Below are 57,671 nucleotides of genomic sequence, written 5' to 3' on the forward strand. Positions count from 1 at the left end.
TCAGTGTTTTATTTTCAATGAACGGACCGGTATCGCCTCCGGGCAAAACCACAACATCAGGCTTGGGGCAATCGGTCAGGCTATACGTGGGTGTTATTTTAATGAATCCCTGGCTGATGACCGGCTCTTTGGAGAGCGAGACCGTGTAGACATTGAACCCTTCCGTGGAAGCAAAGACCTCACTGGGGCCAGCGAAATCCAGAATTTCAATGCCATTGTGAATAAAAATAGCGACATTTCGCTTTTTGGCCTGTTTCTGGTTTTGTGTTAATGAATCAGAAAGGGCAGTGTTGCGTTCGATCAGGGGCATACCACAATGCGGACAGCTGCCGGGCTTTTCGTGCCGTTCCAAATCACAGCCACTGCCGCAGGGCTTGCAATAATACGCCGTCGGTTTTTCTTTTTTTGGCAAGTGCTTTGCGATAAGCGGGCTACATGTAAAAATTAGCCAACAAGCAACAATCAAGGAAAATGGGTAACGAGGAATGATGTTCATAAGCTTATGAATTAAGTTGAAATAAATGATCTTGTGCTGTTTTTGAGTACGTCTTTCTGCCAGATCCGGCGTAGCTGGCGGGCGTCCTGAAAGCCACACTTCTCTGCAATAGCTTCCATGGTAATGCCGGGATTATGTTGCAGGGTACGGGCTAGTTCCAGTCGTAACAACGTGGTATATTCATGAATGGAGATCCCAGTTTCTTTTCGAAAGGTTCGTGTTAAGTTGCGGATACTCATACCGGCAACCTCGGCCATTGTGTCCAAGGTCGCCTTCGTTTTTAAATTAGCAATCAGCCAGTCCTGCAATTGGTGAACAGCTACATTCATGTGATTGCGATAATCCAGATAAATGCTTTTCTGCGAATGGTGTGGGCCCCGGCGTAAATAAACGACTAACTCGCGTGCTATCTTGGAGGCAAACAACGGCCCCTGATGCTCTTCCAGAATTGCCAGTGCTAGGTCTATACCGGCCGTTATACCCGCGCTGGTGTAGATACCGCCATCATGTACGAATAATCGATCATGCAGGGACAGGATTTGCGGGTAGGTTGCTTGTAGTTCGTCAACACGCTTCCAGTGTGTAGTGCATTTTCGGCCATTTAGCAGTCCAGTCCGGGCAACAATAAAGGCGCCTGTACATACAGAGCATATGATTACGCCCTGAGCGTGCTTCTCACGTAGCCAGTCAAGGAAATCATGCTCCGCTCTAAATTCCTCTGATCGGATGTAGTCCATGTCCATTCCCGGGACAAAGATCAGATCACCGGGTTTAGGCTGTGTCTCAGTAAAGTGTTGTACAGGCCCAATAGGCAGGCCTGCTGAGCTAATTATTTGGTTTTGAAAAGTGCAATAAAGTAGCTTATACGGAGCTCCATATTCAGCGGCTTCGTAAAAGACCTGCACTGGCCCGGTCAGATCTAAGACGTGCACATAGGGAGGTACAATAAAAATAACTTGTTGAATTAGCGACATGGACAGCTGATTTGGATTGTAAAAGTAGGGTATGCCCGGCATTTGTGTGAGCCAAATATCGGACATTTCGGGCCAAAGAATCTGCTGCTCGGCTATCTCTTGTTTGATATCTTTAAGGCTATGGTTGAGTTTTATGATCCATAAACGGCTTTCGGACTCTAGGTAGTGCATTTGCTAATTATTTACATATCAATTTCAGCATCTTCATTGACCTGCGGATCTGAGAGTGTGATGACGATCTTTCGGTAGTGCGGGTAATACCTGAAAAGCTTCCCGGAGAAGATCATACCATTATCGTGTCTACCTTCCGGTCTGGTTCACACCACTTGATGAAAAATCAGTATTATATTACCGATCCTCATTTTTGATAGCGTTCATAGAGATAAATTCCTCTAAAACTATCCCGAATCGGAAATGTATTACCGATTCGGAACAAAAACTTATGAGCAAACGTTATATGAGCAAAAATCAGTAACATAATACCGATGAACAAAGATGAATTAGGAAGTTTTCTTGCCATTCGCCGGCAGGACTTGGGACTCAGGCAAGAAGACGTTGCCCAGATGGCAGGTATCACTTCCAAGACATTGTATACCATCGAACATGGCAAGGGTAATCCTTCGCTTGATTCGTTTGAAAAGCTGCTGGAAGTACTCGGCCTAAGCCTTAATGTGACCATTAAAATGACAGGCAATGAAAGGACTGGTCTATAACAATGGGGAGCTGGCAGGCTACCTGCAAAAGGATTCTGGCGGTCAGTACAGCTTCGAGTACGAAGAGCTGTATTTTGCAGACCCGCAAAAGAAGGCGATAAGCCTTACCCTTTCTAAAAGCCAGCGTATGCATCTTTCAAATGAGTTATTCGCTTTCTTTTTCGGGCTTTTGTCTGAGGGGGTAAACAAAGACATACAATGCCGTGCCTTGAGAATTGATGAAAACGATCATTTCCGTCGACTGCTGGCGACGGCAGGTGAGGACACTATTGGCGCGATCACAGTAAAACCTGAATAATATGCACTGCTCAGCCTGCTACCGAGAGGCCAAACAAGACTTCTGCACAAAGTGCAGCAAGGAGCTTTTTGACGGAGGAAAAATCTCTGCCGTCTTGAATTTTCCTGCTCCGACGGCTGACAATTTTGCCGAATTTCAAAAACACACAACCCGACTGTCCATCTCGGGCGTTCAACTCAAATACTCGCTGCGCCGTGAAAACAAAGAACTGGTAATGACCCAAAAGGCGGGCGAGTATATTATCAAGCCTATTCTTGCTTCCACCCAACTTGCTGCAATCAAAGATTCACCAGAAAACGAGCACCTGACTATGCAGATCGCCCGGCAGCTATTCCGCATACGTACGGCGGCAAACGGATTAATCCATTTCAGTGACGGCGAGCCGGCCTACATTACCCGAAGGTTTGATTTAAAGCCCGATCAAACAAAGTATCAGCAGGAGGATTTCGCTCAGCTCTTAAACCGGACCAGCGTCTTATACGGTCAAAATTACAAGTACGATGCCACCTATGAAGAAATAGGTACGCTAATCAAAAAGTACGTCCCGGCTGCACTCCCCGCTCTTGAAGAACTTTTCAGGCTCGTAGTCTTTAATTATGTGGTTGGCAACGGTGATGCTCATCTGAAGAATTTCTCGCTGATGCAGCTTCATACGGGAGAATACCGGCTCACGCCAGCTTATGATCTGATGAGCACGAAAATACATACGCCCTATGAGAACGATATAGCCTTAGAGCTCTACGAAAACTGCCTGGACGCGCCATTTTATTCGGCCTACGGTTACTACGGAAGGCCGGATTTTATCGAATTAGCAAAGCGCCTAGCAATTACTGAGAAAAGGTCTTCTACCATACTTGAAAATTACATTAATGCCCAGGAAAAGATGGTAGAGATGATCCAAAAATCAGGTTTATCACCGGAAAGCAAAATGAGCTACGTTTCAACTGTGAAAGACAGGCTTTTCCGGATCAGCGGTATGACTAACAAAAGTCAGCCATACATATAAATAAGTGGGGGTCGCACAAAGCTGAGCCTCCCTGACTTAATATTGATGCTAATAAGCTGATGAGCTTACGGCGACTTTTATGGAGCAGAAACAGCCAGATCTACCATAGCTTCCGGGTGTGTGCCTTTGATCGAAACCACCTTGCCTTTTGAACGCCACTTGGTTTCCTGCCATAGCTGACCAGAATTCTTTTCCCATACACATTGATTAATACTTATTTTCAATAGATAAAGATAACGTTCGCCAAAAAAATATTCAGATGAGTTCTAGGAAAATATTCAAGAGCTTCGTCTTGTCCATTCATTGGATTTTACTGAATTTGTTAGGGAAGATTTTGACCAAAAAAGGTTTGACAATATGGTGATGAAACTAGTTGATGCGTTACATACCAACCAAGAATCTGTCTGGAGAACAACAGGGGTGCCGGCGCTTGAGTCAAAACCAAGTTTTAATGTTGTTTTTAAAAGAATTTTTAAATGAAACTTCGGATCAGGAGGCAATAAAATTACGCCAGTTAACTTATTGACACGATATACTAATTACGGTACGTCTATATATACGAATTAGCGCACAGCTTGATAAACTAATTAAAGCACAGAATTGAAAACGAATAGCGATTACAATGGCAACTCCCTCCGAAAAACTGGCGCAATCACTTGAAGTGCTTCACAAGCTTCAAAGCAACGATGGGGTAATTGCCATACAAACAAAAGATTTAACGCGTACACACCGGGAAAGGTTAGTGGGCAATGGCTTTGTAACTGAGGTAATCAAGGGGTGGTACATTCCCTGTCGGCTAGATGAAATTCAAGGAGACAGCACAAGTTGGTATACCTCATTTTAGCATTTTTGTTCAGCCTATTTAAAAAATCGTTTTGGAAAGAACTGGATACTTTCACCGGAGCAATCCATAGCTATTCATAGTGGAAATTGGACAGTACCAAGGCAGCTTCTTGTCCGATCTCCCAAGGCGAATAATAACATTATAAGTCTACCATTTGACACTTCACTTTTTGATATACGGGTCCTTCTTCCTGCAGATAATGATGTAGAACAGGTAGAGGGTATTCGCGTTTACTCCTTAGCGTCTGCCCTGGTATTAAGTTCACCGACGTTTTTTTCGCAAAGCCCGATGGATGCAAGGGCTGCGCTTTCCATGATACGTGATAGTTCTGAAATTTTAAGCAGACTATTGGATGGAGGACATAGCACAGTTGCAGGAAGGCTGGTGGGGGCTCTCGGAAATATTGGCAGGGAACGAATTGCCAACGACATCTTAAAAACGATGCAAAGAGCGGGATACGATGTACGTGAAAACGATCCATTTGCCACCAAGCTTCCTTCGGTACTTTCCTCTCGTGAAGTTTCGCCGTATACAAACCGTATCAAACTTATGTGGCAACATATGCGCGAAACCGTCATCGAAAATTTCCCTACAGCACCCGGTTTATCTGATGACAGCACTTCTTATATGAAAAGTGTTGAAGACGTGTTTGTCACTGATGCTTACCACTCATTATCTATTGAGGGATACCGCGTCACACCTGAGTTAATTGACAAGGTTAGAAAAGGGGAGTGGAATCCCGAAGAGAATACCCCGGATAATGAGCTAAAAATGCGCTTGCTGCACGTGGTTATTGGCAGGCTTTCCAAGCGGTCAAAGAGAGTATTGCAATAGTATTGCGTGGTAAAAATGCTGGGGTGATAGCTTATGATGACCACGGGAGGTGGTACAGAGAGCCATTAGGGCCTAGTGTAACCATAGGGATACTGAATGCAAGCGACTTAGCCGGATATATAAATTATCCGGTTTATATTCGAAGTTCCAAACATGTCCCGCTGAATAAAGATGCTGTCAGAGACACAATGCCAGTTCTTTTTGACCTGCTGCGAGATGAGCCGGAACCGGCAGTTCGGGTTGTTCTAGGACATTTTATTTTTGTCTTTATCCACCCCTATAATGATGGAAATGGCCGAATTGGCAGGTTTTTAATGAATGTTATGCTAGCCTCAGGTGGGAATCCTTGGACTGTTATTCCATTGGAAGAACGTAACGAGTATATGCAGGCGTTGGAGAAAGCAAGCGTCGATCAGGATATTACAGACTTCGCTCGTTTCATTGGAAAGCAGGTAGAAAAAAGGCTTCATGGGAGCGAATTGCCTAAAATTCCGAATTAGCAGTAGAAAATAACGGTAAAAGAAAAGGACGGATCACTTATGAAGAAGTTAATAATTGCACTAATTTTGTCATTACCTTTCAGCAAACTAATACTGTGTCCAGCCCACCTTTTTCCTCCATTCGTCAAAATCGTGCTTCCTCTTGTCAAAATCTTTGGGTGGCGTTTGATTTTCTTTTTTTGCCCTTGTTCTGATTACCTCCGTTTGATCTTCCAGGCTGTTAAGCCCCACAGATTTTCTTCGCAGATTTACTTTCGTTAAATCATCATATGAATTTGGGCTTAATTCTCCATTGTCATCCCAATCAAACTGTGTACCGTAAAGCTGTGGTGCGCCTTCAAGAACGGCAATCCGGTCGGTCAGGTAAGCTAAAATTATTGGGGTTGCTTTGTTTTCGATCACTGCAATCTTTAGTAGATCTCGACATTTCTTCATGAATACAGGCTGCCCGATTGCATGCTGGATTATCAGCCATGCAGCTTCACTGGCCTGAATACCTACTTTGTCCATAGTGGGGAAGCCGATTAGATCTATTATTACATTTAACTCCCGCGCGTTGCTGTTGTGGATTCTTTCCATTTCCGAATCATAGCCATCGGAAATTTTCCCTGCCCGGATAAGCTCATCTCTTAGTTGAAGATCCCTTTTAATTAAGGCAACGATCTTCTTTGAAATACTTTTAGGATCCAATCAATGATAATCTTTAATGGTGCTGCACATTTTTACCTTAAAGCTCTGCTATCAATTCTACTTCCAGTTTTGCGTCGGCTTCATATAACCTGCTTATCTGAACCCATGAAGCGGCAGGATAATCTCCTTTGTAAAATGCTTTTCTTGCATCATTGTATTTTTTCATCGCCTCGATGTCCGTCGTGTAAAGGGTTTCTTTTACTACATTTTTAGAGGTTGCCCCAAAAGTATTCAGACACTTTTCAAGATCATTGTAAAGTCTTGTAATACCATCCGGGGTTAAATCAGCTGCTGGGATGCCCGAAATATAAAGTGTATTTCCAACTCTGACGACCTGGGCATATCCTGCGTTTTCATTTTGTTTTTTGTCATTATCCCAATGCCACTTTTCTTTTACAATACCTGTGCCTTTATTGGCAGGTTTTTGTTGCTGCACCCGGTAAACGTCTTTCTTACAACCTGCAATAGTAAATAGCGAAATAATAAGACAAAATAGCACTGCCTTTTTTCTCATTTGGTAAAATTTAAATTAGCGTAAATTTATGTTTGAAGACCCGTAAATAAAGATATAATCCGATCTTTTTGCAAATCGGGTTGTCTGAAAGTTTACCTCCGTAAACTATTATTTTTTAAATTCTTTCAAAGCCAGAAGCGCAATGTCCTGGGCAACTTTGGTTGGCGAATTACAGTCGCAATTGCTCATGCCGATCACATAGATATCCTCGCTTGGAATGTAAACGCCCATGGTCTTAAAACCAAAAATGCTACCGCCGTGCTCTCTAAGGCTTACCGAATTGATATCTCTCAAATGCCAGCCATACCCATAGGTGAACACTTCACCACTGTTTAATTTATAGGTGGTGAATGCCTTAGCCAGACTTTTAGAATTTAGCAGCAGATTCCGGCTGAGTGCATTCTGCCATTTAAGCATATCGCCCGCAGTAGACATCAATGAACCAGATGAAAAAGGAACACTGAAACTGATCCTGGTCTTATTTACATATCCGGATTCTTTCTTTTGATAGCCATAAGCACGGTTCTTAATAATGGCCCGGTCGCTTGCGTAGCAGGAATGGTCCATACCGACCTTTTCAAATATATTTTTTTGGATAAATTCCTCATAGCTCACTGCCGAAACGAGCTCTATAATATAACCCAGCACTACATAACCGGAATTATTGTATTCAAACTTTTCCCCGGGCCTAAAATCGGCGGGTTCATTTTTAAAGAAATCCACCATTTCTTTGGGTGAGAGATCTTTCTGGGATATGTCCCCGAGCGATTTCATCCTGGTAAAATCTTTAATACCCGAAGTATGTGTCAGCAAATGGTGCAGGGTAATCTTATCGCCAGAAGGGTAATCAGGTATGTACCGCGAGACCGGATCCTGGACGTGTAATTTACCTTGCTGCTCTAAAATCAGAATAGCAACAGCGGTAAACTGTTTGGTAATAGACCCTAATTGGAAGATGCTTTCAGAAGATAGATCATCACCAAGTTCGATGTTGGCTTTCCCGTAGGCCTTCTGGTAAATCTGTTTACCTGCCTTTGAAACTAAAAACACGCCCCCGGGCCCGGTACTGTCTTTGAAAACGTTTGAAAGCAGGCTGTCTATTTTTGATTCCAGGCTTTGGGCGTTGGCAGCATTTAAACTACCGTACAGCACAAGGATCAAGAGCAGCGACTGGCCTATTTGTTTTTTTAACGGCAACTTAATTGGTGATAAGGATTTGCTTACTTTTTTGAATGCTGTTTCAAGTCTCATCTGATAGATCATTTGATTGTAATAAAAATTTATTTGTCCAGTTTTTTAGTGGCCCCAAACCCCGCAAACAGCGAAGCACCGGCGGCCGTGAATATAGATGCAGGATATAAGGCGTCCTGGTCTAATAAAGTGTATGTAGCCAGTAGCAAGGCTATGAAAATACCTAAACCGATTCCGAGCAACAGGAAGGCCAGGTTCAAAAGAATAAGTCTGAAAAATTGACTGCTGTTTGGGCGGCCGTTCATAAAAATCGATGCATCGACTCCTTTCTCTATGAGCGCTAAACGTTCCTTATTACGCGTAGATAGATAAAGATAAAAAATGCCAAAAATCGATAGAAACAGGCTTATAGGTATCAGGATGCTTCCGTTCATCGCTTAATTGTTTAAATGATTGCTGTGTTTTTTGACTTGGACGACAAGTATTTCTTCCAGGTTACAAACATTGAAAATAATTTTTATGCTGATGGTTGTAACCATACTGCACGGGTTGTCGTCTGACCCTTCAAGACAAGGTGAAAATCAAGCTTTTGATGGACAGATTCAGTGATCAGCATTATATCAACCGAGTAATAGCAGGATATTCAAATGAGTTTGCTGTGCTGGTCGACCGTTATAAGAATCTGGTATTTACTTTGGCATTTAGAATGATTAAAGACCGGCAGCAAGCCGAAGAGGTCTGCCAGGATGCGTTTGTGAAAGCTTACAAGTCGCTTTATACATTCAAAGGTGACTCCAAATTTTCAACCTGGATTTACAAAATCACTTATAACACCTGTCTGGATCATTTGAAAAAATTTAAAAAGCAAAAAGGTGCCGTTTACCTCGAGGATTTAAGTGGGTATGAGCTAACAGCAATTGAAAACATCCTGGACGATATTGCGGAAGAAGAAAAAAATAGAAAAATTCAGCAGTCTCTGGATTTACTGCCCGCTCAGGACGCATTTTTACTGGTTTTGTATTATTTTGATGATCTGACCATAGAAGAAATTGCAAAGGTTATAGGGGTAAATGCAAATAACATTAAGATCAGACTCTTTAGAAGCAGAAAAAAGTTGGCTTCCATTTTAAGAGAACAGTTAGCACCAGAAATAATCGCATATTATGAAAATGGAAATAGATAGGCAATTGGAAGGTTTTGCCGACCATATCATGGAGGCTGCTGCATTGGAATCTACTTCGGTCGATTTCACCTCAAAGGTGATGTTGCAGGCATTGGCCAGTCAAAAAAGTGATGTCACATTATATAAACCCTTGATTTCAAATTCAGTGTTTGCCGGAGTTTTGGTGTGTTTCATTGCAGCGTTTATTTATCTGCCTGAAAATACCACACCGCAGAACATGTACTGGTTATCTTATCCCGATTTCAGTCCGATTTATGATCTGGCCGCTTCCTCTGTTTTTAAATTTTCGGAAATGACCACTTACACGATAGTTTTTGCGACGCTGGTATTATTTGTGCAAATCTGTATTCTTAAAAAACATTTTGACAATCAATTCGAAAAATGCAACATGCAAGCATAAAACGAATCTTCGAACGCAACAGGAGCAGCATCGGGCTATGTACATCCACAGACGTTCAAATTTAAGAGGGCGAAATTCCTATTTGAGCGAGCTATAAGGAGTATGTTTTTAAAATGTTGGAAAGTAGCAGGCTCAATAAATAAGGCAGGATCTTCACCGCTCTTAGAAGATCAAGCGTTAATTGCTCTTCTTCTTATAGGGTCATTGGCCTGAATTTTTATTTTCATTATATAATTTATCTATTACCCACTACAAAAACAGCCAATTAAAATGAAAAGTAAAACAGTTTTAATGTCCGTAATGCTTACCAGTTTGTTTTTCGCCTGCAATAAGTCCGGCAAAGCTGATACCCTTGGTGAAAAGTCCGTACCACAAGCTATTACTAACCCATCTTTGAAGGAAACGGCCAACAACTCACTTCCTGACTCGATTGACCTAAGCAAATTTCCTTTCAGTGAAAAGAAGTTGGGCGCGTTTCCATTTATTAGTCCTCCGGCAGATATAGTCCCTCTGAATAAGCCACTTACCCGCGATTTTGACAGGTTGTTTTTTCCGACTAAGGAAGGGATGATTCCATTGGAAGGGAAGGTGTATAAAGCTTTTTTAACGAGTGTCACAGGTAAAGAATGGTCGTTGCCCTATTTCGAAAAAAGTTACAAAGATCTAATCACAGCGGCAGGTGGTGTGCTGGTGTTTCAAGGGAAAGTACCACAGAAGGAACTTAACCGTATTAAAGACGAGGTTACCTATTTCGGTGAGGAGGGCTCGATTGATTATACCAACAATTTGGTGAGAGTTTACGCAATCCGTAGAAAACATGGAGAACATATCTTTGTGCAATTCTCAGGATATAGTGCAGGAGGATCCATTCAGATTCTTCAACTGCCCAACGCTGGTAAGTAATCGTCTAAGGTATGCGCCCAGCGGTGGGAGAAGTTTTTATTCCTCCCACCGCTCGGTATATTAGCAGCAACGCAGCTACGGCTGAGCTATTTTAAACACAGCTGAATTGCTACGCTAATTAGCCAGATGAACAGTCCGAACACAAAAGTTCCGACAGCGGTAAAGACTAGCGAAATGTATTTTCGAAAAGAATTCAACCGGCTCAAAAACTTGTGATAGCAGTATCTAATACCCAACCCTACCAGTAGGACTTGATAGCCAAGTTCATCATGCACCAGATCGCAATGGCAGTATCGCTTAATGGTTTGTTGACCAAAATTAAGAAATGCAAATCAGATCAAAAGGTGCTTCTTACCCTGCTTAGGGTTTCTGGTGTCACATTAAGGTAGGAGGCAATAAGTTTCAGTGGAAAGCTTTGGAGAGTCTCAGGTCTGGTACTGATCAAGTGATTGTATTTTTCGGAAGGCGATGTAACACTATCAAAATAATACATTCTCCTAAGTGCTCCTTCCAGAATTTTCCCCAATTGAAGAAAGACGGGTGAGATCGCAATAAGGGCGTGCATTGCATGAATGTTTAGTTCCAAAACGCTTGTTTCTATATTTGCTTTGATTATATTTTCTGAGGGTAGCTGCGAAATAAAACTGGAATAATTCAATGCCCATTCGCCAGAAAGGTGAAGATCGATTACGTTTTTCTCAATATCATCATAGCGGAACTGATAGGCAGATCCAGCAGTGATAAATTAGACAGACTGGCAAACCTGCCCCTTACCGAGTAATATTTCGTTTTTGATGATTTTTTTCGGTATCAAATATTTATTCAGCTTCTGAAAGTCGGATTCAGAAAAACTACCTACTTTGTCTAGGTCCGTTCTTAGCATGTGAATTGGATTACTGGCTAAAAGTGTCAAGCATTAGTCTTATCCACAAAACTACAAGATGTCCTGGGTTATTTACTTTTAAATTCACCTATATGCCATAATATTCCGGAAGGATCGTGCAAAAAACATTCGCTGCCCCAATGATCTACCTTTATTACACTTAATTTTACCTCTTTGTATTTACCCGTCAGATTTAGCGCCAATAGCTCATTGTAATAGTTTTCAATGTTTTCCACTTCCAGAAATACCATGGTATTGTCTATCCAGTCCTTCACATAAGCGTCTTGAAGATAGAATGCTAACTGATCAATTCTAAATACGGAAAGCTCAGGGGATAGCACACTTTCAATAAAACCCCAATCGCGGTAAAATGCCCTGGAAAGCATAAAGTCCTTTGCACCTAAGAATGGCCTGATAGAAGAAGCACTTTTTGTCATAACCTATGATATTTATAATGAAAGACAAAAGTAGAGAAGCATTTTTATAAACTTTCTTGATTGAAATCAAGAAACACAATTGTTGATGATTTTGCAAAAAAAATTAACCAATGTTTCATGGTAATGCTGGCAGGGCAGTATAGGTTTTGACCCCTTAAATGTAGCAATACCGATGAAAATGTATTGTACGCATTTTCCAGTAGCATCATTCTCCGGGAGATTTTGCAGCTATTGTGCAGAGGGGAACTCTTCAAGCTTGACATATCCCATTGGCGCTGCAAACAAGATCATATCTAATACTTCTTGTGAGAGCGCCATATTGCTACTGTTTGGCGTTTTCAAGTTTACGGTTTAGGTCAAACATCAATCCAGATAATTAGGCGGGTACAGTTTTTGGCCATGCTTTTCGGCAATCTGAGAAATCCTTTTTAGATCTTCTTCGGACCAAACCGGATGAGGTAAAAAGATGCCTGCTTCAACCGGGGTACCGATCTCTTTGAAAAATACATCCAGTCCGGCCGGGATCACGGTACATAAAAGGTGCGCCATTTCGTTGCTGTTATTCTTGAAACAATGCACCTCCCACCTTTGGGGATATTTACGAATGAGCCTTGTTTTGCTGCATAACCACCGGTTTCGGTTTTAAAGTCAATCTCACCAGCTACCACATAAAACATCTCCTCTATATCTGCATGTGCATGCGGACCGGGGCCACCACCCGACGGCACAAGCATGTCAATTACAGCATAAGCTCCCTGGTTTTGTTTGCCTGAAATTACAATGCGGTAGGTATCTCCCACAACCGAAAAGTGTTCACCCTGATCCTGGTTTACGGTTATAATGTTGTCTATCATAACAGGTACATTTTGTGTAATTATTAAATATGTTTAAAAACCTTTATGGTAACGGGCAAAAGTCAGTGTAAGCGTTGCACCTGGTGTATACCGCCTGTTAACATCCATGTGTGTTAAGAATGCATCTTTTTGCATCCTTCGACTTGGTACCAAATTAAAGTTGACCGGTATCAGCATAGAGTCTAAATCATCGGTTGCTGCTGTTTTCCGCTTTTTTTAAAACCTTCCCGGTGCATTACCCTTAATAGGTCTTTTTCAAGTCAATTCATTGAGAAAGATAACCTGTGGCGGTGCTTATGGTCATGCAGGCCATTATAATGTGGTCCTGTAAAAGAACCCCGTTTTTGCCACTCGTTAGTGATATGCTTTCATTTAACCGCTGCCAGATTGATTTATTTATCACAGCGCAAATGTAGATACCTTCTCAGGCTTAAAATAGCGCTCAACGACTAAAAAGTAGTCCTATCCGACAGTGTATATTTTTTAGGGGTAATACCGTAGTGCTTTTCAAAAAGCCTTGAAAAGTGGCTCAGGTTGCTAAACCCAAGCCGGTAAGCTGCTTCGGAAACGGAATAACCTGCATGTTTCAGCAAAAAGCCTGCTTGCTGCATTCTTTCGTTCTGATAATAATTATAAATGGTATCCCCGAAGATCTGCTTAAATAATTGCTTCATTTTTGTCTCGCTCATCCCGGTCATTTGGGCAAGAGCGCTCAGCTGCGGGGGCTGACTCATGTCTGCAAGGATCGCGGTCCTGATAACGTAGAGTTTATCGATGTCTGATTTATTTACCGGGCTTTGTTTTTTGGTAGTCCTGTCAAGCAACCTATCAAATAGCAGGTATATCAATTCACGCGCTTTTATGGTATAAAGCATGTCACTGAGTTTGTCTTGCTCATTTATCTCAGAGACCTGCCTGAGCACGCGCGCCACTTCAGGATGCATTTTTTCGTGATAAAAGAACAGGGTGTCGCCATGAAGAATCGTTTCCAAAGGACCGTCTGTTTTGCTACCTATGCGCAAGAGCGCAGAAAGCACCTGCCTACTGATGCCAATCACCCCAAAATAAACCTCAACATTAGCAGGGAAAATCGTCTCGGTAGCAAGCGCAGTAGCAGCGATTTGAATGGATGAACCATTGGTTTTTAAAAATTGTACCGCACTCTTCCTTTCAGCGGTAAAAGCCGTGGGTATTTCTTTACTATTGAACACAATGGATATTAGTTCACTGCTTTCCGGTGGTGATTTACGCTTTAAATGAAAATCCTCTTTCAGTCTATAGTGGTGTAGCACGAATTTAAAGCCTGGTTCCACCTCAACCATTTTGATATGACCCTTACCCATATCCGCAGGTATTTTAAGGCCATTGTTAATTACGCGGATATTGAACCTTTCACCGAAGCTTTGCACAAAATCAAAACCGGGCTGGACTGTAAATTCAAAAGTCATTCCTGAAAATATATTTTCTTTCTAAGAATTCCACCAATTGCTCGTTAAGTTATGCTTTACCCACGAGAATTTGCTTAAAGTTTTTTTCATTCTTCACTTCGCATATACATAGTAGCTCCAAGGAGCAAAGAAGATGCATAGTCAAGAGTAAGAAGACTGTTTAGAACTAACAATGAGATGGAAACCCAGATGGCATGACGAAAAAGTATTCCTGCTCAGCTATGATGTAAAAATTGGTTAAAGTGAGTGTTAGATAAATTATAAGTTATTTCGGCAGTGGCCGCCGCAAAAAGTGGACAGGTTTTGCGTGGCAAGATCTTCTGAACTAAATCCTGTGTAGTCAGATTTGCGCGTTCTCTTTCAAGATTTTATCGATGTTGAAATCTCGATAATCTAACTTTTATGAAAAGTAAATGTTCATCAATAAAGGGAGAAGATATGCTGATCAGGCTTGCAAACTGGTACAAAGTCTTTCTGAGCATATAAGGGGTTGGCTTTTATATCCCAACGTGTTGTGTTTAAAAATGTCATCATCTTTAAGCTTGCCATCCGCACAATTGGGTGCATATAAAGATGTAAGCTCCATGCAGAAACTGGAAGACTTTTCCCTGACCTTCGTGCTTTTTAACTTACAAAACGATCCTGCTGTTTCCGCCTTGATCAGCAAGGGGGAGTCAAAGAAGACAGAAACAACAGGCTGATACTTGACATCTACTCAGCTTTGATTTCCTTCGTTGAGACAGGTAAATACTTCCCGATAGAACTCAGGATGTGACTGCCAGGTCTGTCCGGTTACCATATTTCGGTCGCGGATGGCCTGTTGGGTAGAATAAGTTCCTCCTGCCATCTCAATTTCTGTTCGTACGTGTTCGTAAGCGGTTAAATTGCGATTGTTTGCCAATCCGGCTGTCACAAGAATCTGGATACCGTGGCAGATAGCCAAGACCCATTTACCCTTCCTGTCAAACTCACGGACCACTTCCAAAAGTGCGGCATGGTTGCGCAGGTATTCCGGAGCGCGGCCACCAAGAAGCAAAATAGCATCATAATCGTCAACTACCACCTGCTCAATTGTCAAGTCTGAGTTAAGGCAATAGCCAGGACGCTCCACATATGTATCCCAACCGGCTTCGAAATCGTGCATCACCAAGTGAAGTCGGCGTTTGCTAGGAGCGGCAATAACGGCAGTATCGCCTTCTTCCTGAAAGCGGTGAACGGCATAAAGGGTTTCATAACTTTCACCACCATCTCCGGTGATGATCAAGATTTTACGATTCATTGTATAAAGGTTTGGACAAGGAATGTATATTGAGCCATTTTTCTGGCTAATCAGTTAAAAGCCAAATCATACGAGTTCTACCGGTTATGGTTGATTTAATCTTCTTTTTAATGATATTTACCAATAAGGGTTAGAAGGTTGTCGAACGGTCAATTGGCTGTCTTGCGCTTGTAAAGTTAAAGGATGGCAACCATTACTGAATTGTATGTTAAGCACTTATGATAGTATTGAACGCCCGTATTTGTATTCTTTGAAACCATTTTCTTGGATAACCATAAAAATAAGTTTAATATTTTTATGTAATTGATATTTACGCTGGGACTGTATTTCTTACACCATCAAACCATGAAATATTCTATTTTTATTATTATCTTTTTTTCGGGTAACGTATTTGCCAACCAGTTGACATTGTCCTGATAGGTGTTTCCCATAATTATAGCAAATATCCTCAGCAGGATCTTTCAGCTATTTATGATAAAATCAGAAAATTTAATCCGACTGCTTTTTTTGGAGAGTTTTTAAGTAAGGAAGATGAACGACTTGTCATGGATTATTGGTGTAAACAGGACAATATTCGACGGGTCGAAATACTAAGAAAAAATCGATATATAGCAGTGGATCTGCTTCCCAGGACCGTTGATAGTTTAGTACACTTATCATTGCAAAAGCCAAATGATTATCATATAAAAGCTGATTTGGCACATGCCTATTATCTTAACCAGGATGTTTCAAATGGTCATTACCAATTTTGGAAAGTTTTTAGCCAACTTCAGCAGGCACCTGATACATTGCTTGAAAACTACGTCAATAAATTACTTAGCCCACATCTTGATACAACGGGACGAAGTATGAAAAGGCTAAAAACCTCAGAATATGCGCTTATTGCATTTCCAATGATGCTGGAAATGAAAATCAAGGAATTACTTCCGATGGATTGCCAGGATTACGATTAGAATTGGACAGCATCCTCAACTGCCTTTTATCACAAATTTAAAAAATTCAAAGAAGACTCAGTTGCATCTTATACTAATGAGCTAAAGATACTACTCAATAGAAGAGATAAAGGATTTGTAAAAAACGCAGGTATCGAAAAAAAATCGAAAAACGTTACTGAATGGTTCAATACTGAGGAAGCCTCTGCGATCTTTGCCTCGGGGGACTTTTATTTTCCGGAAATGTACAGTTTAAAAAACTTTCCTAAACAGGAAATGCTTTCACAAATTCATTGGTGGCTAATGAGAAATAAAGTAATGTGCGACAATGTTGTAAAGCGGTCCAGGGCATTGGGTTTGAAAAGAGTCGTTGTTCTTGCCGGTGCCAATCACCGAAAGTATATGCAGGATATATTTAAAACAATGCCTAATGTAAAGGTTAGAAACATTAATGAAGTTAGGTAACTGTTTCTTTGATAGCTAAATGCCAAAAGGTATGTTTAAATTGACAATACTTTAAAATGCACAATTGTATAGACAACTGGCGGCATGCCTTACGCTTGCTTGCCGCGTATAAGTTACTGTTTTTGTAATTTTCCTTAATAAAGAATAATTAATTCTCTTTCGTAGGATTACAAGGTTTGTATTTACATTTCGCTATCCAAGCCGTTGACTTATACCACAGTATTCAAGCAAAAGGGGCGTAGATTCAAAACTAATGATTCGTATTTATTGACAGACATGTTAAATTGTTAAGATCATTTGGTTTGATAAGCCTGCCGAGCCCTGATTTTAACACGAAACCAGTTTTATCCATAAGTCAAATTACATTTGATGATCAAACTTAAATAGAAATGATCCGATGATCATCAAACAGACCCGTGAGGTGGGTGTTTCGGTATTCATCGGTTGTTGATTTATCCCTGCACCTTTAATTGTTCCCGTTTTGTCTCTTGTGGGTTTGAACAAATGTTTTATCGAATTTGGGGTTTTCGTAATGCTGCCTGAAGGCATACTTTTTTCTCGAACAATCCTGAATCAATCAGTAGACAATATGGCCAAATTGGAAGTCTGGGCAAATATGCCCGTCAAAGATGTTGAAAGGACCCGTGATTTTTTCAAACAATTGGGTTTTAAAGTAAATGGCTCTGATGAAAGCCTGGAAATAGCTAGCTTTATTTTCAGCGATGACCATTTTGTTATCCACTTTTTCAGACAAGACATTTTCGAACAATCCGCAAAAAGTGCGGTTTTTGAAACATACAAGGGTTCAGAGATTATGTTTACTATCGGTGCTGAGAGTCAGGCGGCTGTTGACAGTTTTAAGCAGAAAGTCATACAAGCTGGCGGTAAAGTAGTTACCGAGCCAATGAATATACCCGAGGGTTATAATTTTGTTTTTGCTGACCCGGACGCTCATCTGTGGAACGTATTTTATCATAACCCGCAATAGGGTCCTTTTATGCGAAATGCGAAGAATCGTCATTTAAATAACTGTATTGATCGATGACTAAACTCATTAAAATTCAAGAGGTATGTCAAGTCAGGAAGAAATAGAGAAACTGGTCCGTCAACAGGAACGGGCTGTTCAGCTAAAAGATATCGATGGGGCAATGGCTCAGTACCGGGAGGATGTGGTTTCTTTTGATGTAGTTAACACATTGGACAAAGTGGGCGTCTTGGCCTGCCGCGAACGTTTGGCAAGCTGGCTTTCGCAGTTTCCGGCAGAATTTTCTTACAGTGTAGAACAACCCACTATCGTGGCTAGCGAATACATTGCCTTTTGTTATTCCTTCAACCATGTTAAAGGAGTGCTGGCCGGTGGTGATGAAATTGATATGCGCTGGCGATCACTCTTTGTTTTCAAAAAGTGCATGATCAATGGATGATTACCCACGAACATAGCTCAGTGCCATTTGATCCTGAAACGGGTAAGGCGTTAATAAACCTGGAAAAGTAGATTCTAGAAAAGACAATCATGATTGGCATCATCGGAAACCGGCAAGAAAACACAGCAGTCTACAAAGGTTTACCATAACTTCATGCCCTATATCAGCGTCCTCGGTGATATTAAATCGTACTTTAACATATTTGACCTGAAAATTATAGAATAGTTCTGAACGGTTTTAAGAAATATTTTGCACAGGCGGGTTCATTCAAATTGTCGTTAGAATATTCTTTTTTACAGTAGCTGATTAACAACTGTCAAAGTTCTTGATAACCTAAGTCATGGGCGTTTAACTATCTAAATTGTAAATAGATATATTGTACTGGCTGTATTGGCCTGCCAAGAATTGTGAAGGTGCTTTTTTTGAGATAAAGTTGGATACCTTTTTCACGGATTTGGATAATCGCCGCCTTAAAATGCTTCCTAAATTTGTGCTTTAAACTTTTATTATGATAGCAGCAAAAGGATATGCGGCCCAAACGGCAGAAAGTCCACTGGCGCCCTGGCAATTTGAAAGACGCGATATAGGCGCACATGATGTACAAATTGAAATTTTGTACTGCGGAGTTTGTCATACTGACATCCACCTGATTCGCAACGAATGGTTTCCCGGTATCTTTCGGATGGTTCCCGGTCACGAGATTGTCGGGCGAATCACCGCAGTTGGCGCTCATGCCAGAAAGTTTGTCATAGGCGATTTGGGCGGGGTAGGTGTAATCGTGGATTCATGCCGCGAATGCCAGGATTGTAAAAATGGTCAGGAGCAGTTTTGCTCAGTGGCCCCGGTTCAAACCTACAACAACCTGGGCCATGACGGTTTGCCTGTATACGGGGGATATTCGAACACGATCGTTGCCAACCAGGACTTTGTGCATCACATTTCGCAAAAGCTGGACCTGGCAGGTGTGGCGCCGTTGCTTTGTGCTGGGATCACGACCTACTCGCCGCTGAAAAGATGGAATGTTGGCAAGGGTAATAAGCTGGCTGTTGTCGGTTTAGGCGGATTGGGGCATATGGCTGTTAAATTTGGTAATGCTTTTGGGGCAGAGGTAACAGTGCTGAGTACTTCTCCGGGCAAGCAGCAAGCTGCAAAACAGCTCGGCGCGTCCCATTTTATTATCTCAAGGGATGAGGAACAAATGAAGGCGGCTTTTAAAACCTTCGATTTTGTGCTGGATACCGTTTCGGGGAGCAGCGATGTCAATCCTTATCTTGCCATACTTAAAACCAATGGGATTTATGTAAATGTAGGCATGCCGGCCAAGCCCTGGGAGGTGAGCTCCTTCTCATTGGCGACTGGCAATAAGGTGATTGCTGGTTCTGGCGCTGGCGGTCTGCCGGAAACGCAGCAAATGCTGGATTTTTGTGCGGAACACGGAATTGTCTCTGACATTGAACTGATTGACATCAAAGATATCCATACTGCTTTTGACCGTATGCAGAAGGGCGATGTCAGATACCGGTTTGTCATTGATATGAAAACTTTGTAAATTTAGTAAGTGAACAAGCCATACCTTATCAATTCCATATCCGAGCAGCACCGACTGCTCGGATTGGCCAAGCCCAAACATCCGCTGATTAGCGTTTTCCGCCACGAAGATGCTGCTTTCGACGTTTTGACCGAACTGCAGCATTTTACCTTAAATTTCTACTGCATTTCCATAAAAAAGGATTATGATGGCAAGTTGAAATACGGGCACCGGCATTACGACTTTGATGAAGGAATGATGGCCTTCATCTCCCCCAATCAGCTGCTGATGAAGCTAAGCCCCGGCACAAAGCCGCCGGGTGGCATTACATTAATGTTTCATCCAGATTTTATAGCCAATACGCCACTAGCAGCCAGGATCAGAAACTTCCATTTTTTCTCGTACGAGCTCGATGAAGCCCTGCATTTGTCTGAGCAGGAAGAAGCGATAATTGAAGGCATATTCTCCGGCATAGAAAGTGAATACCAAAGCGGAATCGATAATTTCAGCCAGGAAGTGATGATTGCCCAGATTGAGCTCTTGCTCCAATACAGCAGCCGGTTTTATGCCCGTCAATTCATTACCCGCAAAGTGGCCAACGATGAGATACTGACCCGCCTGGAAAATGTCCTTGACCAATACTGGAGTCTTCAAAAAGGATTGCCAACGGTCCGACAAATCGCCGAAGAGTTAAACTTGTCCGCTGACTATCTTAGCGATATGCTCCGTATTACTTCGGGTCAGACCGCCCAACAGCATATACAGGCCAAAGTGATTGAAAGGGCAAAGCAGTTGTTGACTACTACCGACTTACAGATCAGTGAGATCGCTTATCAGATGGGTTTTGAGTATCCCCAGTCTTTTCACAAACTTTTCAAGAACAAGACAAAAATGTCTCCAATGGAATACCGGTCTAGCTTCCATTAACAATATATGTACGCTACCTGTAAATTGCCGCATACATATGAGGTGATACTGATCCAATAATATTACTCATTTTCTGGCACTCGAACATATTCAAGATTTCTAATTTTGCTTGTCCCATTTTGGTCTTCACAGAACCTTTCTGTATAATGAATATCATCTAGAATTTGCAAGACTTTTTATCTTCTAATCTTGGAGCTTGGCCTTAATTCACTTTTCTACTTGAAACAGACGCTTAAAAAGGGATCGATCACATATCCGGAAAATTGTCTGGATCAACCAGGCTTCCAAAGAAAGTTCTTTCATTTTTCCAAACAAGGATAATGCCTAGGTGATAAAGACATTTATAGCTGACGGTGCAAACGCAATTAACCTGATTACCGCCAATGCAGCAAGTGAAATCGCTCCCATCTGCACGCTGCCGGTAGATAGCTGGGCTGTACTTGCAATGAAGCTTGGGCCAAATTTAATAATCAATAATTCCATCTTGCTTTTGCATTTGTAAAATCTTTAACCTTATTTTGTCTATAAGTTTAGTAGATTAATGAACGGCTTTGAACCACCCGTAAGCTGGAATCTAATTTTCAACAGAACATTCCAATTTTAAGGAGTCAGATGATTTTAGAGAAGACTTGGTTCAAATATTCCCTTATTCTGGGTTCACTGCTTGCTTCAACAGGTAATGCCCCGGTCATTGCCCGAAAAAGCGTGCGTCCAAATATCCTTCTGATCATGACCGACGATCAGGGTTACGGCGATTTAGGCTTTACAGGCAATCCTTATGTGAAAACACCAAATATCGACAAGCTGGCAGCCCGCTCAACTAGGCTGACCAATTACCACAATTCTCCCGTATGTGCGCCAACCCGGGCGAGCCTGCTTACAGGGCGTTATCACCAGCGGACAGGCGTACACGATACCTACAATGGAGGTGCTATCATGGCGGCAGAAGAAATTACGCTTGCAGAAATCCTGGGAAGCAATGGTTACAAAACCGGTATTGTAGGCAAGTGGCATTTGGGTGATAATTATCCGTTCAGAGCGCTGGACCAGGGCTTTCAGTACAGCCTGGTGCATGGCGGCGGCGGGGTAGGGCAGCCGGGCGATCTGATCGAGAATTTCGTGCGACCAGATAGTAGCTATTTTAATACGGTTTTGACAGAAAATGGCCGGAAGCTGGAAAGCAAAGGTTATTGCACTGACGTTTTCACTGATTATGCATTGAAGTTTTTGAAAGAAAACAAATCTTCGCCCTTCTTTCTGTATGTCTCATACAATGCGCCGCACACACCTTTGCAGCTTCCAAAAAAGTACGGGGACATGTACCGCGACCTGAAATTTGATCAGGATTTTGACAAACAAAAAGATCATGCGTGGGCGAAAATGACTGATGCCGATAAAGAAGCCGCCCGGAAAGTGTACGGTATGGCGACCAGTATCGACGATAATGTAGGCAGGATCCTTCGGGAACTGAAAGATCAGAAACTGGAAGAAAATACCATTGTGATCTTCCTGACCGATAACGGGAATCAACAATTACGCTTCAATACCGGCTTTCGTGGATTAAAAGGTACGGCTTATGAAGGCGGAACAAGAGTTCCATTTCTGGTATCAGGGGCAGGTCTTTTTCAGCCTGATAAAGACGTAAATGCATTGCTGGCCCATGTGGACCTGCTGCCGACGCTATTGGAAGCCACTAAGATCGGTTTGCCCAAAAACATCAAAACGGACGGAGAATCTGCGTTGGGCATTTTGCAAGGGAAGTCCGGGCCTACTGACCGAATTCTCTACAACTCCTGGAACCGTGGCTGGCCGGAACCTTACCGGAATGCGGCTTTTTACAAAGGAAAATACAAACTGACGGCAGTCGACGCAGAGGAGAGCAACGAAAATTCATTTGGACTTTTCGATTTAGATGAAGATCCATTTGAAAAAACCAATCTTGTCCAAACCAGTCCGCAAATAGCAAAAGAGCTCAAGAAAGGTCTGGACAGCGTATTTGCAGACATTGCTGCGAGCCCGAATCTGAGTGCGCGAAAGATCATCGTCGGCTCTCCCAAAGAGCCGGTTTCGATATTGACGCGTCAGGATCTGGGCGGGACATCGCTTACGAACTGGCTTGCGGATAAGGCGACAGGTTACTGGAACATCTCGGTGGCTGTGGATGGGTTTTATAACTTCAAAGCAATCCATATCAAATCCTTGCAGCCAGGGACACGCGCAGTTCTCAGGATTGGAAATACGCAGAAAAGTATTGTATCAAAGGAAGAAAAGGCTTTCATCAACCTTGAAAAAGTATTTGTCAGAAAGGGAGATTACCTGGTTGAATCGTGGTTTGAAGGATTTAACGGTGTTACCGGGCCCTACTATCTTGAGGTGAAAAGGAATGAGTAAAGGAATGAGCTGGCGATATTGGTTATGATTTTGCATACCCATTAATGTTTTTTATAAATGAAAATTCTTAAAAATGCTGCTATTGTGTTGTCGCTGGCTGGCTTTTTCGCAGGCGGAACTTTTGCACAAAAGAAAAAAGTGCAACCGCCCAATATTGTTTTGATTGTTTCGGACGACCACAGTGCGCCTTTTTTGGGAAGTTACGGGTATCCTGAGATCAAAACGCCGAACATTGACAAGCTGGCGAAAGAGGGGATTCTGTATCGGCGTGCATATACCACAGCCCCGCAATGCGTGCTTTCACGCGCAGCGATCATGACCGGCCGCAATACGCTGGATGTGCAGATGACGCGGTTTTCAGCTCCTTTGGATAGATCGGTTACCGCTTATCCTGAGCTGCTTCGGAAAAGTGGCTATCATACCGGGATACTGGGACGAAATTTTCATTTGGATGGAAACCGCCGGGTGCCTGAAACGGTCGATATCTTGGAAAAATATGGTTTGGAAACATTTAAAAACCGGGTCGATTATCTGAAGGTAACCGGTAACCGGGACAGCATTTTCCAGCAATACAGCGAGTTTCTGGACCAGGCACCTAAAGGAAAGCCGTTTTTTGTCCAGGTAGGTTACAGCGATCCGCACCGGATTTTCAATGCAAAGGATTTTGAACCCAATCCGCAGCACATTTCATTGCCCAAACATTGGCCTGATACCAAACAGGTGCGTGAAGATTTTGCGGCATATCTTGGTGAAATACAAAGACTGGATAGCGACGTAGGTCGTGTTCTGGACGATCTGGGAAAACGCGGATTGGCAGAAAATACGCTCGTCATTTTCATTGGCGACAATGGGGGCGCGCTGCTGCGCGGCAAAGGTACGCTCTACAATCTGGGTCTGAATGTGCCGCTGATCATCAGGCATCCGGGGTTGATTAAACCAGGACAGACCAGCGATGCATTGGTTTCGGGCATTGACATTGCGCCAACCTTGCTGAATGTAGCGGGAGTGGTTATTCCGAAGGAAATCACAGGAAAAAGTCTGGTCCCCTCGTTTCAGGGAGCTTATGCGGGCCACGATTACATCTATGCCGTTCGCGGGGCGCATGGACAGGCATTACCTTACAATTCAGCTGATTTTGATCTCGGCCGGACGGTTTTTAACAAGAAATATAAGCTGATTTACAATGCGATCTGGCAGATTCCTTATTATCCTGTCGATTTTGCAACGCAGCCTTTCTGGCTCGACCTGAAACAAAAACATGCGGAAGGTAAATTGGAAGAAAAGTACGATAAGCTGCTTTTCGCGGAACGCAGGCCGATGTTTGAAATTTATGATGAACAAAAAGACCCGGATGAAATCAATAACCTGGCCGGTAAACCGGAAATCCGGGAGACAGAACATCACCTAAAAGCACTTTTGCAGGAATGGATGATCCTCAACCGCGATTATTTGCCTTTGCCCATAGAACCTACACAAGTTGCACCCTAATTATTGCAGATCCCGGTGAAGATAAAAAAAATATATCACCTGATATTGCCGCTTGCGCTGGGCTTGTCAGTTAGCACGAGTTACGCACAGCAAAAAAGCAAACCAAACATTGTCGTGATCCTGGCCGACGACCAGCGTGCAGATGCACTGGGGGCAACAGGAAATACGATCATCAAAACCCCCAATTTGGACCGGCTTGGAAAATCAGGGATCCGATTTTCCAATTGTTACGTGATGGGCGGACACCATGGTGCGATCTGCGCACCGAGTAGGGCGATGCTGATGAGTGGGAAGAGCCTGTTTCATGTGTACGACGTGCTGACGGGCATCCATACCATGCCTATGCATTTTGCTGAAAACGGTTATGAAACGTTTGGGACAGGTAAGTGGCACAACGGTGCGGAGACTTTTGAAGCATCGTTCCAAAAAGGGAAATCCGTGATGCTGGGCGGTATGAGTGACCATTTTCAGGTTCCTGTACGGGACCTGGATTCAAATCGCAAATTGAGTAGTCCTGTTTTAAAGGGTTTTTCAACCGATATCTTTACAGAAGCGGCTTTGTCGTATCTGGATGGATATGCGAAGGGAAATCGAAGCAATCCGTTTTTTTGTTACATAGCCTATACCGCCCCGCACGATCCGCGCTCGCCCCGTGAAGATGATATTGGCATGTATCAGGCACGAAACATACCATTACCCGGGAATTTCAAAAAGTACCATCCGTTCAACTACGGCGAAATGCAGGTAAGGGATGAAAATCTGGCACCCTGGCCGCGGACACCGGAAATAGTGAAGGAGACCTTGGCCGATTATTATGCTTTGATATCCCATCTGGATGTGAAAGTAGGTGAGGTGATTCAATCCCTTCGGGACAAAGGGCTTTATGAAAATACGATTATCGTCTATGCAGCGGATAATGGGCTGGCAGTAGGTAGTCATGGCCTGCTGGGCAAGCAAAGTCTGTATGAGCACAGTATGAAAGTACCTTTCATTATTGCCGGGCCAGGTATTCCGAAAGATCAGGTTTCGGACGCGCTGGTTTATCTATACGACATTTTTCCGACGCTCAGCTCGCTTTCCCGCCTTCCAAAGCCAGATGCGATTGACGGGTTGAGCCTGGCTGATGTGATCAGCGGAAAATCGAAAAGTGTCAGGGAAAGTCTTTTTACAGCCTACCGACATTTTGTGCGTGCCGTGCGGGACCGGGAGTGGAAACTGATCCGTTACCCCGAGCGGGATTACACCCAGCTTTTTAACCTCAAAAAAGATCCGCTCGAATTGGATAATCTTGCCGGGAAACCGGTATGGGGGGATAAGGAACGCCAGATGAAAGACCTGCTGCTTCAATGGCAGAAGCAGACCGGCGATACATTATCCTATACAGCCAGAACAATCCTCCCTTTGGAATACGAACCTGAAAAATACAAACAACAAATGGACAAAAGCCAGCCGAAATATACCGAGGATAAATATTTTAAGAAATGAAGCATGGCATTCCGTACTAAAATCGTTCGGGAGAAAAAAGGCGGCGCATCCAAAGCTGAGATCGAGAAAGTACTGAAACGACAGACACTCTAATGAAATAATTGAATGAAAAGAAGAGGATTTATGAAAAGCGCCGGTTTAGTGCCGGCTGCTTTTTTAACTGCACTTGATTCTACGGAAGAAAAGCTGGTGGTTACCGACATTGCGGTGCATGAAGTCAAAGTCAATGCACGTGGCAACTGGCATTTTGTAGAATTAAAAACCAATAAGGGCATAACAGGTCTGGGAGAGGCCTCGCATGGGTTTTCGGCTGCCGCTAGAAATGGTGCGGCTGAATTGCTTGCCGAGATCAAAACATTTTTTGGTCTGATCAAAGGAGAATCTCCGTTTGCGATTGAACAATTTCGCCAGCGTGGACTGAAAACCTCTGCGGAAAAAGGCAAAACAGCTATCACAGCATTCAGTGCTATTGAACATGCGCTTTGGGATTTGACAGGGAAAGCATTGGGCGTTCCGGTTTACAATCTGTTGGGTGGAAAATTGAGGGATAAGCTCAAAGTATATGCAAACATTAATCGAGCCACTAATGAGCGCGATGCGAACGGAAGAAGGCTGATCTCTTCATTTCAGGCAAATGCCGAAAATGCGCTGACAAGTGGTTTCAGAGCCGTCAAATTAGCGCCTTTTGATGATATGAAGCCGCTGAAAACTGCTGATCAAAAGCAGATTGAATCCGATATCGACTATGCGGTTTCATGTGTAGAGGCTGTACGAAAAACGATTGGAAAAGACATTGACCTGTTGATTGATGTGCACAGCCATTTGAATAAGGAACTGGCCATTTCGACCGCCAGGAGACTGGAACCGGCCAATCTGTATTGGTACGAAGAAGCAATTGACCCCGAAAAATATGTGGAAGATACCAAAGCAATTACAGATGCGATCTTGCAGGGGTCAGCTGGTGGAGAATCTATTTTTGGAAGACAAGGATTTAACCGGATAATTACGACGCGGGCTTTGGATATCATCATGCCAGATGTGAAACATTGCGGTGGCATCCAGGAATTGCGGTTTATAGCCGCACAGGCAGAGACAGCCGGTAATATTGTAGTAGCTCCGCACAATCCGAGTGGGCCAGTTTCCACGGCTGCCAGCGTACAGGTTTGCGCCTCGATTCCTAACTTTTCGATCCTTGAATATGCTTATGGCGAGGTACCCTGGCGTGCAGATCTTTTGTCGCCCGCAGAGCGGTTTGAGGACGGGTATATCGGCGTACCGGATACGCCGGGTCTTGGGCATAAGTTGAATGAGGCACTTTTGAAAAAGCATGCAGTTTAGTAGCCATATTACATGCTTCCGTACTTGAAAGATCTTGCTTGTAACCACAGGAAAAGACTTCCCTCATTGCTTTTCCTGCTGATTTGGGCTCGAAGTGTACAATCACAAAAGGGGCCGAATGTTGTCATTATCCACAAGTGAATCATTTTAATATATATATTATGTTATCAGGGAATTCCAATGAATGTTTGCGAAGCCTTTGCAGTGAGAAGGTACGTTTTGGTGTAGATCTCATATTGGCTGGAAAGCGTGACAATGAGCAATTGCCACAACCGCAAATCGGCTGGCTTTAAGCGAATCAAAATCCAGGAAATCTTGCGGTGTGCAGGAAAAGTACCCAAATCCGGTCATAATCTATGCAGTTAGCTTTAACCTGGTGTAATCAGAAATAACTTAAATCGACATGTCTTTTAAAAAAATAAGTGTTTTGATTGTTGCAATACTTCTCACAGGAAAAGTTTTTGCGCAATCACCAAATATTATTTTCATCGTTGCTGATGATCTGGGCTATGCAGATATTGGCGTAAACGGACAGAAGTTAATCCGTACGCCAAACATTGACGCGCTTGCAAAAGAGGGCGTTACTTTTACAGATTTCCACGCAGGGGCACCTGTCTGTTCTCCATCCCGCAGTGTGCTCATCACGGGCTTACATACCGGACACACCACCATCAGGGGTAACGCAACAAAGCAAGGCGGAATTGCAGGTAGTAAGGGAAAGCAAACCGTATACCGCGCGAATCTTGCCAAAGATGATTTCACGTTAGGCAATCTGATGCAACAGTCGGGCTACACAACAGCGTTGATGGGGAAATGGCATCTGGATGGCTATGATACGCTGGCAACTCCAATTCATCGCGGTTTTGATGAGTTTTCTGGCTGGCTGATCAGTTACAGTGAAACCTATGCCAATGGTTACTGGCCTACAAAAAGGTACACAAACGGCAAGTTGATCGATGTCTTACCTAATCAGGGTGGAAAGAAGGGCTACTACGCCGACGATATCTGTACAGACGAAAGTCTTGATTTTTTGTCCAGGCAGAAAAATGTTAAGAAACCATTTCTTTTAATGATCAATTATAACAGTCCGCATTCTCCGCTGGACGTAGTTGACAGCACAGTTTATAAAGACAAAGACTGGCCGCTGGATATGAAAATTTACAGTGCGATGGTCCATCATCTGGATGAGAATGTCGGTAAAATCAAGCAGTATCTGATCGATAGTGGCCTGTCTAAAAACACAATTGTTTTCTTTTGTTCAGACAATGGACCAAGATCGGAGGAAACAAAACAGCAAACCGCAGTGGCAGAGTTCTTTAATTCCAACGGTGATTTAAGAGGTTATAAAAGGGATACCTATGAAGGTGGTGTTCGTGTGCCGCTGATTGTCTGGGCACCCGGTAAATTAAAGGCAGGTAGTATTAGCAAAGAGCCTGCCTATTTCGCAGATGTGATGCCAACTTTCGCAGATATAGCCCAGTCAAAAGTAAAATATAAATCCGATGGCATCAGCATATATCCGTTTATGAAGGGTCAAAAATCAGGCGAACCACGTTTTTTATATTGGGAATTCTTTGAAAGAGGATTTGAGCAGGCTGTTAGATACGGAAAATGGAAAGCTGTTAAAGCCCATGGTAAGACGGAATTATATGATCTTGACAGAGATCTGGGGGAAACAACTGATGTTGCAAACCTAAATCCGGACATCATCCGCAAAATTGATGCTTATCTCTCCGGCAACAGAACGGATTCTCCATTTTGGCCAATTGATTAATGAATGTAATATCAAAATTGAAAGCAGGAAGAACAATGCTGTTCGTTGTTCTGCTAGTTTGTTTTAAAAGTCATGGACAGCAGAAAATACATTCTGACGATAAACTGATTTTTGAAGAAAATTTTGCTGAAAATCTGAATACAAACAAGTGGCTATCTGAGATTGAGCCTTTAGGGAAATCATCGGTTCAAACGAAAGGTGGCAAACTGATTATGGATACTGCCGGAGGGGTGACGGTTTGGTTTAATCAGAAACTGGAAGGAAATATACGGATCGAATATGACTGGAAAGTACTGGTTGATACAGGCCGAAATGACCGGCTATCAGATTTGAATCAATTCTGGATGGTGGCAGATCCAAGGAACAGTAACCTGTTTACCAGATCAGGAAAGTTTGAAACCTATGATTCCCTGGCTTTGTATTATGTTGGATTTGGAGGTAACGGTAATACAACTACCAGATTTAGAAAATATTATGGTGACGGCAGGAAACCGTTGTTAAAGGAATATCTTGATTCTGCACATTTGCTTAAACCCAATCATACTTATCATATCTCAATCACGGTCAGAGATGGAGAGACGACCTTTTTAGTTGATGGTAAAATATTTTTTCAATGGAAAGACCCTGATCCGCTCAAAAACGGTTATTTTGGTTTTCGCTCCACCAGCGCCAGACAAGCGATTGATCATTTTCGTGTTTACCGATTAACAGCCATTTAAGGAAATGTGGCTATTGGTGAATACTGAATCGGTTTAAATTTCAAGGGTGTTCGGGTTTAAAACACCCTCGAAATTTAACGCTATATTGACTGGGCAGCTGCTTGTCCTGCTGCTGTTGCTTCCGGGACCTCAATCAAGCCGCCTGATTTAACGTCATAAACAAATCCGTAGATCGGAATGAGCGGATTAACAAGAGGATGTTTTCTGATTCTTTTGACGTCCTCAATTACGCTGTGCTCCAAATTTTTAAATGTTAAAAACGCTGTAAACCGCCCTTCGTCTGCCCCCCCGGTTTCGCTGATATTTCTCCATCCATTTTGATCAGCTGTTGCTGTTTGAAGGCTTGTAGCTAATAAATCTCTGATGATTTCATCCGTAAAGAGCTGCATACCACAGTCGGTATGGTGAATAACAAACCACTCTTTTGTTCCAAGTAGTTTGTGTGAAATTATTAGGGAACGGATTGCGTCATCGCTGGCCCGGCCGCCGGCGTTCTTATTACATGTGCATCTCCCTCAGCCAGTCCCGCGTATTTAGCAGGATCAAGGCGCGCATCCATGCAAGTCAGAATGGCAAACTGACGAGCTGGTGGCAAGGCGAGTTTAGACTTGTCGCCAAAGCTGCTGCTGTAATTTTTGTTGGCGTCCAGCACCTCTTTCAAAATAATACTTCTTTGATAAACAGAATCGCTTTTTTGTTCAGACATGACATTGAAAATTTAGGTTTAAAATAATTATGAGGCTTAAAAAATCAATGTGTTGGGTAAATCTTATCTGGTTTAAATCATTTGCCGGGAGATATCAAGTTCAAGAAAACACGGTCAGCACCTGGAGTTCAATAAGCAAGTAACGAAACCAGCTTATCATCCTATTATAAAGGCGATTCTATCTTCCATAAATTGAATTCAAATATTGCTTTTCCAAAGTAGAAAAGTAAACTAGTGAAGCTATTGTCAGCAATGTCAAAAATACCAACGTGGTAGGATGCGGGAAATAATGAAAAGTCGTGACTGCCAGGAAAAGACCTCTTATTAATTCTAAAAAAAAAACCCATCTTCGTTGTTCCAGTATCGCTCCGCAGTTGAGAAGCGTCAGAAGGATCATCGATGCGGACATAATTTGAAGAAACTGGTCAGTATGGTGCTCCAAAAGCAGGATGAGGAACAGCGCAATGATCATGACCGTAAACTGGCAGAGGACATAAATTCTAAATTTTTGTGAACGTACTCTCACCTTATGTCGCGATAAAAATTTCTGTTCTACTATTGCTCTGACCTGCGGATCGAAGTCGGATGGGCTGCCGAAGACCAGCTTTATCTTATTCCAAGTTCCTGTCTTCTGTTTTGCCAAATACCAGAGCTCGACCAGATAATGAAAGTGCTGCCACAGGAAACTGTAACTATTGAGTTGCTTGGTCAGGCCGTACCGAACCTCTTCTTTTTCTTCGGCGAAAGTCCCGAAAAGCTTGTCCCAAATGATGAACATGTCTCCGAAATTCTTATCCAGATAGGCCTCGTTGCTTGCATGATGTACCCGGTGATGCGAGGGCGTGACCAGAATGTATTCCAAAATGCCGAGCTTTCCTATCAGCTGGGTATGAGTAAAAAAAGGATACAAGCCATGGACAATCAGCATAGTGGTGATCATTGAAGCCGGAAATCCTATAACAGGCAGAACCGACCAGAAGAGTGTTCTTATTAGTGCCTGAAAGAACGTTATCCGTGTTCCGGCGGTATAATTAAATTCCTCACTTGTGTGATGCACCACATGAAAACCCCAGAACAGATTAACCTTGTGGCCCATACGATGATACCAGTACCAGATCAAATCCGTGGAAAGGATCAGGGCAATCCACATCAATAGTGTTGGCTTGATATCAAAAATGGCAAAGCGATTATGCAGGTAATCATAAAAGAAAAAGAAACCAGCTGCCGTAAACATATCAATAAGCCTTTCAGCTATACCGACGTTCATATTGGCAATAGAGGAGTTAAAGTTATAAACGGACCTGTTGAGTCGTTTCGAAAACCAATATTCCAAACCAACAAAAAATAAAAAAAACGGAACGGCAATAGCCATGTAATTTAAATTCATCTGAATCTTATGGTATAATACCTGGTAGAAGGGTTCCAAAAATATCGGGATCGAATTGCATGCCACATTTTGCAAACATTTTGAAAATGTTTTTGACGCAAACCAGTAATAGTCACCCTATTAAATTTTGTTCGCTTTCAAAAGTACAAACATTTAGGTCTATAATATAAAGTCTATGGAATTTATAGATAAATAATTTTCAACTTTCGTCTCGTGTTAGCCCTCATAACAAATTCCGGTTTTTTATATAATCATTAGCTTATGGCACTACCAGCCTTTGACAGCTCCGCCATGAAATATTCTGGCGGCTGCTTCTTCCACTTCTTTTGACTGATAGGCTTTTACATAATTTTTAACCTTTTCTTCATTTTTATTATCCTCCCGCGCCACGATCAGGTTGACGTAAGGAGATTTCTTATCCTCTATCAGCAATCCATCTTTCGTAGCCACCAAACCCACCTTGGCAGCGAAATTATTATTGATAATCGCCAGTGCGACATTTTTATCGTCAAGCGTCCGGGGCAACTGCGGCGCTTCCAGTTCCAGGATTTTGAGTTTCTTCGGATTTACTACAATGTCAGTCACCTTAGGCAAAAGTCCGGTGCCTTCTTTAAGTTTGATCAGTCCGTATTTTTGAAGCAGTAAAAGTGAACGCCCGCCATTGGTCGGATCGTTTGGAATGACAACTGTATCTTCGGGTTTTAATTCGGTCAGACTTTTTATTTTTTTCGAATAACCGGCGATAGGATACACAAAAGTATTACCCACAATCGCCAGTTTATATCCGCGCTGTTTAATCTGCTCGTCCAGATATGGTTTGTGCTGAAATGCATTGATGTCCACGTCTCCATGATCCAGAGCCTCATTTGGCACAACGTAATCATTGAACGAGATAAGCTCTACTTCCAGTCCATATCTCTCTTTTGCTACTTTCTGCGCTACCTGTGCAACCTCGTATTCCGGACCTACGGCAATGCCGACTTTGATATGATTTGGATCATTGTCCTTGTTTGCTTTTCTGTTGCAACCAGTAAGTGCAATAATCGCCAATAATAGAATGAGCAGGTTGAAAATGTGTTTATTGATTTTCATATCAAAAGAGTTAATAGTTAAACGTGTAGTTTCTAAATGTTACGGCCGGTTTTTGCCGATTTTTTCTCTTAGATTTAATTTATGGTTACTGACAATGCAAACGACCTGTGAAAATGTCCTGGCAATACCTGACCAAAACATTATCTGTGGTTCACTCGTTTCGCCAGCGCATCACCTGAAAACTGGATAATGAAAACCAGCGCGATCAGCAAAATCAATACAATGTTCATAATCAACGCGTCATAACCAATGTAGCCATATTGGTAACCTATCTGCCCAAGTCCGCCAGCGCCGACTGCACCTCCCATGGCTGAATAGCCAACCAGAGTGATCAGTGTAATGGTGGCGCAATTGATCAGCGAGGGTAAAGCCTCCGGCAAAAGCACTTTAAATACGATCTGTAAGGGCGTGGCACCCATAGCTCTGGCCGCTTCAATCAATCCGCCGGGAACTTCGATAAGACTGTTTTCGACCAGACGAGCAATAAATGGAGCAGCGCCGATACTGAGTGGAACAAGTGCTGCACTGATACCGATGGATGTGCCCACGATTGCTCTTGTAAAGGGTATCATCCAGACGATCAGAATAATAAATGGAATCGACCGGAAGATATTTACGACAACGGACAGGGCGTTATTGAGCGTCCTGTTATCCAGTACCTGCTCTTTACGTGTTAAAAAAAGAATAATGCCGATCGGTAATCCCATTAAGAAACCAAAAAAACCGGATACGATGGTCATGAATATGGTCTCACCGGTACCTTCGACAAGCAGTGATACAATGGGATCAGACATAACCTAAAATTTCTACGTTGATTTGATTATTATTAAAAAAATCAATGGATTTCTGGTAATTTTCCCGGTTTCCTGAAAGCTCGGTGAGTATGACCCCAAAATTTTTCTCACCTGCATGATCCATTTGTGCGCTTACAATTTTCGTATCAACGTCAAACAGTCTTGCCGCCTGCGAAAGCACTGGCTCGTTGGCGGTCTGGCCGGTAAGATGCAGTTTCAGAAGCGGTGACAAATTTCCCGGATCGGAAGATTTTAAACGTTGCACGTAAAAATCAGGAATTTCAACCTGAAGCGAAGTGCTGATAAATTCTTTAGCCAGTTCGGTTTTCGGATTTACGAAAATATCGCTGACTGTACCTTGTTCAATCAATTTCCCTTCGCTGATTACTGCAACAAAATCACAGATCGACTTCACAACCGCCATCTCATGCGTAATAAGCAAAATGGTGATATTGAGCCGTTTATTGATGTCTTTTAAAAGTTTTAGTATAGAACGGGTAGTACCGGGGTCCAGTGCGCTGGTGGCTTCGTCGCACAACAACACTTTCGGATTATTAGCAAGCGTACGGGCTATGGCCACACGTTGTTTCTGACCTCCCGATAGATTCGCCGGATAATCATTTGCTTTTTCTTCCAAACCAACCAGCCTCAGTAATTCAGAAACCCTTGCCTTAATTTCAGCTTTTGGCACGCGGTCCAGTTCCAGAGCAAAAGCCACATTTTCTGAAACTGTTCGCGATGAAAGCAGATTGAAATGTTGGAAGATCATCCCAATCTGTCGTCTTTCCCTGGCAAGTTGCGCATCGGATAGTATGGTCAGGTTTTTGCCATCGACAATCACATCACCTGACGTAGGCTTTTCAAGTAAATTGACACACCTGATCAGTGTGCTTTTACCCGCCCCGGAAGTCCCGATCACCCCGTAAATCTTACCCGGCTCTACTTTCAGAGATACATCTGATAATGCAATTATCTCTCTGTTTTTTTGACGGAAAATTTTTGTAACGTTTCTTAATTCGATCATTTAAAAGTAAGCCTTATCAGCTTTCTGGTGTAACTGAATGCAATTTATAAAAGTTTTCCGTGTAAAGTATATATTATTTATTTACTATATAGATTTAATAGGATAATAGAATATGGTTTTTATATTTTATTAAAGGTATCAAACCAATAATGACCATTATCCTGGTTTATGTATAAAACCGCTTACAGTGTTGTGATGCGTTACGCAAGCTTTAAAATGGTCCTTTGTTATTTATCCTGTCCGCATTTGCAGATTTTCCCGGCATTTCTCCCCGTGTATTTTTGGTTGGCATTTCTGTTCCGTTTTCCCGGTGATACCAGTCAGGAGTAAGATTTTCTGGTGTGGTGTCCCCAGTTTGGCTCTGCCATTTGTGTAGTGTCTTTTTCATTTCCGCAATTTGCTTTTTATACGTTACATCCTGAATCAGATTGTGTTCCTGCAAAGGGTCTTTCAGATTATCAAAAAACTCTTCTGCGGGACGTGGAGAAAGAAATATTTCATTCTGATAAGCCGTGATGCTTCCATTTTCCCTGGCTTTTTTAAGTGATTTAGCCGAAGGACTTTGATTTGCATCAATGGGCCCTTCGTTGGTAAGTTTCGTGCGGGCATTGGTCAGGTAAAGAAATTCAGGTGTCCGTACGGATCGTTCCAGCCCTTCATAGTCGTGCCAGTTATGCTCTCCGAAAACATAATTTCTAAACGGTGCAGAAGGGTTTTTTAAAAGTCTGGCGAAACTTACACCCTGAATGCTTTCAGCTGGATTAATTCCGGCAAGCTCCAGAAGCGTTGGAGCAATGTCTATGCTGCTTACCAGGCCAGCTACGCTCTCACCTTTTTGGACGATCACTTTTGGCCATTTAAGTACAAACGGCGTTTTAAGTCCTCTGTCCAGCACTCTCGTTTTGGCTCCCGGGAAGGGTCTCGCATTATCGGCCATGAAGATGATAATCGTATTATCGGCAATTTCCTGTCTTTCCAGCTCCTTTTCCAGCTCACCGATGTAATGATCAATGCGGGAGATTTCATTGTAATAATAGGCCAGGTCCTGACGAGTTTCTTTGGTATCCGCAAGCGACGGAGGTACGATCACCTCTTCCGGACTGTAAGGTTTTTCAAATTGATCATTCGCAGACCATTCTCTGTGTGCATCGTAAGGAGCCAGCCAGAAGAAAAATGGTTTGTCCGACGGCCGTGATTTCAGCATGCTGATCCACTGATTTTCACCGCCTTCACCGTTGATTTTTTTATCAATCAGAAGTGTGTCGTATGCTCTGCGGGTATTTTCCCCTTCGTGCCATTTTCCTGCGAGTGCAGAATAGTATCCATTTTTTTTGAGCACCTCCGGGAAATAAGTTAAGTGCGGTGGCAAAGGGGTATGCAATTCAGCGGCGCCGGTATTGTGCGGAAAACGGCCCGTAAGAATACTCGTACGGCTCGGACTGCACGAGCTTGCCGTCAGAAAGAAATTATTAAACCTTAATCCGTTTTTCGCCAGTCTATCAATGTTGGGTGTCCGGATAGCTTTGTTTCCGTATATGCCAATATCCTCCACGCTAATGTCATCTCCGATAATGAATATAATGTTAGGTAATGATGCTGGTGGTTTTGAAAAAAGCATATTGGCTGCCAGACAGCAAATGCCCACAATCATTAGTATTATAAGCCACCTAATGTTTGTCTTCATTATATTTTTGTAAAATTAATATTGTTTATAAAAGTGATCCAAGTCTTGAAATGAAAGATCCGGCATTCTTCGAATCAAAATTCAGAGCTGTCAGGTTTGATGCTTTTTCCCAAAGCGTGATGAGATTTATATAAATTGTTATGCTGTAAATTAGGTTTCAATTATCAAAATTCATGGTGGCAGAATTTTCTGCAATATATAAAAGCCGTAGTTATATTTGCTTCTTGTATTATATTCTAAATTGAAAGTATAGCCTAGGAGTAAAAAAAACGACTCCCTCAGCCACGACACTACTGTTTCCCACATTAAACATTTCTTAGTTATACCAATCGTTTTTACAGCAGACAGTCTTTAGAAATCAAAGCTTAGGAAAGGTGCTGTCAAAAGTGGAAAAAGTAATATCGATTTTTTGAAATAATCGATATTACAAATCAGGGTTTGCAGGCCATCCAACCCCTGGCAGGCAAGCTAAGTTGTCTCCTGACCCCATAGGCGATACTTTAAAGTTTTTGACAGGCCAACTGCGTAACAGAATTTTTACAACATATTGATTGGAAAAAAAACACCCGAAAATATTCCGGGTGGTTTCGAATCGTCGCCATTTTACTTAACCGGATGTTCCAGTACTTTTACTCCGAAAGCGGGAGATCCACTTAGGAGTCCGTGGGTGAATACAGTATATACTTTACCAGCTTCCAGTGTTACAGAGGTTGAGCTGCCGGTAGTGTTGCCGCTGACTGCATTGGTAAAATTCAAATCGTATTTGCCCGGACTGACATTTTGAAATGGACCCAGGGTCCATGCGCTAAGCGTTTCTCCGGCTAGCGAAGAGTTAGCTGCTCTGCCATAAGCCACATTGCTGAACAAAGCTGTTTTCCCATTTAAAACATTTACAGCACCGGTTTCTGGTGAAAGATTCACGAACCGAAGTTTAGCTTTCTGCGCATCGGGCGCTGTCAGGTCGTCATAAAATAAAATCAGTGAATCTGCTTTGTTATTGCTTGTCCTTGCCGCTACAACCGTGTGATAAAAAGTAGCGATGGGTCCGTTAGGCCGCCCGGTTGCAGAAAAAGCAGCACTGTTTCCGAACTGGTACGAGGCCTTATAACTTGTATTGTTGCCTTCGGTAAAGTTGATCTGGACATTGCCAAAAACGGTTGGATAGTAAGCTGACGCCTCATTGATAGCGATCGCGCTGGGTGTTATCTTATCGGTAAAAGTCCAGAAGTTAAGTGCTGTGTTAATCGGTCTGGCATTAACAAAACTGATAAATGCACTCAAAGCCGGCCGATCTGCCGCATCTACATCCAGGTAGTCTGTGTCTTTGCAGGACGAAAAGCCTGTAAGCAGTACAGCTGCGATGATAGCTTTTCTGAAAAGTGAACCTGATGGAAGTAATCTGTTATGATTCATAAGTATCGATGTTATTGGATTTGTCATTAAAGTCTGGCCGTAATCCTGATGAATGGCTGAATGCCAGCACTGCCATTTTGAATACCGATAATGGATGGTTTGCTTAGCGCATTAAGTTTCTGATCTGAATAGTCACCCAACTGATTGAAGGCGTTGTTTACACCAAGAGTGCCCTGAAGGATTTTTGAAAACGAATAAGCCAAAGAGGCATCCACCACCCATATTGGTTTTAACTTTTGAAAGAAATAGTCCGGTTTAGGGAAGGTTGCATTCAAAGCAGAGGCATTGGTTACCGATCCGAAATAAATGGCCCTGGCCATATAAGTAAGTTTTCCGGTCTTGAATGTTCCCTGTAAATTGATCTTTTTGCCCGGAATGTTGGATGTAACCCTTGCTTTTTCTCCGTCATTAAAAATAATATAGCGATATGCTTCCAGACCTTTCGGAGTGTTCACATAGGTAACCTGAGTGCTGACGAAATTAGCGCCAAAAAGTAAGGTGAGTGCGCCACGTCGGAATGGTGTTTTGTAGCTTCCCGTCAATTCCAGTCCTTTGGTACGGGTGCTGAATGAGTTATAGAAAAATTTCGCTTGGGTAGTTCCGGTCTGCACAAATAAATTTCTGACTTCTAACGGTAAATTAACATCCGTTGCCGAGAAATTTCCGGTATTCCCTACCCGGTTGTTCACGTCCACCTGGTAGGCATCAGCTGTGAACTCGAAGTTTCTGAAAGGCTGGGTTGTAATACCCAGGGTATAACCCTTTGATTTTTCAGGCGTCAGCGTGGGGAAACCGAGTGCACGTGTTGCAGCACTTTGGTTCGAGGCTGTTACCTGATCTATCGCTCTTCCCTGCTGAAAGCTGGTTGAGGTTTCTGTATAATAATATTGTGCAAGATCCGGCGCCCGAAAACCAGTATTGTGCGACCCTCTGATGCCCAGCCAGTCGGTAATGCTGTATTTTGTAGCAATCTTATAAGTCGTTACGTTACCCAGTGCAGAGAAATTTTCCAGTCGCAAAGCACCTGAGACAAGCCAGTTCCGGGTAAAATTAACTTCCACATCGGCATATCCGGCCAGAATTGAGCGGTTTACATTAACGGCATTTTCGGGTCTGAAACCAGCATGAATTTGTGATCCGGGCGACAGCCCGTTAAGCCCGATACTACCTTCTTTTGTTGTATAAACAATGCCGTTTGCCGTTGTATCCAGTCCAAACACAGTACGCAGATCCGCTTTTGAATAAGATGCTTCTTCGCCCGCAACGATCTGGTAAGTTTCGACACGGTACTGCGCGCCGAAAGCTACGTTAATGCCCTTCAGGGCTTTGTCAAAATAGCGGCTGATATCGATACTTCCCGTATTTTGGCTTGCGTTGTAACTCCCTGCGTCAAATGTTGTTGGTGTTCTGAGGCCCAGGCTGGCGTTGAGGGAATTTGTGATCACATTTCCAAAGTTATTTTTTCCATATACGTTCGATATATCAACGGCCCAGTTGCGGATTTTGCCTTTGATGCCAACTGCAAATGATTTGTCGGTAATTATGTTTTCCATTGCCGGTAAAAAACCGTCGGGATATAAAAATGCATTATTTCGCTCTGTCCATCCGGGAAGCCGGTAAACCGCTGTAAATTGTGAATTCCGATGGCTGATGCCTCCAAAGGCATATACCTCTGCATTCTGTGCTAGCGGAATGGCGGCATTAAAAAACAAAAGGGCATCTTTCGCTTTGTTGGATCCGCCCCCGCGCCGGTCGAAATGATGACGGTCCAAACCACGGTCCGCTAAAATCTTTTCGTCGATTTCTTTGGTGTAAATCGCGTCATAAGCTCTTGTATTGGCTCCACCGCCATAAATTGGTCCCAGATAAAGTCCAGCCTCGTCGTTTCCGGGTAAAAGTGATATGGCCTGCGTGGCAAATTCGGCAGTCGTGTTCAGATAACCACCGTTTTTTCCCAGCGCAAATCCATAATTGGCATTTGTCCGTGTGGTTGTACCATCGCCGCGGCGCCTTGTACTGGCCGTAGAACTAAGTGTGAGCTGATCTACGTTTTTGTTTAAAACAATATTAATTACTCCGGCAATCGCGTCAGAACCGTATTGAGCCGCCGCGCCGTCACGCAGTATCTCAACCCGTTGGATAGAAGCTGTCGGGATGGAGTTCAAATCATAACCTGTTGCTCCGTTTCCTAATCCGCCCCAGTTTATATTGGCGCTTTTATGACGCCGTTTTCCATTCACCAAAACAAGCACCTGATCAACGCCAAGGCCACGAAGCTGAGATAAATTCAATGCAGAACCCGCATCACCGGCATTACTACCATTCACCGAGTGGAACGAGGGAGAAACATATTGAAGCAATTGCGTAATGCTAACCTGAGGAGCGGATTCCAGAAGTGATTTTATATCAATCACATCAACCGGGACAGGTGAGTCCAGTTTTGTACGGTTTGCATTCCGGGAGCCAACTACCTGCACTTCCCCTAGCGTGTGTGTACTGGGTGCGAGCGTGACATTGTATTCGTTGGATGCTCCAACCGGAATTTCCTGCGCTATAAACCCGATAAAGGAAAATACCAGCGTTTCGCCCTTTACAATACCGAGCGTGAATTGTCCATTTGCATCAGTAATAGTGCCTTGCCTGCTTCCTTTGATGGAAACATTTACGCCAGGCAAGGGGCTGTTGTCTTCGGTAGTGCGAACGGATCCGGAAAGAATTCGCTGCTGTGCAAATGAAGATAGAGATGCCAGCAGAAAAAATAGTAGGATAAATTTTTTCATAAAATTGAATAATTACGCAGGGTGAGCGGTAAGCCGGATATGGCAAAATAATGATGACACGGAGGTATGATGATGCTGTTTGATACGCATCGTACCTGTCCGGTAGTTATTATACGTAAAGTTGATTTTTGCAATTCGGCGATGTGCAGCCCCTGTTAAAACTGTTAGATGAAGATATACCGGAGAGCCTGCAGTCCCGGAAATAACCAAACCTTCTCAGTATAACATCAGGCATTTGCCTTTGGCCGGCACACCGCCGAATTGAGGAGTATTAAGAGAATGAATAAGTAAATTATTTACTGGCAGCTGATTTGGCAGAGGCAGCGGACACATCCGCAACCAGTGAAACATCCAGATTAAAGTTGTCTTCGATTGCTTTGTCGCCAATGGATGAAAAGAAACTTTTGGAATTGTAACGAATGCCATACTGAGTACGGTCAATAGCTAGTTTAGCATTAGCCGTCAGTTTTTTGTCATCGGCGTTGATATTGGCCGGGAAGGTTACGTCTTTGGTGATACCCTTGATCGTTAATTTCCCTTTAACAGTGAATTTATTTGTACCTGCCGGAGTTGCGGAAACGATTTCAAGTTTAGCAACCGGAAATTTCTCAACAGCAAAAAAATCGTCGTTCTTTAAATGACTAACAAGTTTTGCATTATATTCAGGATCTTTGATATCTGTTACAACAAGGTCTTTGAGGTTAATCTCGACATTTCCAACAGTTAATTTGCCACCACTTAAATTCAATTGTCCACTTTTCACAGGAGCCGTTCCAACGTGTTCTCCGGTTACTTTCTTGGCGTTCCAGACCAGTTTGCTTTGTTGTGCATTGACCAGATAAGAAACATTCTTCACTTTTTTATCCGTTGGACCGGAAAAGGCCAGGAAAGCAGACGCGGTCAAAGAAATCAGAGATAATACAATCGTTTTCATAAAGAGTAAGTTTTGTTAATAAAATAGTTAATCTATTGATTTAGTATACTAATTATAATATGTAATTTTTTAAACCAGATAAGGGTTACTTTAACGTATAAATCTTAAACTAATTTGGCCAGACTGTTGTCGAAAAGTCTTTACAGTCGTGCGGATGGTGACTTCAATTAGGTCCGGCAGGTGGTTATCGGATTTTTCTTATTTTCAGAGATCGAAAGTGATGTGATTATTTCTTCCGGCTTTCTGGTTATTTCGCAGATTGTCCCAGGACGTTACAAAGGTAAGTGTAAGATTTTCAGATTTGAAAAAATTAATAGAACTAATTTAAAAGAAATCGGGGATAATACCACCAGGGCAATCCTTTTTCCTTCCACTATTTACGCTTCTGTGCAAGGGGATATTTTTTGTCTATTTTGGTCAAAACTACGTAAACTGAGTCGGCGCGCTCGTTTATACCAGATAAAACAAAATGTTTTTCGTCCGGACGGTCGTAATGTAATACAAGCTTACTGGCGGTATCTGCCCGATTAAACAGCGTAAAAATTTGCTTTACTGTATCTGCCTTATAGCCATAATAATACCGCCCGATACTACCATAAAACTCGGTTGTCCGAACAGAATTTTTGGTGTTGACCTGAAAGGGTTTATCGATTTTGACACTGATACTATTGAATTTTTCGAAAATGACATTTTGCCAGCGCAATGTATCACCGGCTGAGTAGGGGATAATCTGGTTGTTGATCTTGAACTCAGAGACATCGTAGAATCCGCTGACGTCAGCAAGGCCATCGTCAAGCGGAAGTTTGAAGGACTTCCCGTTAGCATAAAGGTTGCCATAACCAAAACCGCGGTAAACGATGAAAATCAATATAAAACCATATTTTAAAACAAGCCGTGTTTTGTTTTTCCAGTCACTATGAAACTTGATTTCAGGAACATAAGTCAAGGCAACTGCTTTATGTTCGATCAGAATTTGGTAGAATTTTTTGCTGTCTCTCACCAACAGTAAAAGGGAAAGGCTTAAAATATGAAGACTTGTCAGCTCAACACCGGCATCATAGCCAATATTCACAAACCAGATTGGAACCAGTATAGCAATCATCATTAGCGCGCCTGCGGTGGTGGTTCTTCTGGATAAAAGCAGAATGGTTGCCAATAATTCGAAAACACCTGCAAAAACTTCAAAAAACGGAGAAACACCTGTTGTGAGCCAATAAAGTTTACCAGGCGTAAAATCCCCAAGGTTCGTGTTCAGCTGGCTGATTGTTGGAAAAGGCATTTGCACGGGGAATACCTTTGCCCATGCAAACCATGACATTCGCAAGGCAATTCCGTACCGGGCTGCGACATAAAACCAATAGTGTAACTTTTCATAATCCTTGCGGTTTTTGTCCAGAATATTCCAAAGGAAACCGGCAACTGCACATACCAGTACTGTGATAAACCAACCGGTATAATTCTTCCCTTCCTGGCTGGCAAAAAACCAGGGCTTGTTTTGAGAAATGGCATCAAACCATCGGAAGAAATACGAATTTACGTTAAAACCTGCATCGAAATCCTGGGTGTAAAATTCAGGTGTAAATGGAATTGTGCTGATAACCGCATAAATCAGCGCTGTTCGTAAAGCGATTTTTTCATACCCTTCCCAGCCGGAAGAGGTCTTCGGGGAATCTTGTACAGACATAATAATTATTTAGTGTTTCGGCAAAAGTATAGCTGATAAAAATACCCTGCAAGCGTTTTGGTGGTATGAAAACGGATTAATTCTACAAAGTCTATAAAATTAATAGACAAATGATTGTTATCTTATTTTCCTGCTTTATATTTGCAACACGTTAAGACAACGACTGATTAAAAACCACCTTTGATTGGTTAACTTTTACACCGGAAAAAATCCTGCAAATGTTTCCGGTTATGTGCGGGTTCTTCCGGAGCAATCCGGCAAGGCTATATAGTTAACTTTTTATTCTATTAAAAAAATCTATTTGTATGAAAATCAACAATCAGATGAAGGCGGTGGCTTTTGCAGGCGTCACCATTTTTTCCAGTCTTGCCAATGCAGCTGAAAACCCCGGAGCAAAAGCTCCAAAACAAGGAATCTGGCGAGGTGAATTTGTGATCAGTGAAACGCATATTCCTTTCAACTTTGAATACAACGCGAAGGACAAAGAGCATCCGGTTCTGACGCTTCTGAACGGTTCGCGCCGTGATGATTTTAAAGTGACAAAACTTTCCGGCGATTCTATTTTTGTGAAAATGAATACCTACGATGCCGCGCTTGTTGCCAACGTTGAATCTGATGGTAAGATAACCGGAGAATACCGAAGCCTTGTTCCCGGATTTCGCGGAAGCTCGCTCCCTTTTTCGGCTGAGTATGGTAAAGATTATCGTTTTGTTGAAAAAGGAAAAGAACAGCCAACGAAGCATAATTTATCGGGCAAGTGGGATTTACAGGTTTTGAGTAAAGCCAAAATGCCAGATAATGTTGCATTACTTAAACAGGAGGGTAACAAGCTCACTGGTGTAATTATGTCAACAGTTGGCGATAGCCGCGAGCTGGAAGGTGTTGTGCAGGGCGATGAATTTGTGTTATCACACTTCTCTGGCCCTAACCCAAGAGTTTACAAGGGAAAAATCAACGAAGACGGCTCAATAACAGGTGTGATAAGCTCCGGGATTTATGACAATACTAAATTTGAAGGGAGCAAAAATGACCAGGCTGCCCTGCCGGATCCATACAAATTGACACATTTGAAAGAAGGGTATAGCAAGCTTGATTTTACACTTCCTGACCTGAACGGTAAACAGGTTTCATTGAGTGATGACAAATACAAAGGCAAAGTTGTCATCGTTGAGATTGTTGGCACCTGGTGCCCGAACTGCACCGATCAGACTGCATTTCTTTCTCCCTGGTTTAAGGCCAATAAGGCACGTGGTGTAGAAGCTATTGCTATCGGATTCGAACAAAAGGACGATCTCGAATATGCAAAATATACACTGGGTACACTGAAAAAGAAATATGGAATTGAATATGATATTCTTTTCGGGGGCATTGCGGATAAAAAGGTAGCGTCAGAAAAACTTCCTGCACTTAACCGTATGATGGCCTTCCCGACAACCATTTTGATTGACCGCAAAGGTGATGTCCGTCAGATTCATACAGGATATACAGGTGAGGTAACCGGTCAGTACTTCAAGGACTATGTGGCCAAATGGAATAAGGATCTTGATGAGCTTTTAGCAGAACCAGTACCGGCTACGTTTACTTCTTTGAATAAGAACCCGGAAGTAAAAGGCTCAAAATAATAACGGATTTCCCCTAAGTACGAAGTATTCTGAAACAACTGCAGAGACCAGAATGTTCTTTGCAGTTGTTTAAATTCTTTCCAAAATTTTCAGATCTGCTCAGAGTTTCCCGGCCCGGGAGCCTGACAGACTAAGCGAATTAAAATTTCAGTAACATGAAGTACATAAATCTTATTGTATTTTTTTTATCCTTGTCAACGCTGGCGTTTGGTCAGAAAGATAAGGAAATCTCAAAATGGAAAGTTTCTGTTTCAAATAATGCTGCGAAATCCGGTCAGGAAATTGAAGTGATATTTTTTGCAGATATTGATAAAAACTGGAAGCTTTATTCCTCTGATTTCAAGGGTGATATCGGGCCGCTGCCGACAACCTTTGTTTTCGAAAAAAATGAAGCATACAAACTTGTCGGCGATATTACCCCGGTAGAACCGAAAAAAACAATCGACCCGACCTGGGACGTGGCCTACACCTACTTTACTGAAAAGGCACAATTCAGACAAAAAATCAAACTGGTAAAAAAAGATTTCATCGTCAAGGGCACTATCAAAGGGCTTTTATGCAGCAGCGTAGACGGCATATGCGTTCCGTTTGAAGAATCTTTCCAGGTCAATTAATCCACAACCATACAGAGAGAACAATGTTCAGGACACGAAAATACTTAATGGTATTGTTGAGTGCGGTAGCATTTATTTTTACTGTTGCATTTCAGCCCCAAAAAGAAAAAAATGAAGTTTTGACCAAAGAACAACTTGGAGAAAAACTGTTCTTTGATCCCATATTATCCAAAGGTATGGCCATCAGCTGTGCTTCATGCCATATTCCTGATTTCGCTTTTGCAGACTCAGCTGCTTTCAGTAGAGGAGATAAGGGCACTTTGCTTCCGCGCAACAGTCCGGCACTGACCAATTTATCAGGCAGGACTGAGTTTTTCTGGGATGGGAGGGCGGCTTCATTAGAAGAACAGGTACTTGGTCCGCTTTCTGCCCGCGATGAAATGGATCTGCCTATTGAAGAGGCGGTTGAAAGACTTAAAAAAAATGATTTTTACAGTGCAGCATTTCAAAGCATATTTAAAAGCGAAGTAAACAGCAAAAACTTTTTGAGCGCTATTGCATCCTTTGAGCGAACACTGGAAACAACCAATACTCCATATGACCGGTATCTGGAAGGCGATCAGAAGGCTATGTCTCCGTCAGCCATCAGAGGACGTATACTGTTTATCGGTAAGGCCAATTGCTCAACCTGTCACTCTGGCGAAGATTTCACAGCCGACCGCTTCAAAAGCATAGGATTATTCAATGGAAAGGAATTTACAGATCCGGGCAGGTTTAAAATAACCTCGGATAGTTCGCATATTGGTGTCTTCAAAATACCCGGTCTGCGTAACGTCGCGGTCACTGCACCCTATATGCACAATGCTATGTTTAAAACCCTGCGACAGGTGGTGGAGTATTATAACACGCCCGACAAGTTTGTTAAAAACAGCATCAACCGCGATTTGTCTTTGGGCAGTTCGCTGAACCTATCCGAGGGTGAAATTGATGATGTCGTTGCTTTTCTGGAAGCGCTTACTGATGACAGGTTTCGTAAAAAATAGTTTTTACTTATTTTTAAATATATTATCATGACAGGAAAATATCTGATAACATCTTTGCTTCTGGTGCTAACGCTCCAGGCCAGCGCTCAGACAAAAAAGATTGTTGGAATCGTTACCTCAACGGAAAACAGAGAATTGCTGCCGGGCATCGTAGTATGGGTGAAAGGCTCAAATCAGGGTTTAGTAACCGGTAGTGACGGCTATTTTGATCTTCACGTTACAGAAGGAGATACGATTGAAGTCTCCTCCCGCTTTTTTAAAACCAAAGAAATGATTGTAGGAAGCGGGTGGAACTACGAAGTCAGTCTCGAAACAAAAAGCAGAGCGGAAGTGCAGACAGGATCGGTGCGGACAAATTTCTCTCATAGGGAAGGAGTTTATTCAGCGGTTGATACTAAATCAATCAATGTGTTATGGAAAAAGGACAGGATTTCGGAACAGTAAAAAATGGCTGGTTAAACTTTAAAATATCTGAGAATGAAAAAAATAATCATTACCTCTTTGGTTTTAAGCCTTGCGCTTAATCTTGCCTGCCACAAAAAAGCGGATAGCAAATTATCCGATCAAGACACTGCTGAGCTGCATAAGTCAGCGATTACCATCGACCCGCATATTGATATCCGGGCTGATTTCGATGCACCTGGAAATGATGCCGGAACAGAGACTGTCGATCAGTTTGATCTGGCCAAATTAGAGAAAGGGAAACTGGATGTTGCCACCATCGCACTATTCGCAGATCCATTGCGGAGAACTCCCGAAAATATCATTCTTGCCAGAAAACAGGTTGATTCAAAACTGACGTCAATAAAGGATTTTGTCAATAAACATCCTGATAAGCTGGAGTTTGTTGCGTCAACGGCAGATATTGAGAAAGTGGTAAAGGATGGAAAACACGGCATTCTGCTGAGCTTTTTGAATGCGCTTCTTTGGGAAAAGATACCTCGCTGATCGGGCAATATTACAAACAGGGCGTCAGACTTTTTGGCTTTGCGCATGCCGGAAATAACGATTGGACTGACTCATCCCGTCCTAATGAAAGTTTTGGAGACAAACCTGACGAAGCCGGCGGCCTAACGGAGCTTGGAAAACAGGCAGTTCCGATTCTGAACCGGCTTGGTGTGATCATCGATGTTTCTCAGTTGACATCGGACGCGCTTTATCAGACGCTGAAACTAAGTAAGGCACCTGTAATCGCGTCACATTCTGGTGTACGCGGTATTGTGGATAACACGCGTAACCTTTCCGATGCTGAGCTTAAAGCTATCGCGGACAAGGGTGGTGTTGTGCATATTGTGGCTTTTGCTGCTTATTTGAAGGACACTGCCGCTTTAAAGGAAGATTATAAGAAACAGATATTTGAACCCTTAGGTCTGGTTGTGGGAAAAGACAATCCAAAGGAAAAACTTGATGCTGCCGGATATGAAAAATTTCAGAAAGCCTATCTCAACTTTTCAAGAAACGAATGGAAATATGCTAAGCTGTCAGAATATCTCCGATCGGTTGATTATGCTGTGAAACTTATCGGTATTGATCACGTGGGATTTAGTGCAGATTTTAATCACGGTGGTGGGGTACAGGGATACACCAATGTTGGGGATGGGCCAAATATTACCGAAGAACTTGTCAAAAGGGGATATTCAGGGGAGGATATCAAAAAACTTTGGGGCGGAAACTTCCTGCGGGTATTTAAGGAAGTGGAAGAGCAGGCCGGCAAACATTAATAGTGTTTGAACAAAGGAAGGATGACGGATCTGCTGCCAGCAAGTCATCTAACGTCTTAAAATTGTTTATGGAAGTATTTTTGAAAATGATAAGGCATCGCAGCGGACAATGCCGGTGAACCTAAAAAAAATGGCGGTAAATAATGAAGACACACCAACTTAACATCATTTACCCGCATCAGGTAAATCTTTACAAAATCACTTCCATGGTTGAGTCTGTTAATGGTGCAAGAATAAAATATCTTAACTTCAAACTTACAGGAAAAGATTTGGTTGGGACCCTGATCATCGAAACTTCGGACAACACAGGATTGAAAGCAATCGTTAAACGAATGCGCGCTTATAAGGTTCTGGCGTCTGTAATAAAGATCGGCTGCTAAAAAATCACACAAATAAATTCGGAATAATGTTAGCATTAATAAATTTTTTAAATTTACTTTGTCTATCAACTAAGTATACTTATTGTCTTTACTTATAAACCACCTGTGGGTAAGGAGTCATTGTTAAAATCATAAAATTTATGAAATCACAACATTTACACTCCAAAATTATTTATTCCTTCGAAGCCATTTCTTGTTTACTCTTCTGCAAACTTGATTGTTGCTGTTAATTTAAATCCTTACCTATTTTCTGCCTGATCATAAATCAATCTTAATTGTAAAGCTTTTCACTGAGCTGGTTTAGACATTGTTCCGTGCGTTGAACTTCGACGGCTGCTATCATGCATACCGGCGTTCGAAGGGATTATTCATTACCTTATCTTAATAAAAATGCAAAAAAAACTCTACACAATATTGCAGGGGACTTTGAAAATAAGGCCTTCTCATATTTTCATTCCGCTTGCCATCTTTCTAGTTCCGGATGCTGCCCTGGCAAAAAGCAAAGATGCAGGTAACCACGCAAAGACGTATAAAACGCAATCGAAAACGATTGAGAAAATAATATCCGGAACCATCCGGGATAAGGAATCGGGTGGATTTTTACCAGGTGTTTCTGTCCTTGAAAAAGGGACTTCCAATGGAACCATCACAAACGGGGATGGAAAATTTACTATAACTGTAAGCGATAATGCGACGCTGGTTTTTTCTTTTATCGGATACAGTCCCATTGAACGATCCGCTAATGACAAGGCAGGATTTGATATTGAACTGCTTACTGATGCAAAACAACTCAGTGAGGTAATGGTGGTAGGATACGGTACTCAGACCAAAGCAGAATTTACAGGCTCGGCCGTTCGGATCTCCGGGGAAGCAATCAAAGAGCACCCTGTACAAAGTTTTGACCAGGCACTTGCCGGTCGTGCGGCCGGAGTCAGCATTGCACAGCCTAACGGAGTTTTGAATAATCCGCCGGTGATCAGGATTCGTGGTGTAAATTCTATTTCACTAAGTTCTTACCCGTTGGTGGTTGTTGATGGAATTCCTATTAACACCGGAAACGTTTCTTCCAGTACAGCCGTGCCAAATAATCCTCTGGGTGATATTAATCCGGCTGATATAGAGTCAATTGACGTGCTGAAAGATGCAGCATCTACTTCAATTTACGGATCACGAGCTGCGGCCGGAGTTTTATTAATTACGACTAAAAGGGGAAAAGCGGGCAAGCCCCGTATATCTTACGAAACCTGGGCGGGTGTATCTGAGGTGGTGCGATTGCCAAAACTTTTAAACGCAGACCAATACATTGCCATCAAAAATGAAGCGGTTTTGAATGCCAAGATTTTAGGTGGAAACGCAAACAATGATAACGTTGCTTCTGCTTTGTTTTTTCCGAATACCCGTTCAGACGGATCGCCTATTGATACCCGTTGGTATGACTACATTTATAGAAAGGGTGTGTCTCAAAACCATAATGTCAACGTTTCAGGGGGCACAGAAAATACTAAATATTACTTCTCTGCTAACTATACGAAACAAAACGGATTTCTGGAAGAGAATGAATTTAAAAGAAAAGCAGTACGGTTTAACATCGATCAGACTGTTAATAGTTGGTTGAAACTGAAAGGAAGTGTGTCCTACAATACAAGCTACAATCTGTCTCCCTATGCCGGCTCATTGCCGGGTTCTAACTTCTTTCTGGTAGGTGCAGCCCGACTGGCTATTTCATTACCACCCAACGTGCCCGCCTTCAATGAAGATGGAAGTTATAACATCAGTACAGCCAGTCCGAATACAATAGGTATGGGTAATAATAAAGTTGTCAGCAACTTTGGTAACCCGGTTGCACTTTTGGAATTGAACCGTTACACTTCCGAAAATGACCGGGTTATAGCAAGTTTTGGAGCAACAGCAAAACTTTTGAAAAATCTGGATTTTAATACGTCGTATGCAGTAGACCGTTTACGGACTGATAACGTAAGTTTCGACAGCCCTGTACAAGGAAATGGATACTCAAGTAAGGGGTCTGTCGCCAACGTTTCGGCTGTCCGTGATAGCTGGAACTGGACAAACACCTTGAACTATTCAGAGACTTTTGGCGGCAAACATGCCATTACTGTGCTCGCCGGTTATGATATACAGAAATTTAATAACTCTTCGTGGGGTGCAACGCGGACGCAAACCTCTGACCCTTTCTATCAGAATTATCAGGGAAACTGGGGCTCCATTACTGCATCGGATAATGAGATCAACGAGCGCGCTTACTTGTCTTATTTTTCAAGGATTACCTACGATTTAAGCAAAAAATATTTCCTGACGCTCAATTTCAGACGCGACGGGAACTCAGCTCTGGGTACAGGTAAGAAGTATGGAAACTTCGGTGGTATCTCAGGTGGGTGGGCACTGTCCGAGGAAGATTTTTACAAAAATTCAGGTTTTGCCTCTGTGTTGAATAACGTGAAGTTGCGCGCCAGCTGGGGACGTGTCGGAAATGGGAATTTGAGCAATTCTTACAGTTCTCTTGAACTTTATAGCGGATCTCTCTACGGCAGTGTTCCAACCTCGGCGATCTCACAGGCCGGAAATGCAGCACTTGGCTGGGAAACCAGTGACCAAACCAATATCGGAGCTGATCTGGGTATTCTGAACGACCGCATACAGGTTGAGCTTACCTATTTCAATAACAATGTTAACGGTTTAATTCTGAGTGCACCTCAGGCAGTTTCCAAAGGGATTCCCGGAAATGCTATTTTAGGGAATGTAGGGTCGATGTATAACCGGGGCATTGAACTTGGTATCATCGCCAATCTGATTCGTAAAGGTGATTTTACCTGGAATGCGTCATTGAATTATACCAGGCTGAACAATAAAGTAACAGCATTGGCAGAAGGGAATACGGATATTGTGGGTACAACCCACGTTTCCTATGAAACCACCAATGTTACTCGGGTCGGCTATTCCGTCGGCAGTTTGTACGGAGCAAAAACAGATGGCGTGAACCCTGAGAATGGACGCAGGATTTTTATCAATGCCAAAGGTGAGAAAGTGCAGTACAGCCAGGTTGTCGGTGCGGGTGAAAGCCAGTGGACCTACCTGGATAATACAAAAGCTGCGGCGATCACCGGTGCAGATTATTACCTGATTGGAAATGCATTGCCAAAATGGTATGGAGGTTTTATTAATAATTTCAAATACAGAAACTTTGACCTGGGCATTAACTTATCTTACTCAGGAGGTAACCTGGTGATGAACGGAACCCGTGCCACACTTTTGGATCAGCGTGCTTACAATAACTCTACCGAGATACTGACCCGCTGGCAAAAACCAGGTGATGTTACAGACGTGCCCAGACTGGTTTATAACGATCAGCTTTCGAGCGGTTCATCTTTTCCTGTGTCTACCAATGCGGAGAAAGCTGATTTCCTTCGCTTGCAAAATGCATCGCTTGGTTACAGATTGCCTGCGTCGATTTTTGTTAATAAAGGTTTCAGTTCTATTCGGATCTATGCTCAGGTTTCCAACGGCTTTTTATGGACAAAATACAAAGGAACTGATCCTGAGTCGTCGGTAAACGGAAATTCAAATACTACGCCGGGTGTCGAGAAAAACTCGATCGGCCAGGCCAGAACCTTCACTGTGGGTCTTAATGTAGGCTTTTAACAGAAGATATTTTAACAAAGATGATCATGAAAAAAACAAATATATCAGCACGTAATATCGCAGTTTATCTGAGCCTGGCCCTGATGATTGGTACTTCTGCATGCGATAAAGAAGAACTTTTAAACCCGGCTCCGGAAACTTCGATCAGTGGGGCAAATGCATTTGACACACCAGACAGAATCCTGGCTTTGGTAAATGGAATTTATAAGTCTGCTAAGGCCGCCAACTTCTACGGTGGTAATTATTATACATACAGCGAGGCCAGGGGTGAGGAATTTATAAACCGTACCAGCAATACTTTTACCGCTTTTGAAGCCTGGAATCAAACATTAAACTCGGGTTCCAACTTTGTTGCCGGTTTTTGGGCTGCCGGTTATACGGTTATCAATAATGCCAATATTCTGATCAAGGGAATTGGTGATAATCCGGGTAAGGTTACAGAGGCGATCGCAAAACAATATATAGCTGAAGCAAAATTTTTGAGAGCATTGAGTTATTTTGATCTGGTAACTTTATATGCCCGTCCTTATAATGAAGACAAAGGTGCCTCACCAGGATTGCCGCTGCGTTTGCTTGCTGAAACAACCACAGCAAATAACGATCTTAAAAGGAGTTCGGTGGCAGAAATTTATGCCCAGATTATCAAAGATCTTGATGAGGCAGAGCCAGACCTTCCACTGAATTATTCAACCTCACTGCTTAATACGACAAGAGCGCACAGAAATACAGCTATTGCTTTAAAGACAAGAGTTTACCTGAATAGCGGAAATTATGCCAAAGTGATTGAGGAAGCAAAGAAAATTGTTTCATCATCTCCACCATATTCGGCCACTACCGGGGTGGCGCATAAACTTCAGAATATCACGGAAATTTTTACGACAAATTATACAAGTACCGAATCTATCTTATCGGTACCGATGACTGAGCTTGACAACGTAACCGGCCAATCTTCCTTTCCATACGTATTCAACGCCAATTCGGAGTATAATCTGAATCCTTCCGGAATATGGGGCGATACAGAATGGATGGCGACAGATGCAAGAAGAACCTTTGCCAGAACCGCTTCGGGAGTGCAGTTTCTGACAAAATACAATAAACCGTCTCCGTTTCTGGATTATCTGCCTATTATTCGCTACTCGGAAATACTGCTAAATTATGCCGAAGCCGCTGCAAAAACGGGTGATCTGACAACATCAACAGCCTTGTTACAGGCCGTTCGTGGCAGATCTGATGCGAATTACACCTTCCCGTCAGCTGCAATAGATACAAAAGATGCACTGGTCAGCACAATCCTGAAAGAAAGAAGGATAGAACTTTTGGGAGAGGGATTCAGGTCAAATGACCTGCTTAGGAATTTGTTCACGATTCCTGCAAAATCAAGTAGCGCATTGATTGCTCCCGCCGTGGAGCCATCTCAAAGCAATTATATTTTCCCGTTACCAAATACAGAAATTACCTCTAATAAGTTATTACTTCAATAGATAGCGTGCTGCTTGTCCGTAAACCTGACAGGCAGCGCTTTTTATTATTTAAAGCTTTTCAATTCTGCTGTATTATTCAAAAGACCTTTCTGATCATTTTTATTCTTGGAATTTTGTGGCAGGTAATAAAAAATAATTTAATTGTATATTAACTCTATAAAATATATATAGTAATTTAGTGGGGGTAATTGAATATTCAAAAAGAATTAGTCCAAATCCTGGGTACATTTTCTAAAACATACCAAATCACTTTCCTGTTATGAAGAATTTTCTAAAAGTCGATGTTTACAAAGCAATTTCCCTGATTGTGTTAGCCATGGCTTCACTGAGTTTTGTTAGTGACAGTGTTTATGAAAATGAAATAAAAGAATGGCACAAACAGCGCGAGGAAGCACTGAAAACTGAAAATGGCTGGCTTAATCTGGCAGGTTTATTTTGGCTGGAAGAGGGTAGGAATTCTTTTGGTGGCGACGGTAAAAATAAAATCGTGTTTCCATCTGATAAAAGCCCTGCAATACTGGGAGATTTCATTGTGGATAAAGGACAAATTACACTGGAAGCACAACCAGAGGCTGAGATTTATAATAATGACCAGATCGTAACAAAACTTTCTATATTTCCTTCTGACAAGCCTGTTGTTTTGAAGCACAAATCCCTGCGTTGGTTTATCATCAAGCGCGGTGACAAATTCGCAGTTCGTTTGAAAGATCTGGAAAGTCCGTTTTTAAAAGAATTTAAAGGCATTGAAACATATCCTGTGTCTGAGGACTGGAAAGTAAAAGCAAAATTTGAACCAACGGAGGGAAGGAAAATCCCAATTATTGATATCACAGGCAGACTGGATCAACAAGATTCTCCCGGTGTTCTTGTTTTCAATATTAAAGGAAAAGATTATCGTTTAGATGCATTAAAATCCGGTGAGGGCTTTTTTATTCTTTTTGGAGATAATACAAATAAAAAGGAAACTTACGGTTCCGGACGTTTCCTGTATACCCAAAAATTGGACGCCGAAGGTTTTACATACCTGGATTTTAATAAGGCAATAAATCCTCCGTGTGCATTTACACCTTATGCTACTTGCCCGCTTCCTCCAAAACAAAATATACTGGCAATAGCCGTTACGGCCGGTGAAAAAAATTATGGACACCACTGATTAGATAAACATATTTCCCTTTTTTATTTACCTGCAATAATCGACATAGCGATAGTTATGTCGGTTATTGCAGGCCTGATTCCCTAAATGTCAGAATGATTAACCATCCTGATTTTAATCTTCGTTTCAAAAGCGCCGGCACAAGTCGTTCTCTTACCAGGGTTTCTCACATATTTTCCGCTTACGCCCGACCAACAATCGTTCTGGAATGTAAATCCATTCAGGTACAGAATATGCCCATTTATCATCTTTAATGACATGTAAATTCTATCTGAGACCGATTGTTGCTGTTGGAATCAACATTTACAAGTGGTACAATTAAATTAGGAAATACTGCTCACTATTGATTGCTAAAAATGAAAACGGGTAAGATCCGAATCTAGTGGCGATTATAAAGCAGGTTTAGCCGGAAGCCGGGATGTAGTTATTTTATTAAAAATTGTTTGCAATTGACCGGAATGATACTTTACTTTGTCTATCAAATTAATAGATTAATAATTAAGGTTTTTCCGTTGAAAATCCGGTTAGGTTCAGCATTTTTTTTGTTAGAAACGTCCTAATCGTTGAAAGCTGTTCTATCATCGATTTAATAACATAACGCATCACCCAATACTTTACTGTATAAAGTCCAGGCGTTTTCGGCATTGAAAAACATGCTTCATTTTGTGCGTATATATCAAAGCGTTTTAACTGCTTATCTGTGATTAGGAGATTTTGGTGATGTAATCATGTAAAACGTTAAAAGGACCAGGATGTGGCCTGAAGCGTGCGTTATCTGCAATATAACAATCATGCAAAAGTGACGAAGAATCAGGCTCAAAATTGGTAGACTTAACCGACAGCATTTGGCCCGGCATTGTCAGCGGCCATCCTCAAACAAGTTTATTGTTCCTGAAATTGATGGTAACAAAGACTCTATTTTATGTCGTGCTTAACAGAATCAATAAAGAATATGTCTTGGAAAAAAGCAGATAAGGTCATTATGAAACCATTCAATCTAATTTTAAACTATGAAAACTGTATTTTTAACTATCGTGATATTACTATCCATAACGGCCGGTGTTTTTGCGCAGACCAAATCCAATCTTAAAGCGGAAGAATTTGACAAAGAGATCAAAAAGAAAGGAATCCAGCTTTTGGATGTCCGCCGTCCTGCCGAATACGAAGAAGGTCATATAAAAGGTTCGACGCTTGCAAACTGGGAAGATAAAGCGGACTTTGAAAAACATGCGGAGCATCTTGACAAGAATAAACCGGTGTATGTATACTGCCGGAGTGGCAAGAGAAGCAGTGCTGCCGCTGATTATTTATCTGAAAAAGGTTTTAAAAATGTAGTCAATCTGGAAGGTGGAATTTTAGAATGGAAACAAGACGGCAAAGATGTTGAAGTTGGACAGAAAACACAGGGAGCTGCGGCAGTTCCAAAGCATTGATTATCAGTATTCTATTTATATCATAAAATGAAATTTCCTCTTTTATTGTTCTGCCTTATTTCAATTCATACACTTGCACAGCGTGACAGACAGGGTGAATCTCCGGCTGGCGGACATGATCATACAAACCATGTGGATGAGAATGAATTTGCACACAATCACCTGGATCATATACAGGCATACCGCAAGGAAACTGCGTATGTGCACAACCTTCCGCCGGCACAGTTGCTGGAAGGTATCGGTACTTCTCATTTAAAGATCGTAACCAAATCAGAACTGACGCAAAGCTATTTTAATCAGGGTGTGGCGCTGCTCCACGACTTCTGGGATTTTGAGGCTTACCGCTCTTTTAAGGAAGCAATCCGTCAGGATTCGACAGCGGTTATGCCTTACTGGGGACTTTACAGTGCAATCGGAGCCACAGAAGGTCCCGACTTTGATCATGATAAAAAACTGGCCATCAGAAAACTTAAAGAGCTGAAAGGTGCGGCATCTGAGCATGAAAAGTTATATGCCGAGGCAATTCTGCTCAGAGATTCTCCGGGAGAAAACAGTAAAAAAGAATATCAGAAAAAGCTGGAGGTCCTGGTTCACAAATATCCCGAAGACATTGACGCAAAACTGTTTCTGGCATTAAGTAAAATGACAGGATATGATGTGGAGCTTAATCCGCGCGATGGCCAGATTTACAGTGAGTACCTGCTCCGTGATATATTGAAATCTGATCCTGATAATGCAGGCGCACATCATTACTGGATTCATTTAATGGAAAACTGCTGTCCGGATGAAGCCATCAAAAGTTCTGAAAAGATAAGTAAGCTGACGCCTGGTGCAGCACATATGGTGCATATGCCCGGGCATGTTTACTACAAACTTGGCCAGTATCAAAAAGCACATGCGGCTTTTTTGGCAGCGGTTGCTGTGGATTCTGTTTATATGAAAAAACAGGGAATCCCCGAAGTTGATACCTGGAATTATATTCATAATATTAACTACCTGCTTTCAAACTGTGCCGAAGATGGTCATTACAAAACAGGCTTATATTATGCTGAAAAATTGCAGAATATGCCGGTCACCAAAGAAAGAAAGGCAAAATATGAAGGAAGATTTTTCTACCAGGGAATTGTGGCTCCGGCGAAAATGGAATTATGTTTTGGTCATTATAAAAAAGCAGCAGACCGCTTGAAACTGATTAATGACAGAGACAGCAT

56 protein-coding genes and 2 pseudogenes (2 of these 58 running past the window's edge) are annotated in these 57,671 nt (G+C 42.3%); 34 read left to right on the forward strand and 24 right to left on the reverse strand.

Going from position 1 to position 57,671, the window contains the following annotated elements; genetic code table 11:
- Both LXL81_RS05720 and LXL81_RS05725 read right to left on the reverse strand, forming a co-directional pair.
- Positions 1–496, reverse strand: partial view of a DJ-1/PfpI family protein gene (locus tag LXL81_RS05720; RefSeq protein WP_234645752.1) — the 5' portion only. Its footprint begins 371 nt before the window's first position; the window shows 496 of its 867 coding nt (coding positions 1–496); it begins with the start codon at positions 494–496; its stop codon lies off the left edge, out of view.
- An 11-nt stretch (positions 497–507) separates the two neighbouring features.
- Entirely contained in the window at positions 508–1,641 is a 1,134-nt protein-coding gene (locus LXL81_RS05725) for a GlxA family transcriptional regulator (RefSeq protein WP_234645753.1), read from the reverse strand.
- 314 nt (positions 1,642–1,955) lie between these two features.
- Between LXL81_RS05725 and LXL81_RS05730 the strand changes: the two genes are divergently transcribed.
- From LXL81_RS05730 to LXL81_RS05740, 3 genes are read left to right on the forward strand one after another with little or no spacing between them, the layout of a single operon-like run.
- Positions 1,956–2,183, forward strand: coding sequence for a helix-turn-helix domain-containing protein (locus tag LXL81_RS05730; protein ID WP_234645754.1), 228 nt, complete (start codon positions 1,956–1,958; stop codon positions 2,181–2,183).
- A complete protein-coding gene (locus LXL81_RS05735) occupies positions 2,164–2,481 on the forward strand; it encodes a HipA N-terminal domain-containing protein (protein ID WP_234645755.1) in 318 nt (105 codons plus the stop codon). Before LXL81_RS05730 ends, LXL81_RS05735 begins: the two co-directional genes overlap by 20 nt.
- Position 2,482: 1 nt before the next feature.
- Positions 2,483–3,487, forward strand: coding sequence for a HipA domain-containing protein (locus LXL81_RS05740; protein WP_234645756.1), 1,005 nt, complete (start codon positions 2,483–2,485; stop codon positions 3,485–3,487).
- A 77-nt stretch (positions 3,488–3,564) separates the two neighbouring features.
- On the opposite strand, the gene LXL81_RS05745 is transcribed toward LXL81_RS05740, so the two are convergent.
- Positions 3,565–3,711, reverse strand: a complete 147-nt coding sequence (locus LXL81_RS05745) for a hypothetical protein (protein ID WP_234645757.1) — start codon at positions 3,709–3,711, stop codon at positions 3,565–3,567.
- A gap of 908 nt (positions 3,712–4,619) precedes the next feature.
- On the opposite strand from LXL81_RS05745, the gene LXL81_RS05750 reads away from it, so the two are divergent.
- From LXL81_RS05750 to LXL81_RS05760, 3 genes and pseudogenes are all read left to right on the forward strand, one after another.
- Positions 4,620–5,165, forward strand: coding sequence for a hypothetical protein (locus tag LXL81_RS05750; protein ID WP_234645758.1), 546 nt, complete (start codon positions 4,620–4,622; stop codon positions 5,163–5,165).
- A 188-nt stretch (positions 5,166–5,353) separates the two neighbouring features.
- A pseudogene (locus tag LXL81_RS29265) lies at positions 5,354–5,434 on the forward strand (hypothetical protein); the annotation flags it as partial.
- 54 nt (positions 5,435–5,488) lie between these two features.
- Positions 5,489–5,665, forward strand: coding sequence for a hypothetical protein (locus LXL81_RS05760; RefSeq protein ID WP_234645851.1), 177 nt, complete (start codon positions 5,489–5,491; stop codon positions 5,663–5,665).
- Positions 5,666–5,752: 87 nt separating this feature from the next.
- On the opposite strand, the gene LXL81_RS05765 is transcribed toward LXL81_RS05760, so the two are convergent.
- From LXL81_RS05765 to LXL81_RS05780, 4 genes are all read right to left on the reverse strand, one after another.
- Complete coding sequence (locus tag LXL81_RS05765; RefSeq protein WP_234645759.1) at positions 5,753–6,355, reverse strand: DUF6624 domain-containing protein; 603 nt, start codon at positions 6,353–6,355, stop codon at positions 5,753–5,755.
- 37 nt (positions 6,356–6,392) lie between these two features.
- Positions 6,393–6,869 (reverse strand): RidA family protein, encoded by a 477-nt coding sequence (locus LXL81_RS05770; protein ID WP_234645760.1) that lies wholly within the window; start codon positions 6,867–6,869, stop codon positions 6,393–6,395.
- Positions 6,870–6,977: 108 nt separating this feature from the next.
- Positions 6,978–8,120, reverse strand: coding sequence for a serine hydrolase (locus LXL81_RS05775; protein ID WP_234645761.1), 1,143 nt, complete (start codon positions 8,118–8,120; stop codon positions 6,978–6,980).
- 29 nt (positions 8,121–8,149) lie between these two features.
- The gene (locus tag LXL81_RS05780; protein ID WP_234645762.1) at positions 8,150–8,494 is read right to left on the reverse strand and encodes a DUF6249 domain-containing protein; all 345 of its coding nucleotides are present in this window, start codon (positions 8,492–8,494) and stop codon (positions 8,150–8,152) included.
- A 158-nt stretch (positions 8,495–8,652) separates the two neighbouring features.
- On the opposite strand from LXL81_RS05780, the gene LXL81_RS05785 reads away from it, so the two are divergent.
- From LXL81_RS05785 to LXL81_RS05795, 3 genes are all read left to right on the forward strand, one after another.
- Positions 8,653–9,243, forward strand: coding sequence for an RNA polymerase sigma factor (locus LXL81_RS05785; protein ID WP_234645763.1), 591 nt, complete (start codon positions 8,653–8,655; stop codon positions 9,241–9,243).
- Positions 9,224–9,643, forward strand: a complete 420-nt coding sequence (locus LXL81_RS05790) for a hypothetical protein (protein ID WP_234645764.1) — start codon at positions 9,224–9,226, stop codon at positions 9,641–9,643. Before LXL81_RS05785 ends, LXL81_RS05790 begins: the two co-directional genes overlap by 20 nt.
- 270 nt (positions 9,644–9,913) lie before the next feature.
- Positions 9,914–10,546: a hypothetical protein gene (locus LXL81_RS05795; protein WP_234645765.1), complete on the forward strand. Its 633-nt coding sequence runs from the start codon at positions 9,914–9,916 to the stop codon at positions 10,544–10,546.
- Between the two features lie 337 nt (positions 10,547–10,883).
- On the opposite strand, the gene LXL81_RS05800 is transcribed toward LXL81_RS05795, so the two are convergent.
- The 5 genes from LXL81_RS05800 to LXL81_RS05820 all read right to left on the reverse strand — a co-directional run bounded on the left by LXL81_RS05800 (position 10,884) and on the right by LXL81_RS05820 (position 14,168).
- On the reverse strand, positions 10,884–11,111 hold the full coding sequence (locus LXL81_RS05800) for a hypothetical protein (protein ID WP_234645766.1): 228 nt from the start codon (positions 11,109–11,111) through the stop codon (positions 10,884–10,886).
- Positions 11,112–11,497: 386 nt separating this feature from the next.
- Positions 11,498–11,866, reverse strand: coding sequence for a glyoxalase (locus LXL81_RS05805; protein WP_234645767.1), 369 nt, complete (start codon positions 11,864–11,866; stop codon positions 11,498–11,500).
- 363 nt (positions 11,867–12,229) lie between these two features.
- Entirely contained in the window at positions 12,230–12,415 is a 186-nt protein-coding gene (locus LXL81_RS05810) for a hypothetical protein (protein ID WP_234645768.1), read from the reverse strand.
- The gene (locus tag LXL81_RS05815) at positions 12,391–12,720 is read right to left on the reverse strand and encodes a cupin domain-containing protein (protein ID WP_234645769.1); all 330 of its coding nucleotides are present in this window, start codon (positions 12,718–12,720) and stop codon (positions 12,391–12,393) included. The genes LXL81_RS05810 and LXL81_RS05815 overlap by 25 nt, the downstream gene beginning before the upstream one ends.
- 449 nt (positions 12,721–13,169) lie before the next feature.
- Positions 13,170–14,168 carry an AraC family transcriptional regulator gene (locus LXL81_RS05820; RefSeq protein ID WP_234645770.1) on the reverse strand — a complete coding sequence of 333 codons (999 nt, stop codon included), beginning with the start codon at positions 14,166–14,168 and terminating at the stop codon, positions 13,170–13,172.
- 524 nt (positions 14,169–14,692) lie between these two features.
- On the opposite strand from LXL81_RS05820, the gene LXL81_RS05825 reads away from it, so the two are divergent.
- Positions 14,693–14,869: a hypothetical protein gene (locus LXL81_RS05825; RefSeq protein WP_234645771.1), complete on the forward strand. Its 177-nt coding sequence runs from the start codon at positions 14,693–14,695 to the stop codon at positions 14,867–14,869.
- 14 nt (positions 14,870–14,883) lie between these two features.
- Here the strand turns inward: LXL81_RS05825 and LXL81_RS05830 are convergent, their stop codons facing one another.
- A complete protein-coding gene (locus LXL81_RS05830; protein WP_234645772.1) occupies positions 14,884–15,447 on the reverse strand; it encodes a DJ-1/PfpI family protein in 564 nt (187 codons plus the stop codon).
- A 545-nt stretch (positions 15,448–15,992) separates the two neighbouring features.
- On the opposite strand from LXL81_RS05830, the gene LXL81_RS05835 reads away from it, so the two are divergent.
- The 13 genes from LXL81_RS05835 (at position 15,993) to LXL81_RS05895 (ending at position 29,918) form a co-directional block, all read left to right on the forward strand.
- Entirely contained in the window at positions 15,993–16,400 is a 408-nt protein-coding gene (locus tag LXL81_RS05835; RefSeq protein ID WP_234645773.1) for a hypothetical protein, read from the forward strand.
- A gap of 132 nt (positions 16,401–16,532) precedes the next feature.
- Positions 16,533–16,844: a DUF5694 domain-containing protein gene (locus LXL81_RS05840; protein WP_310589554.1), complete on the forward strand. Its 312-nt coding sequence runs from the start codon at positions 16,533–16,535 to the stop codon at positions 16,842–16,844.
- Between the two features lie 589 nt (positions 16,845–17,433).
- Entirely contained in the window at positions 17,434–17,832 is a 399-nt protein-coding gene (locus LXL81_RS05845) for a VOC family protein (protein WP_234645774.1), read from the forward strand.
- 82 nt (positions 17,833–17,914) lie between these two features.
- Positions 17,915–18,268 (forward strand): hypothetical protein, encoded by a 354-nt coding sequence (locus tag LXL81_RS05850; RefSeq protein WP_234645775.1) that lies wholly within the window; start codon positions 17,915–17,917, stop codon positions 18,266–18,268.
- 508 nt (positions 18,269–18,776) lie between these two features.
- Positions 18,777–19,817, forward strand: coding sequence for an NAD(P)-dependent alcohol dehydrogenase (locus LXL81_RS05855; protein WP_234645776.1), 1,041 nt, complete (start codon positions 18,777–18,779; stop codon positions 19,815–19,817).
- A gap of 9 nt (positions 19,818–19,826) precedes the next feature.
- Entirely contained in the window at positions 19,827–20,723 is an 897-nt protein-coding gene (locus LXL81_RS05860; protein ID WP_234645777.1) for an AraC family transcriptional regulator, read from the forward strand.
- Positions 20,724–21,051: 328 nt separating this feature from the next.
- The gene (locus LXL81_RS05865) at positions 21,052–21,225 is read left to right on the forward strand and encodes a hypothetical protein (RefSeq protein WP_234645778.1); all 174 of its coding nucleotides are present in this window, start codon (positions 21,052–21,054) and stop codon (positions 21,223–21,225) included.
- 110 nt (positions 21,226–21,335) lie between these two features.
- Entirely contained in the window at positions 21,336–23,114 is a 1,779-nt protein-coding gene (locus tag LXL81_RS05870) for an arylsulfatase (protein ID WP_234645779.1), read from the forward strand.
- 57 nt (positions 23,115–23,171) lie between these two features.
- Positions 23,172–24,602, forward strand: coding sequence for a sulfatase (locus tag LXL81_RS05875; protein ID WP_234645780.1), 1,431 nt, complete (start codon positions 23,172–23,174; stop codon positions 24,600–24,602).
- Positions 24,603–24,617: 15 nt separating this feature from the next.
- The gene (locus LXL81_RS05880; protein ID WP_234645781.1) at positions 24,618–26,087 is read left to right on the forward strand and encodes a sulfatase-like hydrolase/transferase; all 1,470 of its coding nucleotides are present in this window, start codon (positions 24,618–24,620) and stop codon (positions 26,085–26,087) included.
- Positions 26,088–26,192: 105 nt separating this feature from the next.
- Complete coding sequence (locus LXL81_RS05885; protein WP_234645782.1) at positions 26,193–27,425, forward strand: mandelate racemase/muconate lactonizing enzyme family protein; 1,233 nt, start codon at positions 26,193–26,195, stop codon at positions 27,423–27,425.
- Between the two features lie 403 nt (positions 27,426–27,828).
- Entirely contained in the window at positions 27,829–29,199 is a 1,371-nt protein-coding gene (locus tag LXL81_RS05890) for an arylsulfatase (protein ID WP_234645783.1), read from the forward strand.
- Positions 29,200–29,216: 17 nt separating this feature from the next.
- On the forward strand, positions 29,217–29,918 hold the full coding sequence (locus tag LXL81_RS05895) for a DUF6250 domain-containing protein (RefSeq protein WP_234645784.1): 702 nt from the start codon (positions 29,217–29,219) through the stop codon (positions 29,916–29,918).
- Positions 29,919–29,998: 80 nt separating this feature from the next.
- On the opposite strand, the gene LXL81_RS05900 is transcribed toward LXL81_RS05895, so the two are convergent.
- The 11 genes from LXL81_RS05900 to LXL81_RS05950 form a co-directional block, all read right to left on the reverse strand.
- Positions 29,999–30,307 carry a hypothetical protein gene (locus tag LXL81_RS05900; protein WP_234645785.1) on the reverse strand — a complete coding sequence of 103 codons (309 nt, stop codon included), beginning with the start codon at positions 30,305–30,307 and terminating at the stop codon, positions 29,999–30,001.
- 62 nt (positions 30,308–30,369) lie between these two features.
- A complete protein-coding gene (locus LXL81_RS05905; protein ID WP_234645786.1) occupies positions 30,370–30,624 on the reverse strand; it encodes a hypothetical protein in 255 nt (84 codons plus the stop codon).
- A 178-nt stretch (positions 30,625–30,802) separates the two neighbouring features.
- Positions 30,803–32,011 carry a sterol desaturase family protein gene (locus LXL81_RS05910; protein ID WP_234645787.1) on the reverse strand — a complete coding sequence of 403 codons (1,209 nt, stop codon included), beginning with the start codon at positions 32,009–32,011 and terminating at the stop codon, positions 30,803–30,805.
- A gap of 267 nt (positions 32,012–32,278) precedes the next feature.
- Entirely contained in the window at positions 32,279–33,103 is an 825-nt protein-coding gene (gene metQ, locus LXL81_RS05915) for a methionine ABC transporter substrate-binding lipoprotein MetQ (RefSeq protein WP_234645788.1), read from the reverse strand.
- Positions 33,104–33,243: 140 nt separating this feature from the next.
- Complete coding sequence (gene metI, locus LXL81_RS05920; protein WP_234645789.1) at positions 33,244–33,897, reverse strand: methionine ABC transporter permease MetI; 654 nt, start codon at positions 33,895–33,897, stop codon at positions 33,244–33,246.
- On the reverse strand, positions 33,890–34,921 hold the full coding sequence (metN, locus tag LXL81_RS05925; RefSeq protein WP_234645790.1) for a methionine ABC transporter ATP-binding protein MetN: 1,032 nt from the start codon (positions 34,919–34,921) through the stop codon (positions 33,890–33,892). Before metN ends, metI begins: the two co-directional genes overlap by 8 nt.
- A 211-nt stretch (positions 34,922–35,132) precedes the next feature.
- Entirely contained in the window at positions 35,133–36,605 is a 1,473-nt protein-coding gene (locus LXL81_RS05930; RefSeq protein ID WP_234645791.1) for a sulfatase, read from the reverse strand.
- 603 nt (positions 36,606–37,208) lie between these two features.
- Positions 37,209–38,018 carry a DUF4397 domain-containing protein gene (locus LXL81_RS05935; protein ID WP_234645792.1) on the reverse strand — a complete coding sequence of 270 codons (810 nt, stop codon included), beginning with the start codon at positions 38,016–38,018 and terminating at the stop codon, positions 37,209–37,211.
- Positions 38,019–38,044: 26 nt separating this feature from the next.
- The gene (locus tag LXL81_RS05940) at positions 38,045–40,798 is read right to left on the reverse strand and encodes a TonB-dependent receptor (RefSeq protein ID WP_234645793.1); all 2,754 of its coding nucleotides are present in this window, start codon (positions 40,796–40,798) and stop codon (positions 38,045–38,047) included.
- Positions 40,799–41,090: 292 nt separating this feature from the next.
- Entirely contained in the window at positions 41,091–41,732 is a 642-nt protein-coding gene (locus tag LXL81_RS05945) for a YceI family protein (RefSeq protein ID WP_234645794.1), read from the reverse strand.
- Positions 41,733–42,105: 373 nt separating this feature from the next.
- Positions 42,106–43,416, reverse strand: coding sequence for a hypothetical protein (locus LXL81_RS05950; protein WP_234645795.1), 1,311 nt, complete (start codon positions 43,414–43,416; stop codon positions 42,106–42,108).
- A 305-nt stretch (positions 43,417–43,721) separates the two neighbouring features.
- On the opposite strand from LXL81_RS05950, the gene LXL81_RS05955 reads away from it, so the two are divergent.
- From LXL81_RS05955 to LXL81_RS06005, 11 genes and pseudogenes are all read left to right on the forward strand, one after another.
- Entirely contained in the window at positions 43,722–45,038 is a 1,317-nt protein-coding gene (locus LXL81_RS05955) for a peroxiredoxin (protein ID WP_234645796.1), read from the forward strand.
- A 155-nt stretch (positions 45,039–45,193) separates the two neighbouring features.
- Positions 45,194–45,652, forward strand: coding sequence for a protein-disulfide reductase DsbD domain-containing protein (locus LXL81_RS05960; RefSeq protein ID WP_234645797.1), 459 nt, complete (start codon positions 45,194–45,196; stop codon positions 45,650–45,652).
- Between the two features lie 23 nt (positions 45,653–45,675).
- Positions 45,676–46,635: a cytochrome-c peroxidase gene (locus LXL81_RS05965; protein WP_234645798.1), complete on the forward strand. Its 960-nt coding sequence runs from the start codon at positions 45,676–45,678 to the stop codon at positions 46,633–46,635.
- 27 nt (positions 46,636–46,662) lie between these two features.
- Positions 46,663–47,079, forward strand: a complete 417-nt coding sequence (locus LXL81_RS05970) for a carboxypeptidase-like regulatory domain-containing protein (RefSeq protein ID WP_234645799.1) — start codon at positions 46,663–46,665, stop codon at positions 47,077–47,079.
- A gap of 33 nt (positions 47,080–47,112) precedes the next feature.
- A pseudogene (locus LXL81_RS05975) lies at positions 47,113–48,356 on the forward strand (dipeptidase).
- Positions 48,357–48,499: 143 nt separating this feature from the next.
- Positions 48,500–48,736: a hypothetical protein gene (locus LXL81_RS05980; RefSeq protein WP_234645800.1), complete on the forward strand. Its 237-nt coding sequence runs from the start codon at positions 48,500–48,502 to the stop codon at positions 48,734–48,736.
- A 390-nt stretch (positions 48,737–49,126) separates the two neighbouring features.
- Positions 49,127–52,393: a TonB-dependent receptor gene (locus LXL81_RS05985; RefSeq protein ID WP_234645801.1), complete on the forward strand. Its 3,267-nt coding sequence runs from the start codon at positions 49,127–49,129 to the stop codon at positions 52,391–52,393.
- Positions 52,394–52,419: 26 nt separating this feature from the next.
- Positions 52,420–53,874, forward strand: coding sequence for a RagB/SusD family nutrient uptake outer membrane protein (locus tag LXL81_RS05990; RefSeq protein ID WP_234645802.1), 1,455 nt, complete (start codon positions 52,420–52,422; stop codon positions 53,872–53,874).
- A 259-nt stretch (positions 53,875–54,133) separates the two neighbouring features.
- The gene (locus LXL81_RS05995) at positions 54,134–55,027 is read left to right on the forward strand and encodes a DUF1684 domain-containing protein (protein ID WP_234645803.1); all 894 of its coding nucleotides are present in this window, start codon (positions 54,134–54,136) and stop codon (positions 55,025–55,027) included.
- Positions 55,028–56,037: 1,010 nt separating this feature from the next.
- Positions 56,038–56,460, forward strand: coding sequence for a rhodanese-like domain-containing protein (locus LXL81_RS06000; protein ID WP_234645804.1), 423 nt, complete (start codon positions 56,038–56,040; stop codon positions 56,458–56,460).
- A gap of 27 nt (positions 56,461–56,487) precedes the next feature.
- Positions 56,488–57,671, forward strand: the 5' portion of a protein-coding gene (locus tag LXL81_RS06005; protein ID WP_234645805.1) for a tetratricopeptide repeat protein. The gene runs 547 nt beyond the window's last position; 1,184 of the gene's 1,731 nt are visible here — the first part of the coding sequence; the start codon lies at positions 56,488–56,490; the stop codon falls past the right edge of the window.

The sequence above is a fragment of the Dyadobacter sp. CY356 genome (assembly GCF_021440195.1).
GTDB lineage: Bacteria > Bacteroidota > Bacteroidia > Cytophagales > Spirosomataceae > Dyadobacter.

Excerpts from the sequence above, each read along its gene's own strand:
- LXL81_RS05725 (WP_234645753.1), bottom strand. The coding sequence starts at position 1,641 with ATGCACTACCTAGAGTCCGAAAGCCGTTTATGGATCATAAAACTCAAC.
- LXL81_RS05730 (WP_234645754.1), top strand. The coding sequence starts at position 1,956 with ATGAACAAAGATGAATTAGGAAGTTTTCTTGCCATTCGCCGGCAGGAC.
- LXL81_RS05735 (WP_234645755.1), top strand. The coding sequence starts at position 2,164 with ATGAAAGGACTGGTCTATAACAATGGGGAGCTGGCAGGCTACCTGCAA.
- LXL81_RS05740 (WP_234645756.1), top strand. The coding sequence starts at position 2,483 with ATGCACTGCTCAGCCTGCTACCGAGAGGCCAAACAAGACTTCTGCACA.
- LXL81_RS05750 (WP_234645758.1), top strand. The coding sequence starts at position 4,620 with ATGGATGCAAGGGCTGCGCTTTCCATGATACGTGATAGTTCTGAAATT.
- LXL81_RS05760 (WP_234645851.1), top strand. The coding sequence starts at position 5,489 with ATGCTAGCCTCAGGTGGGAATCCTTGGACTGTTATTCCATTGGAAGAA.
- LXL81_RS05770 (WP_234645760.1), bottom strand. The coding sequence starts at position 6,869 with ATGAGAAAAAAGGCAGTGCTATTTTGTCTTATTATTTCGCTATTTACT.
- LXL81_RS05775 (WP_234645761.1), bottom strand. The coding sequence starts at position 8,120 with ATGAGACTTGAAACAGCATTCAAAAAAGTAAGCAAATCCTTATCACCA.
- LXL81_RS05780 (WP_234645762.1), bottom strand. The coding sequence starts at position 8,494 with ATGAACGGAAGCATCCTGATACCTATAAGCCTGTTTCTATCGATTTTT.
- LXL81_RS05785 (WP_234645763.1), top strand. The coding sequence starts at position 8,653 with ATGGACAGATTCAGTGATCAGCATTATATCAACCGAGTAATAGCAGGA.
- LXL81_RS05790 (WP_234645764.1), top strand. The coding sequence starts at position 9,224 with ATGAAAATGGAAATAGATAGGCAATTGGAAGGTTTTGCCGACCATATC.
- LXL81_RS05795 (WP_234645765.1), top strand. The coding sequence starts at position 9,914 with ATGAAAAGTAAAACAGTTTTAATGTCCGTAATGCTTACCAGTTTGTTT.
- LXL81_RS05800 (WP_234645766.1), bottom strand. The coding sequence starts at position 11,111 with ATGCACGCCCTTATTGCGATCTCACCCGTCTTTCTTCAATTGGGGAAA.
- LXL81_RS05805 (WP_234645767.1), bottom strand. The coding sequence starts at position 11,866 with ATGACAAAAAGTGCTTCTTCTATCAGGCCATTCTTAGGTGCAAAGGAC.
- LXL81_RS05810 (WP_234645768.1), bottom strand. The coding sequence starts at position 12,415 with ATGGCGCACCTTTTATGTACCGTGATCCCGGCCGGACTGGATGTATTT.
- LXL81_RS05815 (WP_234645769.1), bottom strand. The coding sequence starts at position 12,720 with ATGATAGACAACATTATAACCGTAAACCAGGATCAGGGTGAACACTTT.
- LXL81_RS05820 (WP_234645770.1), bottom strand. The coding sequence starts at position 14,168 with ATGACTTTTGAATTTACAGTCCAGCCCGGTTTTGATTTTGTGCAAAGC.
- LXL81_RS05825 (WP_234645771.1), top strand. The coding sequence starts at position 14,693 with ATGTCATCATCTTTAAGCTTGCCATCCGCACAATTGGGTGCATATAAA.
- LXL81_RS05830 (WP_234645772.1), bottom strand. The coding sequence starts at position 15,447 with ATGAATCGTAAAATCTTGATCATCACCGGAGATGGTGGTGAAAGTTAT.
- LXL81_RS05835 (WP_234645773.1), top strand. The coding sequence starts at position 15,993 with ATGGATTATTGGTGTAAACAGGACAATATTCGACGGGTCGAAATACTA.
- LXL81_RS05845 (WP_234645774.1), top strand. The coding sequence starts at position 17,434 with ATGGCCAAATTGGAAGTCTGGGCAAATATGCCCGTCAAAGATGTTGAA.
- LXL81_RS05850 (WP_234645775.1), top strand. The coding sequence starts at position 17,915 with ATGTCAAGTCAGGAAGAAATAGAGAAACTGGTCCGTCAACAGGAACGG.
- LXL81_RS05855 (WP_234645776.1), top strand. The coding sequence starts at position 18,777 with ATGATAGCAGCAAAAGGATATGCGGCCCAAACGGCAGAAAGTCCACTG.
- LXL81_RS05870 (WP_234645779.1), top strand. The coding sequence starts at position 21,336 with ATGATTTTAGAGAAGACTTGGTTCAAATATTCCCTTATTCTGGGTTCA.
- LXL81_RS05875 (WP_234645780.1), top strand. The coding sequence starts at position 23,172 with ATGAAAATTCTTAAAAATGCTGCTATTGTGTTGTCGCTGGCTGGCTTT.
- LXL81_RS05885 (WP_234645782.1), top strand. The coding sequence starts at position 26,193 with ATGAAAAGAAGAGGATTTATGAAAAGCGCCGGTTTAGTGCCGGCTGCT.
- LXL81_RS05890 (WP_234645783.1), top strand. The coding sequence starts at position 27,829 with ATGTCTTTTAAAAAAATAAGTGTTTTGATTGTTGCAATACTTCTCACA.
- LXL81_RS05900 (WP_234645785.1), bottom strand. The coding sequence starts at position 30,307 with ATGCAGCTCTTTACGGATGAAATCATCAGAGATTTATTAGCTACAAGC.
- LXL81_RS05905 (WP_234645786.1), bottom strand. The coding sequence starts at position 30,624 with ATGTCTGAACAAAAAAGCGATTCTGTTTATCAAAGAAGTATTATTTTG.
- LXL81_RS05910 (WP_234645787.1), bottom strand. The coding sequence starts at position 32,011 with ATGAATTTAAATTACATGGCTATTGCCGTTCCGTTTTTTTTATTTTTT.
- metQ (WP_234645788.1), bottom strand. The coding sequence starts at position 33,103 with ATGAAAATCAATAAACACATTTTCAACCTGCTCATTCTATTATTGGCG.
- metI (WP_234645789.1), bottom strand. The coding sequence starts at position 33,897 with ATGTCTGATCCCATTGTATCACTGCTTGTCGAAGGTACCGGTGAGACC.
- metN (WP_234645790.1), bottom strand. The coding sequence starts at position 34,921 with ATGATCGAATTAAGAAACGTTACAAAAATTTTCCGTCAAAAAAACAGA.
- LXL81_RS05930 (WP_234645791.1), bottom strand. The coding sequence starts at position 36,605 with ATGAAGACAAACATTAGGTGGCTTATAATACTAATGATTGTGGGCATT.
- LXL81_RS05935 (WP_234645792.1), bottom strand. The coding sequence starts at position 38,018 with ATGAATCATAACAGATTACTTCCATCAGGTTCACTTTTCAGAAAAGCT.
- LXL81_RS05940 (WP_234645793.1), bottom strand. The coding sequence starts at position 40,798 with ATGAAAAAATTTATCCTACTATTTTTTCTGCTGGCATCTCTATCTTCA.
- LXL81_RS05945 (WP_234645794.1), bottom strand. The coding sequence starts at position 41,732 with ATGAAAACGATTGTATTATCTCTGATTTCTTTGACCGCGTCTGCTTTC.
- LXL81_RS05950 (WP_234645795.1), bottom strand. The coding sequence starts at position 43,416 with ATGTCTGTACAAGATTCCCCGAAGACCTCTTCCGGCTGGGAAGGGTAT.
- LXL81_RS05955 (WP_234645796.1), top strand. The coding sequence starts at position 43,722 with ATGAAAATCAACAATCAGATGAAGGCGGTGGCTTTTGCAGGCGTCACC.
- LXL81_RS05960 (WP_234645797.1), top strand. The coding sequence starts at position 45,194 with ATGAAGTACATAAATCTTATTGTATTTTTTTTATCCTTGTCAACGCTG.
- LXL81_RS05965 (WP_234645798.1), top strand. The coding sequence starts at position 45,676 with ATGTTCAGGACACGAAAATACTTAATGGTATTGTTGAGTGCGGTAGCA.
- LXL81_RS05970 (WP_234645799.1), top strand. The coding sequence starts at position 46,663 with ATGACAGGAAAATATCTGATAACATCTTTGCTTCTGGTGCTAACGCTC.
- LXL81_RS05980 (WP_234645800.1), top strand. The coding sequence starts at position 48,500 with ATGAAGACACACCAACTTAACATCATTTACCCGCATCAGGTAAATCTT.
- LXL81_RS05985 (WP_234645801.1), top strand. The coding sequence starts at position 49,127 with ATGCAAAAAAAACTCTACACAATATTGCAGGGGACTTTGAAAATAAGG.
- LXL81_RS05990 (WP_234645802.1), top strand. The coding sequence starts at position 52,420 with ATGAAAAAAACAAATATATCAGCACGTAATATCGCAGTTTATCTGAGC.
- LXL81_RS05995 (WP_234645803.1), top strand. The coding sequence starts at position 54,134 with ATGAAGAATTTTCTAAAAGTCGATGTTTACAAAGCAATTTCCCTGATT.
- LXL81_RS06000 (WP_234645804.1), top strand. The coding sequence starts at position 56,038 with ATGAAAACTGTATTTTTAACTATCGTGATATTACTATCCATAACGGCC.